A 56,945-nucleotide genomic window follows, 5' to 3' on the forward strand; every position below is an offset into this window, starting at 1 on the left:
AAGCCCCGGCCGACAGATCCAAGCCAAGACACCGGGGTCTGTTCTCGCGCGGGTCAAGCCGAAGCTCGAAGCAGCACGAGACCATCCTCACAGTTCTCGCGAACAAGCCGTGTCGTGACCTTGTGCAGATGGTCCCGGCGGCGGTCGGCGATCCGGGCGTGCACCCGAGCCACCTTCCGGCGGGCCTTCTCCCGGTTCACCGAACCCTTGGCCTTGCGGGCGAGGGAGCGCTGGGCTCTGGCGAGCTTGTGCCGGTCGGCGCGCTCGTGCTTCGGGTTGACGATCTTCTCGCCGGTCGACAGGGCCACCAGGGACGTGATCCCGGCGTCCACGCCCACGCTCTGATCGACCGGAGCCAGCGGGCTGATCCTCTCCTCGACCAGCAGGGAAACGAACCAGCGTCCGGCCGCGTCCTTGGACACGGTGACGGTGGACGGCGTCGCCCCCTCCGGCAGCGGACGCGACCACACGATGGCCAGCGGCGCGTCCATCTTCGCCAAGGTCAGCGCGCCCTCGCGCCAGCGGAACGCCGACCGGGTGTACTCCGCGCTTGCCCGCGATTTCTTGCGCGCCTTGAAGGTGGGGTACCTGGCCCGTTTGGCGAAGAAGTTGGAGAACGCCGCCTGAAGGTGGCGCAACGCCTGCTGGAGCGGAACGGACGACACCTCGTTCAAGAACGCGAGGCCGGTGGTCTTCTTCCATTCGGTCAGCGCCGCCGAGGACTGCACGTAGGAGACCTTGCGGCCTTCCAGCGTGTAGGCGCGGGTGCGCATCTCCAGAGCCTTGTTGTAGACGAGGCGCACGCAGCCGAACGTCCGGGCAAGCTCCTCGGCCTGCTCGGGGGTCGGGTGGAAGCGGTACTTGTAGGCCCGCTTCACGATCTGCGTCACGCCTCACATTCTACCGCACGACCAGTTAAGTATCGTGTGGGTGTTCGATACGGCGGTCCGCCCGGCGGCGAATCACCTATCCCCGCCCTGCTCCACAGGAGTCCAATTCCTCCCCCGCCTAAAGGCGGGGGTTTCTTTGGAGGTATCTGATGAAGCACCCAGACGTCCCCCGGCCGCAGGGCAGGCACGCCGCCGCCGGGCCCGGCCCCGCCGAGGCGGCGAGCCCGGCGGTGCTGGAGCAGGCTTCGCTGGAGCAGGTGATCGGGCGACTCGGGCCGATGGCGCCCCACGAGGTCGCCACCCTCGGGCTGGCCGTGCTGGACCAACTCGTGGCCGTGCACAACCGTGGGATGCTCCACGGCGACGTACGGCCCGGCTCGGTGCTGCTCGGCCCGCACGACCGGATCACCCTCGCCCCGCCGACCCTCCGGTCCCCGGCCTTCACCGCCCCCGAGGGGGTGACGGGCCCGGCGGCCGACCTGTGGTCGCTCGGCGCGACCCTCTACACCGCCGCCGAGGGCCGCCCCCCGTCGCCGGGCGGCTCCCTCGACAGGGCGGGCCCGATCACCCCGGTCCTGCTCGCCCTGCTCTCCGGCGACCCGGGGCAGCGGCCCGAGCCCGGCGCGCTCCGCATGACCCTGCTCGACATCGCGCGACGCCGGGGCGACGTCTACACCCCGCTGCCCCCGGTCCCCGCCGACGCGCTACCTCCGCCGTCCCGCCGGATGCCCTCCACGCCGTTTCCCGCGGGGCCCTTCGTCCCGGGAGCGATCATCCCGGCTCCGGCGCCCTTCCCCGCCGAGACGACCACCCCCTCGCCCTCGCCCCTCCCCGCCGAGACGACCGCTCCCCCGCCCTCACCTCTCCGCCCCGGGGCAGCCACCCCCACACCCTTCCCTTCGGAGGCGACCGGTTCCGCCCCCCTCCCCTCCGGAGCAGCCGATCCCGCTCCCTTCCCTTCGGAGAGGACCGGTCCCGCCTTCCGACCCGCTCCCCCCGGGGCGACCGCACCGGCCCCCTTCGGGACAGCCACACCGGCGCCCTCGCCCTTTCACCCCGGAACCGCCCCCGCGCTCTCCCCCTCGCCTTCTCCCGTGGATCGCCCAGGAGCGCCTCTCCCCGCTCCGCCGTTCCACCCGGAGGCGACCGCCCCGGCGCCGGCCCCCGCGACACCGGCCTATCCCGAATCGACCGCGTCCACGCCGCCGCCGTTTCCTTCCGAGCCGCCCCCTCAGGCCGGGTCCGCCCCCGGGTCGGCCTCGGCCGCCCCCGCCCCGCCGTTCCCTTCGGAGAGGACCGGGCCGGTCCAGCGCCCCCTCCAGCCGGAGGCACCCGTCCAGGGCCCGTGGGACCTCCACGAGCGGGCGTCCACACCGCGGAGCACACCGCGGGCCGCGCCACCGGCCCCCGCCGTCCCCGGCTCGCAGGAGCCCCCGCCGGTCCCGCCGGGAAGCGGCTCCCCCGGTTTTCCCCACTCCTCCGACTCTCCCGACTTCCCCCACTCCTCCGGCTCTTCCGGCTCCCCCGATCTCCCCCACTCCTCCGGCTCTTCCGACTTCCCCGGTTCTCCTGACTTCCCCGGCTCGCCCGGTTTCTCGCCCGACTCCGCGCCGCCCTTCGGCGCACCCATGCCCCCCAGCCCGACCGGCCCCCCCGGACCCGCGCGACGGACCGAGCCGGCCAGGCGCTCCACCGGGGTGCTGGTGCCCCGCTCGATCGTGGGGCTGACCGGTGGCCTGCTCGCCGCCATGGCCGTCACCATCGGCGTACTGCTCGCCCCGATGATCGGCGGCTCCGGCGAGGGCGAGGGCGAGGGCGTTTCCGCCACCGGACCCGCCGGAGCCAAGGGCCGGTTCGCCGCAGCGCCCCGGGCCTGCAGCCTGCTCGACGACCGGCAGGCCGACGAGGTCGTGCCGGGGTTCAAGAGCTCCGAGGTCGAGCCCTCCACGTGCGAGTGGCTCAACCAGCATGACTGGCGGACGCCCAACTCGGAGAAGTTCGACCTCCGGGTCCGGCTGGTCGCCCAGAAGCGGGACGGCTCCGAGATCAAACGGGCCAGGGAGTATCTGTCCGGCAAGAGGAAGGACTTCGTCGACAGCGCGAAGCACGCCACACCCCGGCCCGTGCCCCCTCAGGACCTGAAGGGGGTGGGCGAGGAGGCGTTCACCGCGGGTGTCTACAGCCCGATCAACATCTACGGCGGGTCTTACAAGGTGACCGTGGTCCTCCGGGTCAGCAACCTGATCGCCGAGGTTCAGTACGAGCGGGGCAGCGTCAAGGAGGACTCCGACGGCAGGATCGCGCAGGACGCGCTGAAGGTCGCCCGCTGGATCACCGAGTCCCTGAGGACACGTGGCTGATCCGTCGCCGCCCGTGCTCGCGGGCCGCTACCGCACGCTCGACCGGCTTGGCGAGGGTGGGATGGGCGTGGTCTGGCGCGCCAGGGACGAGCTGCTCAACCGGGATGTGGCGATCAAGGAGGTACGGCTCGGCTGGAACCTGCCCGAGACCGAGCGGGCGGAACGGCGGGAGCGCACCCTCCGCGAGGCACGGGCCGCCGCCCGGCTGAGCCACCCGTCCATCGTGGCCGTGCACGACGTGGTGGCCCAGGACGGCCGCCCCTGGATCGTGATGGACCTCGTCCGGGGGTGCTCCCTGGACCGGCTGATCCGCCGGGACGGGCCGCTCCCGCCGCCCCGGGTGGCCGTGATCGGCCTGGCCGTGCTCGACGCGCTGAGCCTCGCGCACAGCCGGGGCATCATGCACCGTGACGTGAAACCGGCCAACATCATGCTCGCCGAGGACGGCGGGGTGCTGCTGACCGACTTCGGCATCGCCACCCTGGAGGGTGACGCCCCCCTCACCTCTCCGGACGCGCTGGTCGGTTCCCCCGGCTACATCGCCCCGGAGCGGCTGCACGGCACCGATGACGGACCGGCCGCCGACCTGTGGTCCCTGGGCGCGACCCTCTACGCGGCGGTGGAGGGAAAGAACCCGTTCCAGCGCGATGTCCCCATCGCCACCCTGGGCGCGGTGCTCACCCAGCCGGCCCCGTTCCCCTCCCTGGCGGGCGACCTGGCCCCGGTCCTGCTGGCCATGCTGGCCAAGGATCCCCGGCAGCGGCCCGGGGAGGCCGCGCTCCGTACGGCCCTGCACCGGATCGCCCGGGGGGCGCCGCCGGGCCCGCTCTCCCCGCAGGACCCGCCGCGGACTCCGCCGGGAAGCGCACCGCCGGATGCGCCGCGGAACGCACCGCAGGACGGGCCGCGGAACGCACCGCCGTCCGGGCGCGGCCGTACCGGGTGGGTCGTGGGGGCGGGACTGGCCGCGGTGGTGGCCGGGGTGGCGGTGGCGGTGACGGTCCTGCCGACCACGGGCGGCTCCGGGACGCCCCCGGCCTCCCCCTCTCCCGCCGCCTCCACCTCCGCCTCCGCCTCCGGCAGGTTCGCCGACGCACCCGACCCGTGCACCCTGCTCACCAGGGCCCAGGTCCGCGCGGCGGGACCGACCGGCGCTCCGACGGCGGACGTGGCGAGGAAGGACGCGGAGGCGTACTGCGGCTGGAGTGACTCTCCGGGCGGACGCGAGCTCCGCGTGGCGCTCGGCCCGCACGCCCCGACCCCCGGCAGGTCCGGGCCGGACACGGCTCATCGGTTCTTCACCGCCGAGCGCGTCAAGATCAAGGCGGACGCGGGGACGGGCCTCATCGGGACGGTCGGCCCGCTACGGGACGGGGACCGGGTCGGTGCCGAGGCGTTCACCTACGACGTGATCGTGCTCGGCCGGATCCACGTGGTGATCCGGTTCCGGATCAGCAACCTGCTGATCGAGGTCAGTCTGTCGGAGAAGGGCGAACGCGCGACCCCCGATCTGCGCCGACAGGCCCTGCGCGCGGCCCGGCTCATCGTCGAGGAGCTGAACCGCCGTGACTGAACCGCCTCCGGCCGGAGCACCGGCGAGCGGGCCACGCCCCTCGGGGCACCGGCCGGATAATCACGATATATCTCGGATGGAACCCCGCAGGTGAGCCAGACGTTGACCAGGCGACGCAGAATGAACAGCATGCGGGGCGTTCGCTCCGCGTTCGGAGGATGTTGAGGATGTCGCCCATCCAGAAGTACGCGCTCGGCGCGGGGATCGCCGTTTTCCTGTCATGGCTGATCCTGCCCGGCTGGCTGACCCTGCTGATCGTCCTGGGCGTCGTCGCCGCCCCGGCCGTCGGCTACCTGATGCTTGACCCGTCCCAGCGCGAACGGCTCAAGCGCGCCCGCAAGCGCGGCCTCGGCCGCTGAGCCGGCGCCCGCGGTCCCGACCGGTGGGCCCGCACCGCGGAGGGGATTCCGCCTCCCGCCCGGAGGCGGGCTCCCCCCCGATCTGAGAGGACCCTCCTCCCCGGAGGTCTCCCCGGTCGGGGAGCTCTCCGCTTCAAGGAGTTCTCCCGCCGGAGGGGCCCGGCGGGACCCCTCCGGCGCGCGGCGGGTCAGGCGGTCGCGAGCCCGGCCTCCACGCGCCGGGTGACCTTGCGCTCGAACACGAACGACAGCAGCGGCACGGTGCCCGCGAGCATCACGCCCACGGTGTACGGCCAGGCCCAGCGGGCCTTCATGCCCAGGTTCATCGTGGCCACGAGGTACAGCATGTAGAGAAAACCGTGGATCGGGGAGACGACCTTCGACGGGCCCTCGATGTCGAAGCCGTACCTGAGCACGATGCACGTGACCAGGACGAGCAACATCACACCGACGACGTACGCCAGGATACGGAAGGGCTTGAGGGCGGATTCCACGGTCATCTACCTCGGGTCTCAGAGTTCGGACATTGCACCGATATGTCGCGTTCAGGCCGTGGCGGGCTCGGGCTCCGACTCCCGCTCCGCCGTACGGCCGCGCAGTATGTCGCGCACGAAATGCCACCACATGAAGACCGCGAAAAGCCCGAAGATCCACCACTGGGCGGCGTAGGCGAGGTTACGCCAGGTGAGCCCGCCGGGTTCGGTCGGTGGGAGCGCGGTCACCGGCGTGGCCGCGACGGCGGGGGCCGGAGACTGGGCGGTGGCCACCACGAAACCGTCGCGCAGCTTCGCGCCCCGCCACAGGTTGATCAGCTCGGCCGACGAGACGGTCAGCACCTGCCCCCGGGGCAGCTGCGCGGCCCTGCGCGGCACGCTGTCGGTGGGCTCCGACGGCCGTAGCCGCCCGGTCACGGTCACCACGCCCCGCGGTACGGCGACCGCCGGATCGTCGGCCCTGGGCACCCAGCCCCGCACGACGGGGATCATGGTGCCGTCGCCCAGGTCAAGCGGGGTGAGCAGCCACAGACCCCGGTCCCTCTCGGCGACCAGGAGCTGCCTGGACGGGTCGAAGGTTCCCTCGGCGGTCACCCGGCGGCCGACGGCGTCGCCCGTCAGGTGGCTGCCGGGCCGGGTGAGGGTGGTGACCGCCACCGGAGCGGGATCCCGTGTCGTGTGCGGCTTACCGGAGTCCTCGAACACGCCGAGCTGCCAGCGGCCGAGCAGCCCGCACACGACAAGCGCTCCGACCGCGAGCAGGTGGAGCACCAGCACGCGGGGAGAGAACAGGATCCGGAGCATGACACCACGCTATCCGCCTGGTGGCACGGTCCCGTCCTCAGTACCGCACCTGGCCGACTCCCCTTTACCGTATCTCGCCGTCCGCCGCACTCCACTTCCCCGACGTCCCCCCTAGAAAGTGCCACGAATCAGTATCGGTGTGGTGGATCGTGTGGCTAAAGTCGACTCATGTCTGATCCTCAGATTGACCCGGCGGGCAACACCCAGCAGTTCCGCGCGTTCGCCCAGGGGAAAGAGCCGGAGGCCGCACCGCAGAAGCGATCGCTGGTCGTGCCGACCATCGCGCTCGTCGTCGTGGTGGCGGCCGCCGTGGTCGGCTACCTTCTCCTCTAGCGCCGCCCCAGGCGGCGGGCGGCCGACCACGTCGGCGGTGACCGCCCTCGACGTCCTTCTCGTTCCCTGACACCTCTCATACCGACCGGTCGGCTTTCACCTCGGGGAGCCCGGAAGGCACGGAGGCGGGGACGGGGAGGACCTCAGCGGCGCTCGCTCACCACCAGCGCGCTGCCGCCGCCCCTCCTGGTGGGCTCGGCGACGGCCTGGAGCCTTCCCCCGCCGAGGAACTCCACCGCGGTGGCCGCCCCGATCTCGGGATTCGGCGTGAAGCTGTGCCCCCTGAGGGTGAGCTCCGCCCCGTAACGGTCAAGGAACCCCTGCTCGGCCTGGGTCTGGGCGGTGTTGCGCTGGGTGGCCCGCGGGGCCGCCAGCGCCTCGGGCAGCGACATGCCGAGCTCCCAGCGGTTGACCAGAATCTGCAGCACGGTGGTGATGATCGTGGAACCGCCCGGCGACCCCACCGCGAGCAGCGGCCGGCCGCCCGCCAGGACGATCGTCGGGGCCATCGAGGAGCGGGGCCGCTTACCGGGGCCCGGCAGGTTCGGGTCGCCGGGGGCGGGGCCGAAGGTGAAGTCGGTCAGCTCGTTGTTGAGCAGGAAACCCCGGCCCGGGACGACGATGCCGTTACCGCCGGTGGACTCGATGGTGATGTTGTAGGCGGCCACGTTCCCCGACCGGTCCGTCACGACCAGGTGGGTGGTCTCCGGGCCTTCGGCGGGTGTCGGAGTGGCCTGCGACGGGGTCGCGGCCCGGCACGGCCCGTAGGTCCCGTCGGGGTCGCCCGGCGCGGCCGGGTGGGCGATCGCCCGCTCGCCGACCAGGCAGGCGCGCTCCTTGGCGAAGCCGTCGGAGAGCAGCTCCCTCAGCGGCACGCCCGGGATGTCGCCGACATACCTGCCCCGGTCGGCGAAGGCCAGCCGGGACGCCTCCAGATACTCGTGCACGCCCACCTTCGGCAGCGCCTCAAGGATGTTGAGCGCCTCGCCGACCGTGGAGCCGCCCGAGGACGGGGGCGCCATGCCGTACACGTCCATGCCCCGGTAGGTCACCTTCGTCGGCGGCCGCTCGATCGCCCGGTAGGCGGTCAGGTCGGACAGCTCCATCAGGCCGGGCCGTACGGTGCGGGTGGAGCCGGGGACGACCGGCGGATTCTTGACGGTGGCCACGATCTCCGAGCCGAGCCGCCCGCCGTACAGCCAGGAGCCGCCGCGGCTGCCGAGCTGCCGGTAGGTCTCGGCCAGCTCTGGGTTGCGGAAGACGGAGCCGACCGGCGGCGGGGCGCCGCCGGGGAGGTAGAGCCTGGCGGTGGAGGTGAAGTCCTTGAACCTGGCGGCGTTGGCGGCGGTCTGGTCGTGGAAGGTCTGGTCGACCGTGAACCCCCGGGAGGCGACCTCGATCGCGGGCCTGAGCGCCCGCCCGAGCGAGATCGTGCCGAACCGGCGCAGGGCCAGCTCCCACTGCGCCACGCTGCCCGGCACCCCCGCCGACAGCCCGCTGGTGACGGCGTCGTCGAACGGAATGCCCTCCAGGGAGGTCGCGGTCATCGCCCGGGGCGCGGTCTCCCGGCCGTCGACGGTGTGGACCCTCCGATGCCGCGCGTCGTAGTAGACGATGAACCCGCCCCCGGCCAGCCCTGCCGAGTAGGGCTCGGTGACGCCGAGCGTGGCCGCCGCCGCGACCGCGGCGTCCATCGCGTTACCGCCCCGTCGCAGCACGTCCAGCGCGGCGCGGCTGGCGTCCGGGTCGACGGTCGAGACCGCCCCGCCGTACCCCTCGGCGACCGGCTCCCTCCCCACCGTCTGCGGCGGCGACGCCGCGGCGGGCTGCACGAACAGGACCGAGGCGCCGGTCAGAACCCCGGCGACGGACACGACCAAGCGGCGAGTGATCATGATGCCTCCCGCAGACAGCTTGACTCAGCCGACCGGACTTGTCAGCCCCCTTCCCCACCCCGGCCCCCGCCTTACCCCCGGTTCCGTACCCCCGGCGGTGTAGTCCCCGCTGCCGCCTCAGGCGGACGCGCAGGCCCGCGAGGTGGACATAAAGTCTGAAGGTGCGCGCCAAACCCCCATGGATCGTCTCGCTGCTCCCGCTGCTCGTGGCGGTCGCCCAGGTCGTGGGCACCAGGGGCGCGCAGTGGAACCAGGTCCACAGCGCCGAGCTGACCCGCGTCATGCTGGACCCGGCCGGTTACGCGCTGCTTCTCATCGGCCCGCTCGCCCTGATCGTACGGCGCCGCCACCCGGTGCTCACCATGGCCGTGACCATGGTCGTGACCTGTGTCTTCCTTATCCTGGGATATTCCTACGGCCCGGTCTTCATCAGCCCGGTCATCGCGATCCACAGCGCCGTCACCACCGGTCACCGGCGGGCCGCCTGGCTGGCCTCGGGCCTGCTGTACGCGTTCTTCACCGTCTACACGACCTGGTTCACCAGCCTGCCCATCCCCTCCTGGTATCACAACCTCGCCGTGGCGGCGTTCATCGGCGTGGTGCTGGCCGTGGGCGAGTACGTCCGCGCCAGGAGCGAACGGCTGATGGAGCACCGGCGGGTCGCCAGGGAGGAGGCCCGGCGGCAGGCCAGCGAGGAGCGGCTGAGCATGGCCCAGGAGCTGCACGACGTGCTGGCGCACAACATCTCCCTCATCCACGTGCAGGCCTCCACCGCGCTGCACCTGATCGACGACCACCCCGAGCAGGCGCGCACCGCCCTCACCACGATCAAACAGGCCTCCAAGGATGTGCTGACGGAGATGCGCTCGGTGCTCAGCGTGCTCCGCGACGGCGCCCCCCGCTCCCCCGCCGCCGGGCTGGACCGGCTCGACGAACTCATCCGGCGCAGCGGCCTGCCGGTCACCGGGCGGGTATCGGGAGAGGCGAGGACGCTCCCCTCGGGAGTGGAGCTGGCCGGATACCGCATCGTGCAGGAGGCGCTCACCAACGTCACCCGGCACGCGCCGGGCGCCGCGGTCACCGTCCTGCTGGAGTACGGTGCCCGCGAGCTGCTGATCCGGGTCACCGACTCCGGCGGAGCCGCCTCCACCGAGAGCCTGGGCAGCGGAAACGGCATCCCCGGCATGCGGGAGCGCGCCTCGGCCCTCGGGGGCACTCTGACCGCCGGGCCTCGTGAAAGAGGGTTCCGGGTCGAGGCACGGCTGCCGATCCCGGAGGAGCGCGCGTGATCAGGATTGTTCTCGCCGACGACCAGGCCCTGGTCAGGGCCGGGTTCCGTGCCCTGCTCGACGCCCAGCCGGGGATGACCGTGGTGGCCGAGGCCGCGGACGGCGCCCAGGCCCTGCGGCTGGCCGCCGAGTACCGGCCGGACGTGGTGCTGATGGACATCAGAATGCCGGGCATGGACGGCCTGACCGCCACCCGGGAGATGCCCCCGGGGCCGAAGATCATCATCCTGACCACCTTCGAGCTCGACGAGTACGTCTTCGAGGCCCTGCGCAACGGCGCCAGCGGCTTCCTGGTCAAGGACACCGAGCCCGCCGAGCTCATCCAGGCCGTCCGCGTCGTCGCCGACGGCGACGCGCTGCTCTCCCCCGGCGTGACCCGCCGCCTGATCGCCGAGTACGCCAGCCGCGCCAAGGCCCCTCATCCCTCCCGGGACCTCGGCCTGCTCACCGACCGCGAACGCGAGGTGCTGGCCCTGGTCGGCACGGGCATGACCAACGACGAGATCGCCCGGAAGCTCTTCATGAGCCCGGCCACCGCCAAGACCCACGTCAGCCGCGCCATGATGAAGCTGCACGCCCGCGACCGCGCCCAGCTCGTCGTCATCGCCTACGAGTCCGGCCTGGTCCGCCCCGGCTGGCTCTAGCCCCGCTTCCCGGTCCCCGGCCCGGAACCCCCGTCCGCCGCGGTCGCCCAGAGGGATGTCTCCAACCGGAAACCCCACCCCCGGACGACACGTCGACGATACTTAACGTGTTCACAAGGTCACGAAGGGACACACTCATGGTTTTGACTTCCTCCCCACGACTGAAGCCGGGGGATTCCACCCCTCACGGGGTGGGGTTCCTGTTTCACCGGGCCGCGCCCCGCCGCTTTCGCGAGCCGGGTCCTACCAGCCCTCCACAGGCGTTTCACCTCTCCACCGGCCCGGCGGCGAGGATACAACCGGCCACGCATACCGGCGGCTTGGTTATCGCCACCGCCGGACACGCTACCAGCCCGTGCGGCGTCGTACCGGCTTTCCTCCCCAGGGCTAAAACCCGGAGTCTCCAGCCTCAAGGAGTTTCGATGACATCACGACGGCGCCCCGCCAGCCTGAGGCCCTCTCCCGACACCGCGTCCCACCACCTGCCCGGGACGGCACGGGAGCTGTTCGACGCGCTCCCGCGGCTCCCCGGGCTCCGTACCGAGATCATCGACGGGAGACTGATAGTGAGCCCGGTAGGCACCCCCGAGCATGGCTGGACCGCGACACTTCTCTCTTACGAGCTGTACCCGCTGGTCAGGGAGCGTGGCTGGCGCGCCTATGCGGGCAACGTCGACGTCTGCATCGACGGGCCGCGCGACCCCGTCGAGCCGGACTTCGTCCTGGCCCCGGCCGACTGCCCCCGCCGGGAGAGCGCGAGCTGCTCTCCTCCGGCCTGCTGATGGTGGCCGAGATCGTGTCGCCCGGCAGCGTCACCGACGACCGGGACAGGAAGCCGGCCGTCTACGCCCTCGGGGGGATCCCCGTGATGGTCATCATCGATCCGGTGGCCACACCCGCCACCGTGACGGTTCTCAGCGACCCGAAGGACGGGGTCTACCTGACCTCCACCCGCGTCGCGGTCGGCACGCCGGTGCACATCCCCGACCCGATCGGCTTCACCCTGGACACCTCGGTCTTCGCCCGGAGCCTGGGCACCTCCTGACGTCCCGCCGGGGCGACTCCCGACGTCCCGAAGACAGGCGTTCCGTGTGCGCCGCCGTACTTGACGTGTCCGGTAAGAGCATGTTTAGGTGTGCCTTACCTAATTTAGCTTAGGTTTACCTAATTGACATCCTCGGCGGCCCGTCACCCGGCATGCCCGTCCGGCCTCGACCATCGGACGGGCACCACACCGAGACGGCCGGGCTCACGCCTGTGACCAGGGCCGGCGCGGGATCGTCACCCGGGCCCCCGGGCTCGGCGCATGTGGAGAGGCAGAACGATGAAGCACGGTTTGGCCGCCCTGTTGGCTGCGGGAACACTCGTCATGGCGGGCTGTGGGAGTACGGCCGAGCCCCCGGCGAAGGCCCTGGAGGGGACCTCGCCAGCGGTTCAGAGCCCGTCGGGGAGCCCGGGGCTCCCGGTGACCGTTCAGTCGGCGGACGGGACGAGCGTCGAGGTGAAGGACGCCTCGAAGATCGTCCCGCTGACGGGCGACGTGGCCGAGATCGTGTTCGCCCTGGGCCTGGCCGACAGGGTCGTGGGCGTCGACCTGTCCGCGATGGGCCTGCCGGAGGCCCGGCGGAAGCCGCAGATCGGCTACCAGCGGTCGCTGGCCGCCGAGGGCATCCTGTCGCTCAAGCCGACCGTACTCATCGGCACCGAGGAGGCCGGGCCACCCCCGGTGATCGAGCAGCTCAAGGGGGCGGGCATCCCGGTCGTCACGGTGCCCTCCGGGGCCGGAGGGGTCGACGACGTCCCCGGCAAGATCGAACTCGTGGGGAAGGCCCTCGGCGTCGCGGACAAGGGCGCCGAACTGGCGGCCAGGACGAAGGCCGAGATCGACGCGGCACGGGCCAGGGTCACCGGCACGGAGAAGGCCAGGGTCGCCTTTCTCTATCTGCGCGGCCAGTCCAAGACCTACCAGCTCGGCGGCGTCGGCACCCGGGCGGACGCGATGATCGCCGCGGCCGGGGCCGAGGACGCGGGCACCACCGCCGGGGTCCGGGGCTACAAGCCGATCACCGCCGAGGCGATGGTGAAGGCCGCCCCCGACCACATCCTGGTGATGGCCATGGGCCTGGAGTCGGTCGGCGGTGTCGACGGCCTGCTCAAGCTACCCGGCGTCGCCGAGACCCCGGCCGGGAGGAACAGGCGGATCGTCTCACTGGACGACCTGGAACTGCTCGGTATGGGCCCGCGCACCGGCCAGGCCGTCGACAAGCTCGTCACGGCCTTCCAGAGCAGGTGAGAACCCCGAAGACCGCGGCGGAGGCGGCCCGCGACACCCCCGACACCCCTGTCGGCCCCGGTACCCCCGGCAGCCCCGTCGCTCTCGCGGTCCCCGGCCCCGGAGCCCCCGAAGGCCCCGGCGGTTTCGAAGACTCCGGCGGCCGGACCGGGGAGGGGAGGCCGGCGCGGGCTTCCGCGCCTCGGCCCGGCCGCGCGGCGCTCAGGACCGCGCTGATCCCCGTTCTCGCGGTGATGCTCGCCACGCTCTGCACCGTGTCGGCGGGGATCGGCGCGGTTCCGGTGCCGTTCGACGAGGTCGTGGGGGCCGTCTTCGGCGGCACCGGCCCGCACGACGCCGTGCTGTGGCAGATCCGCTTCCCACGCGTGGTGCTCTCGATGCTGATCGGCGCCTCGCTCGGTGTGGCGGGAGCCGCCATGCAGGGCGTCTTCGGCAACCCGCTCGCCGAGCCCGGGGTCATCGGCGTCTCCTCCGGCGCGGCGGTGGGCGCGGTCGGCACGATCGTGCTGGGCGTCAGCGCCTTCGGCGAGTGGTCGGTGACCGTGGCCGCCTTCGCCGGCGGGCTGATCGCCACCTTCGTCGTCTACCTGCTCTCCCGATCCGGCGGCAGGACCGAGGTCGTCACCCTGGTCCTCACCGGCATCGCGATCAACGCCATCGCCGGGGCGCTCGTCGGCCTGCTGACCTTCCTCGCCGACGACGCCCAGCTGCGCTCGATCTCCTTCTGGAGCCTGGGCAGCATCGGCGGCGCGACCTGGCCGGTGGTGGCCGGGGTGCTTCCGTTCACCCTGGCGGGGCTGGCGCTGATCCCCTTCTTCGCGCGGGCTCTGGACGTGCTCGCGCTGGGCGAGCGCGGCGCCCGGCACCTGGGGGTGGACACCGAGCGGGTCCGCCTCGGCGTGATCACGCTGGCCGCGCTGCTGACCGGCGCGGCGGTGGCGGCGGCCGGGGTCATCGGCTTCGTCGGCCTGGTCGTACCGCACCTGATCCGCCTGGTCGCCGGTCCCGGGCACCGGATGCTGCTGCCCGCCTCGGCCCTGACCGGGGCCTTCGTGCTGCTGGCCGCCGACCTGGTCGCCCGGACGGTCGCCATCCCCGCCGAACTGCCGATCGGCGTGCTCACCGCCCTGCTCGGCGGCCCGTTCTTCCTGTGGCTGCTCCGCCGTACCCGATCCCGGCAAGGAGGATGGGCGTGATCGACGTTTCCTCGGTGTCCCTCTCGGCGGGCTCCGTACGGCTACTCGCCGACGTGTCGCTGCGGGTGGCGCCCGGTGAGCTGGTCGCGATCGTCGGGCCGAACGGCGCGGGCAAGTCGTCGCTGCTGTCGGTGCTGGCCGGGGACGCCGCCCCGTCGTCGGGTTCGGTCACCCTGGCCGGGCATCCGCTGGGCTCGCTGCGGCCCACCGGGCTGGCGCGGCTGCGCGCGGTGCTCCCGCAGCGGGTCACCGTGGCCTTCCCGTTCACGGTGGCCGAGGTGGTCGCGATGGGCCTGTACGGCTCCCGCCTCCCCCACCACCGGGAGCGGGAGCTCCTCGACGGGGCCATGGCGGTGACGGACGTCGCGCATCTGGCCGACCGCGCCTACCCGACCCTGTCGGGCGGGGAGCAGGCCCGCGTCTCCCTGGCCCGGGTGCTGGTCCAGCGGGCGCCGGTACTTCTGCTGGACGAGCCGACGGCCGCCCTGGACATCAGGCACCAGGAGCAGGTCATGCGGGTCGCGCGGGACCGCGCCGAGGCCGGGGACGCCGTCGTGGTCGTTTTGCACGACCTCAACCTGGCCGCCGCCTACGCCGGCCGTGTGGTCGTCATGCGCTCCGGCGCCGTCGTCGCCCACGGCTCCCCCGCCGAGGTCTTCACCCCCGGTGTGCTGAGCGAGGTGTACGGCTGCGCCGTCGACGTCCACCGCGACGGTCCCGGCCTGCTGGTCTCCCCCCGCCGCACCCGCTGACCGGCCGTTCCCCGCCCCGGGATCCTCCCCGGAGGACAACTCCACGATTACGCTCCGCCGCTGGACGGTTACATGTCACCCTGTGCATTGGCTGGCGAGGAGGGTGGCATGGGGTGGTGGCGGGGTGAGCGGGAGACGGCCGCGGTCTCGGCGCCGCCACCCCGGAACACCGGGTACGAGCAGGACTCGGACGGCGAGAGCGAGCTGCTGCCGGCCGCCCACGGCGGTGACGTGCGGGCCGCGCACCTGCTCGGCCGTCACTTCGCGCAGCGGGGCGACCGTTCGGCGGCACGGCACTGGTGGGAGCGCGCCGCGGCCAGCGGCAACATGGACAGCGCGTACAACCTCGGGGTCTGGCACGAGAAGCACGGCAGCCTGGCGGAGGCCGTCAGGTGGTACGAGCTGGCCGCTGGTCCGGGCGACGCCGAGGCCGCGGTGAACCTGGCGACGCTCCTGCTGGAACAGTGCGGGGACCTTCCGGCCGCCCGCCGATGGTTCGAGAAGGCGGCCCGCGCCGGTTCCCGGGCCGCCGCCCGCAGGCTCGCGCTGATCTGCGAGGACGCCGACGAGGTGAGGGCCGCCGGGGAGTGGCACCGCGGGGCCGCGCTGGACGGCGATCTGGCCTCGGCCCACGATCTGGGTTTTCTCGCCTACGCCGCCGGTGAGGAGGATGAGGCGCTGCGCTGGTGGGAGACGGCCGCCCGTGGGGGGCACGCACCGGCCGCCTACCATCTGGGCCTGTTCCTCCAGGCCAACCAGGATCCGGAGGGCGCGGCGGCGTTCTACCGGCTGGCCGCCAGGAGCGAGCATCCCGGGGCGGCGTCTCAGCTCGGCGGGATCGCGCTGGCGCGCGGGGATCTGCGCACCGCCCGCGCCTGGTTCGAACGGGCCGCCCACACCGGGCGCGTCTACGACCAGCGGACGGCCGGGTTCGTGTGCGTGGAGATGGGCGATCCCCGGGCGGCCGGCCACTGGTTCGGCCGGGCCGCGGCCGGCGGCGACGCCGACGCGGCCTTCAACCTCGGCCTGCTGCTGATCGCCGAACACGACGACCTGCGGGGTGGGCAGCACTGGTTCCGGCAGGCGGCGCGGGCCGGGCACCGCCGGGCTGCGGCCGAGCTGGCCTCGCTGCTGTCGGCGGCCGGTCTTCCCGACGAGGCGGAGACCTGGCTGCCGGATCCGCCCGGCCCGGTCTGGGATCGGGCCGCCGAGCCCGAGCTGGTCGCCCGGGCCGAGCTGGCCGCCGCCGCCGTGGCCCGGCGGGGCGGCACCCCGCTGCCTGTCGGCGACCTGACCGAGATCCTCGGAACCTGGGACCTGGTCACCCGGCCGCTGCGCGACCGGACCGACGTCACGGCCTGGCTGGCCGGGCAGAGCGGGCTGTCTCCGAACGCGATCGAGCACCTGGGTTCGGTCCGTGCGGCGCTGCTGCGTCCGGGCGGAGCGCCCTGGCCGACCCTCGCCGAGGTCGCGCAGGCCCTGGCCACCGTCCGTGGGTTACGGGGCCGCCTGGGACCGCGCTGAACGCGGCGCGACCACCGTGCGCCCCCAGGCGACCACTCTGCGACCGGCGCGCGCCCCCGGCGTCGGCACGACCGGGCCCCGCCCCCGGGTGAGGGTGCGGGGCCCGGCCGTACGGCTCCGGGGGGCGCGTGCCGTGGCCCGGAACGTTCACCGGGTCGCGCGGCGTTCATCGGCGCCGGACAGGGCCGCGATGCCGCCCGCCGTACCGGCGCCGTGAAGAACGTCGAACCCGGTGAGGACAGACGTCACCGCGTCAGACGGCGATGACCTCGGAGACCGGTACGGAGGGCAGGCCGAGGGCGAGCCCGACCTTGTCGTTGGTGAGACGGCCCTCGTGGGTGTTGAGGCCGAGCGCGAGGGCGGAGTCCTGCTGGAGCGCGGACTTCCAGCCCATTCCGGCCAGTTTGACCGCGTAGGGCAGCGTGGCGTTGGTCAGCGCGTAGGTGGACGTGTTGGCGACGGACCCCGGCATGTTGGCCACGCAGTAGAAGATCGAGTCGTGGACACGGTAGGTCGGGTCCGCGTGTGTGGTCGGGCGGGAGTCCTCAAAACAGCCTCCCTGGTCGATGGCGATGTCGACGAGCACGGAGCCCGGCTTCATGCGGGAGACCAGGTCGTTGGAGACGAGCGTCGGCGCCTTGGCTCCCGGGATCAGCACGGCGCCGATGATCAGGTCGGCCTGGAGCGCCTCCCGCTCGATGGTGTAGGAGTTCGACACGAGGGTCTTCAAGCGGCCCTGGTAGACGGCGTCGATGTACCGGAGGCGATCGGTGTTGAGGTCGAGGACGGTGACGTCCGCGCCCATGCCGACCGCGATCTGCGCCGCGTTGAGTCCGGAGACGCCCGCGCCGATGACGACGATCTTGGCCGGGGCCACACCTGGCACGCCGCCGGGCAGCACGCCACGGCCGCCGTTGAAGCGCATCAGGTTGTAGGCGCCCACCTGCGGGGCCAGACGGCCGGCGACCTCGGACATCGGGGCGAGCAGCGGGAGCGCGCCGCCGACCTGGACGGTCTCGTAGGCGATGCCGGTGACCTGCCGCCTGAGCAGGGCCTCGGCGCACTCGTGCCCGGCCGCGAGGTGCAGGTAGGTGAAGAGCACCTGCCCGGGGCGCATGCGGTCGTACTCCTCGGCGATCGGCTCCTTGACCTTGAGGACCATGTCCGCCTCGCCCCACACCTCGTCCGCGGTGTCAAGGATCTTGGCGCCGGCGGACAGGTACTCCTCGTCGGGAAGGTGCGAGCCGAGACCCGCGTCGCGCTGGACGTAGACGTCGTGGCCGTTGCGGACCAGTTCGTGAACACCTGCCGGGGTCGCGGCGACGCGGTACTCGTGATTTTTGACCTCGGCAGGCACGCCAATCTTCATAAAGGTTCCTTTCGGATGCCAAAGGGTGTCACAGCCCCATCCGCCGAACATGGTGATGATTCACCGGAGGCGGTGACGATTCGGTGGGAACCATTGTGCTGGTGCGGCGGCGGATTCAGAGCCGATTCCCCGCTTCCGTGAGCACCGAACGGAGGATCGACTCGATCTCGTCGAACTCCCCGGGGCCGCAGATGAGCGGCGGGGCGAGCTGGATCACCGGGTCGCCGCGGTCGTCGGCGCGGCAGTACAGACCCGCCTCGTAGAGGGCCGAGGAGAGGAAGCCGCGGATGAGACGCTCGGACTCCTCGGTGTTGAAGGTCTCCTTGGTGGCCTTGTCCTTGACGAGCTCGATGCCCCAGAAGTATCCGGAGCCGCGCACGTCGCCCACGATCGGCAGGTCGAGCAGGCTCTCCAGGGTCTGGCGGAAGACCGGCTCGTTACGGGTCACGTGGCCGAGCAGGTCCTCCCGCTCGAACAGGTCGAGGTTGGCCAGGGCCACGGCCGACGAGACGGGGTGACCGCCGAAGGTGTAGCCGTGGGCGAACATCTCGGTGCCGTTCTTGAACGGCTCGAAGAGGCGCTCAGAGGCGATCATGGCGCCGATCGGCGAGTAACCGCTGGTCATGCCCTTGGCGCAGGTGATGATGTCGGGGACGTAGTCGAACTTCTGCCCGCCGAACATGGTGCCGAGGCGGCCGAAGGCGCAGATGACCTCGTCGGAGACGAGCAGGACGTCGTACTCGTCACAGATCTCGCGCAGGCGCTTGAAGTATCCGGGCGGCGGCGGGAAACAGCCGCCGGCGTTCTGCACCGGCTCGACGAAGACGGCGGCCACGGTGTCCGGGCCCTCCATCTCGATGGCGCGGGCGACGCGCTCGGCGGCCCAGTAGCCGTACTGCTCCGGGGTCATGCCGGGCACACCGGTGATCTCGTCGGCACGGTAGTGGTTGGTGTTCGGCACCCGGACGGAGCCCGGGACCAGCGGCTCGAACATCTGCTTGAAGGCCGGGATGCCGGTGATCGACAGGGCCCCCTGCGGGGTGCCGTGGTAGGCGATCTGGCGGCTGATGACCTTGTGCTTGAGCGGCCTGCCAGTGATCTTGAAGTACTGCTTGGCGAGTTTCCAGGCGGTCTCGACGGCCTCGCCGCCGCCGGTGGTGAAGAAGACCCGGTTGAGGTCACCGGGGGTCTGCTCGGCCAGACGCCGCGCCAGTTCGACGGCCTTGGGGTGCGCGTACGACCAGATCGGGAAGAACGCGAGCTCCTGGGCCTGCTTGGCCGCGGCCTCGGCCAGTTCGCTGCGGCCGTGTCCGGCCTGGACCACGAAGAGCCCGGCCAGGCCGTCGAGGTAACGCTTACCGTGGATGTCGTAGATGTAGGCGCCTTCGCCCCGCACGATCGTGGGCACTTCCGCGCCCTCGTAGGAGCTGTGCCGGGTGAAGTGCATCCACAGGTGATCCTGCGCAGCCTTCATGATCGAGGTCACGTCGGTGTTTTCGGGGTGGGTCATCGCTATCTTCCCTCGGTGAGCTGAGCTCTCTCCAGTCTGCATGTCGGAAGAGCGTCTTGCCAAGCGAAAACGCGGCAAGATGCCATAACAACCCCGAAATCCGCAAAGCATTCGCATAACAGCAACGAAATCCGCGACTAGAATCGGGGCGTGCCCGCCTCCGCCCTCCCGGCTCGGGCCAGGTCGGACCGCCGCCCGTTGGAACGTTGCAATGCCACCAAAGGTTTGCCGATCGCCGTTTGTGATCAAATAGGGGGGAACATACCTAGATGCAAGGGAAAGTCGTGACTCCTGACGAGATCGAGGGCGCTGTCGCCGCGGGTCTACCTCAAGCGGTGGAGGACCTCAAGCGGCTCGTCTCCATCCCTTCGGTGGCCTTCCCGGGCTACCCGGAGGAGCCGGTGCGTGCGGCCGCGGCGGTGACGGAGGGACTGCTGCGCAGCATAGGGCTGCCGCACGTCCAGCAGATTCCGGTGGAGGGGAGTTTTCCCGTCGTCTACGCGGAGGCCCTGGCCCCGCCCGGCGCACCGACCGTTCTGCTCTACGCGCACTACGACGTGCAGCCCGCGGGCGACCCCGCGCTGTGGCGCACCCCCGCCTTCGAACCCACCGAGATCAACGGCTCCATCTACGGCCGGGGCGCCGCCGATGACAAGTCGGGCATCATCTCCCACGTCGCCGCGCTCCGCGCCTTCCAGGGCCGCTTCCCCGTGGGCATCAAGGTGATCATCGAGGGGCAGGAGGAGTACGCGGGAGAGCGCCTGGAGAGCTTCATCGAGCAGAATCCCGAACTGGTCCGCGCCGACGCGATCATCGTCGCCGACACCGGCAACCCGCGCGTGGGCGATCCGTCGGTGACCACCTCGCTGCGCGGCATGGGCGCCTTCACCGTCGAGGTGCGCACGCTGAGGGAGTCGCTGCACAGCGGCTCGTTCGGCGGCGCCGCCCCGGACGCCCTCGCGGCGCTGATCCGGATGCTGACCGCCCTGCACGACGACCACGGGGACATCCGCGTCCCCGGCCTGCCACGCGGCGTCTTCCTCGGCGCCGGCCCCTCGGAGGATGAGTTCCGCGCCACCGCGGGCGTGCTCGACGGCGTCTCGCTGGTCGGCTCCGGCTCGCCGGCCGACCGGCTCTGGGCCTCCTACGCCATCACGGTCACCGGCCTGGACGTGCCGACCGTCTCCGGGGCCATCAACGCTGTCCAGGCGGTCGCACGGGCGCGGGTGACCGTGCGCGTGCCCCCGGCGGGAGACCCGAAGACGACCGTGGACGCCGTGGTCGACTTCCTCAGGCAGGTCGCCCCGTGGGGGGTCCGGGTGAACTTCAGCGACTACGTGCTGGGCGCCGGCTACCTCGCCGACTCCGGCGGCGTGGCCCGCGCCGCGCTGAACCGGGCGATGGAACGTGCCTTTGGCCGGCCGCCGCGCGACGTCGGCTCCGGCGGCTCGATCCCGCTGGTCTCCACGCTGGTCAAGCTGTTCCCCGCCGCGTCGATCCTGATGTTCGGCGCCGAGGACGACGACGCCGCGATCCACGCGCCCAACGAGCGGGTCAACATCGAGGAGCTGCGCCGTACGGCCACCGCGGAGGCGCTCTTCCTCCAGGAGTACGGCTCCGCGACGTTCTAGCCCGGCACGGAGGCCCCACTCGGCAGCGGGTGGGGCTTCTTTGCGTGATACTTTTTGCACTGACCGGTCAGTTTAAAAAGGTGGAGGACGCGGTGTTCCAGGGGGTCGCGGTGCGCGCGAGCGGTCTGTCCCTGCGGGGCGGGCACGGGTGGGTCTACCGCGACGTCGCCGTGGAGGCCGCCCCCGGCAGCCTCACGGCCGTCGCCGGACAGGCGGGCAGCGGACGGACGAGCCTGCTCCTGACCCTGGCGGGACGGATGAAACCCACCGAGGGGAAACTCGTCGTCGGGGGATACGGCAGGCCGAGGACGATCCGGCGGGTCGCCGCCCTCGGCCTGGTCGACGGGGTCAACGACCTGGACGGGGCGCTGTCGATCCGCGAGCACCTGCGCGAAAGGTCCCGGGGGCTGTTCTGGGGGCGGCGGCAGGACAGGCGCGCCGGGACCGCGCTGGCCCTGGCGGGGCTGGAGGTGTCCCCCGGCGACCGGACCCTGATCCGCGGCCTCGACCGGGAGCGGCGGGTCAGACTCGGGATCGCGCTCGCACTGCTCGACGAGCCGGACCTGCTGGTCCTGGACAACGTGGACGCCGGTCTCGTCCGGGAGCGGCGAGACGGCCTCTGGGCGACGCTCGAAGACCTGACCGGCCGAGGGCTGACCGTCATCGCGTCGTGCACCGAGAGCGAGTCGACGACGACCGTGCGCCTGCCCTCAAGGAACGCGGAGAACGCGCAGACCCCGGAAAGCCCCGCGGGGGCCGCACCGGCCGATGAGGAGGGGCGATGAGATCGCTGCACCTGGGAAAGCTGGAGCTGCGGCGCTTCACCCGGTCACGGCTGACCGCGGTGGCGCTCGCCGGAGTGGTGACGCTGCCGCTGCTGTACGCCGGACTGTACCTGTGGTCGTTCTGGGACCCGCAGGGCAACCTCGGGAACATCCCGGTGGCGCTGGTCGTGGAGGACAGGCCGGCGACCGCCGGCGGCAGGACGGTGGACGCGGGCCGGGAGCTGGCCGGGGAACTGCGGGAACGGCGGATCTTCAACTGGCACACGGTCGACGCGCGGCAGGCCGCCGACGGTGTGAACGACGGCGGCTTCTACCTGTCGCTGACCATCCCCGCCGACTTCAGCGCCCGGCTCGCCTCGCCCTCGGGTGACGGCACACCGCTCCCCGCCGAGCTGGGCGTGCGGGTGGACACCGGCCGCAGCTACATCATGCGCGCGATCTCCGACGCGGTGTTCACCGAGGTCAAGAACGCGGCCGGCCGTACCGCGCTGAAGGACTACTGGGACAACGTCTTCGTGTCCTTCGGCGAGTTGCACGACGCCGCCGCCAAGGCCGCAGACGGCGCGGACGAGCTGCACGACGGTACGGCGAAGGCGGGCGAGGGCGCGGCGACCCTGAACACCGGTCTCGGCCGGGCCAAGGACGGCACCCACCGGCTCGCCGTGGGCCTGGGCGGCGCCAACGGTGCCACCGGCAGGCTGGCCGCCGGAGCAGAAGTCCTGGCCGGGGGACTGGACGAGGCGGAGCGCGGCTCACGCGCACTGGGCCGGGGACTGGCCAAGCTGGAGGACGGGGCCGGGCAGGTGGCGGACGGCAGCGCGCGGGCCTACACGCGGGTCCACGCCCAGGTCTCAACGATCAACAAGATGGCCGACCAGGTCGTCCCGCTGCTGGAGGAGAGCGGCCCGCGGCTGCGGTCACTCGCGCAGGCCGTCGAGCGGGGCGCCGACCTGGTCGCCGACGGTGCGGGGACTCCGCCCGGCGGGGTCGGGCAGGAGGCCGACCAGGCTCGGCGGCAGGCCGAGGAGCTGCGGAGCGGGCTGGAGAACGACCCCGGCGCCGATCCACGGCTCCGCGCCCTCGCCGACCGGCTCGTCCAGTCCACCGGGGAGGTGGCCAGGCGACTGGAGAACCCTGGGCCGGCGGACGGCGGCGAGGCCGTGGCCCGGCTGCGGCGGGACGCCCGGAGGCTCTCGGAGATCGCGGGCCGTACCGCCGAGATCGCGCCGTCCGCCGGGCAGCGGCTGGACCGGGCTCGGGACGCGGTCAACGAGCTGGACGCGGGCCTCGGCGACCTGGCCCGAGGTTCGGCCAAGGTCCGCGAAGGGCTTGGCGAGGCGAGCACCGCCAATGACGAAATCGGCTCCGGCCTCTCCCGGCTCGGTGACGGGGCCGCGCGACTCGGCCGGGGACTGACCCGGCTGGGCGGCGGGATCGTCAGACTGAGCGACGGCGCGACGGAGGTGGAGACCGGGGTCGGCCGGCTGCGCGACGGCGCCGGAAGGCTCACCACCGGCATCGGCCGGCTGGCCGACGGGTCCAGGGAGCTCCGCGACAGGCTGGAGGACGGGGCCGGGCAGATCCCCGACTACGGCCCAAGGGAGCGGGCGGAGCGCGGCGACATGATGAGCGAGCCGGTCAGGCTGGCCGGCCAGGTCGTCAACGAGGTGCCCGACTACGGCACCGGGTTCGCGCCGTTCTTCGTCCCGCTGGCGCTCTGGGTCGGCGCGATGGTCGGCTACATGGTGCTGCGCCCGCTCAACCCCCGCCTCCTCGCCGGTACGGCTCCCGCCTGGCGGATCGCGATGGCCGGATGGCTTCCGGGGCTGGCCCTGGGAGCGGCGCAGGTGGGGGTGCTGCTGGCGGTGATCAGGTTCGGGCTCGGCATGGAGGCCGCGCACTGGGCCGGGGTGGCCGGGGTCCTGCTACTCACCACGGCCGCCTTCCTCGCGATCGTGCAGGCGGTGAACGCCCTGCTCGGACCGGCGGGACGGGTCGTGGTGCTGGCGCTGCTGATGCTCCAGCTCACCTCGGCCGCCGGAACCTATCCCATCGAGACCTCACCGGGTCTCTTCCGGGCGATCTCACCGTGGCTCCCGATGAGCTGGGTGGTCGGCGCGCTGCGACGACTGATCAGCGGAGGCGACCTCACCGTGGTCTGGCAGGCGTGCGGGGTGCTGACCGTGTTCACCGCGCTGGGCCTGGCCCTGAGCGTCTACGCGGTGCACCGGGGGCGCACCTGGTCGATACGTCGTCTCCATCCCGAGTTGGCGCTCTGACTACGGTTGTCCCCGTGGCGGAACGGCGGGCCGGGGGCGCGAGCGCGCGTGCGGAGCGAGACCAGGGGGGATCCGGGATGGGCACGACCGCGGACGGGGAGAACCACCGCCGGATCGGGACGGGCGGGGAGGCGCACCGGGCCGAGACGGGCAGAGGTGACGGCCGCCGGGCCGAGACGAGGCTCAGGCTGTTCACGGCGGCGGTGGAGGTGATCGCGGAGCAGGGCTACACCGCGGCCACGGTGGACGCGATCGCCGAGCGCGCCGGGGTGGCCAAGGGCACCGTGTTCTACAACTTCGGCAGCAAGGAGGCGCTCTTCGCGGCCCTGCTCGAACACGGCATCCAGCGACTCGCCGAGGCGCTGAGCAGGGCGGACACCGGCCAGGAGAGCGACGAGCCGGGAGAGACCAAACGGAAAGGGACCGGACGGGAAAAGAGGGGGCGGGAAGCGGACTCCCGGCGGACGGCACTGGACGCGCTCGACGCGGTGGTCATGGCGCAGTTGCGGTTCTTCGATGAGTACGGCGCGTTCGCCCGGGTGCTGCTCGCCGAGATGTGGCGTACGGCCTGGCAGGACGCGGTGGCCAGGCTGAGGGAGCAGGCGCTGGGGGTTTACGCGGGCGTGCTGCGCCGGGCGGCGGCCGAGGGCGCGATCCGCGCGGACCTGGATGTGGAGACCGCGGCGACCGCCGTGTTCGGCATGGTGCTGACAGTCTCGATCGAGCGCCGGGCGCTGCGTCCGGACCGGCCGATCGAGGAACTCCACGCCACCGTGGTCGACCTCATCCACGGACGGGTGTCCGGTCGGCCCTTGTCCTGGTAAATCGGTTCTTCCTACCATCGTGCGGTGGGCCACTCCCCGTACACCCCCCGAAATCCGGCATGGATCGGCACCCCGTCATGCGATAACCGGCTCCCCCACCCGGCCTCGCCGACGACCCCTGCCCTATTCTCCTGGCCGTGGGACCGGCCCGGCCCGGGGTGTGGGCCGGAGGCCCGGCCGGGCGTGACCGGCGACACCGGCGACCGGCCTGAACCGCCGGGCGGGATACGGTCACCCCGAATCGACCGGCTCTCCATCCGGATGGGTTCCGACTTCTGAACAGGCGAACTCTGGCGAGGGCTCATTCGTCGGATAAGTACCGACACCACCGGGAGGCTGGGTTGTACCAGGAGCCGCAGCGACGGCGCAGGAACTTCGCCCCGTTCATCATCGCGATCATTCTCGCCGGAGCCCTGATCGTCGGCCTGCGGCTGTTCGTCGGGAGCGCCTCGGGCAAGGAGCCGGACGGCACGCCGCAGGAGGCCGGACAGGCCAAGGCGTGTGACGCCGGCGGCGTCACACTGACCCTGGCCGCGTCGTCCGAGAAGGCCGAACTGCTGCGGAAGATCGCAGCCGGTTACAGCGGCCGGGAGGTCGGGGGACGCTGCGCGGACGTCGTCGTCCAGACCAAGGCCAGCGGCGGCGCGATGCAGGCGCTGGCCCGGGGCTGGGACGAGCGTCAAGACGGCCCGCGCCCCGACGTCTGGTCCCCGGCGAGCAGCGGCTGGGTCACCCTGCTCCAGCAGCGCACCTCGGCGGCCGACACCGGTTCCCTGGTCGCCGCGGCCAACCCGTCGATCGCCAAGACTCCGCTGGTCATCGCGATGCCCAAGCCGATGGCCGGGGCGCTGGGCTGGCCCGGCAAGAAACTCGGCTGGTCCGACCTGCTCGACCTGTCGTCCGGTTCCTGGGCCAAGTACGGCCACCCCGAGTGGGGCAGGTTCCGCCTGGGGAAGACCAACCCCAACTTCTCCACCAGCGGCCTGAACGCCACCGTCGGCACCTACTTCGCGGCCACCGGCCTGTCGGGGGACCTGTCGGAGCGGAACGTCGCCGACCCCAAGGCCAGGGAGTTCGTGCGGGGCGTGGAACGTTCGATCGTGCACTATGGCGACACGACGCTGACGTTCCTGTCGAACCTGCAACGGGCGGATGACGCGGGGGCGGGCCTCAGCTACATCTCCGCGGTGGCCGTGGAGGAGAAGTCGGTCTGGGACTACAACCAGGGCAATCCGACCGGCGACCCCCGGACTCTGGGCAAGCACGGCAAGCCCAAGGTGCCGCTGGTGGCGATCTATCCGAAGGAGGGCACGCTCTACTCCGACAACCCCTACGCGGTGCTGACCGCGCCGTGGGTGGACGACGCCAAGCGCCGGGTGGCCGCGGACTTCCTGTCCTACCTGCGGGCCGAGAAGCAGCAGCAGCGGTTCACCGAGTTCGCCTTCCGGTCCCACGACGGCAGGCCGGGCAGGCTGATCACCGAGGCGAACGGACTGCTGCCCGCCGAGCCGAAGGCGACGCTCAGCCCGCCCGCCCCGAACGTGCTGGACAAGGTGCTCTCCAGCTGGGCCGAACTGCGCAAGCCCGCGAACGTGCTCATGGTGATGGACGTCTCCGGTTCGATGGGCGCCACCGTTCCCGGCACCGGCAGGAGCAAGCTGGACCTGGCCAAGCAGGCGGCGATCAACGCGCTGCCCCAGTTCGGCCCGCACGACAAGGTCGGGCTCTGGTTGTTCTCCACCAGGCGGGACGGCGACAAGGACTATCTGGAACTGTCGCCGCTGGCCACCGTGGACGGCGCCCAGCGCAAGAACCTGCGGGCCAGGCTCGACGGGCTGACCCCCGACGGCGGAACCGGTCTCTACGACACCGCGCTCGCCGCCTACCGGCACGTGCGCGATCGGCACAGCGGTGACGCGATCAACGCGGTGATCTTCCTGACCGACGGCAGGAACGAGGACAACGACAGCCTCTCGCTGGAGAACCTGCTGCCCGGCCTGCGCGCCGAGTCCGCCGAGGAGTCGGTCCGGATGTTCACGATCGCCTACGGCCAGGACGCCGACCTCGGCGTGCTCAGGAGGATCTCCGAGGCGACCGACGCCGCCGCGTACGACTCCCGCGAGCCGGGCGGCATCGACCAGGTGTTCACCGCGGTGGTATCCAACTTCTGATGTCCCGCTTCGTTGAGGAACTGCGAGATCCGTGGGGTCTGCTGCTCGGCGCGACCGCGGGTGGCGCCGCGTGGGCCGTCGACGTGCACCCGGTCGCCGCCGGGTTCGTCGGGGTCGCCGTCTGGCTGACCAAGGCGGCGGCCGCCGCCGTCCAGAGCCGGGGCACCGGCCGCGGGGGGCCGGCCGTCGTGCCGGGCAGCCCGGAGGACCTCTGGCTGCGGCGGGCCCGCTCGGCGGCGCGGGGCTTCGGCGAGCTGAGCGCCTCGATGGGGTCCGGCCCGCTGGCCGAGCGGGTCGCCCTGATGCGCCCGCAGGTGGACGACGCGATGTCCACCCTGGAGCGGCTGGCCGAGCAGGCGTCGCTGACCGGCACCGCGCTCGCCAGGTTCGATCTCGACCTGCTGGGGCGGGAACGGGCGCGGCTGACCCGCGCCCGGAGCGAGGCCGGGCAGGGGCTGGTCCACGACCTCGATCGCGCGCTCGCCTCGCTGGCCTCCCAACAGGCCGTGGCCGACCGGCTCTCCGGAACCCGGGAGCGGGTGCTCGCCCGGATGGAGTCGAGCACGATCGGCATCGAGGAGCTCCTCGCGCGCGTGGTGGAGCTGTCGGCGATGACGGCGACCGGGGTGCTGGAGTCGCCCCGGGTGCTCGACGAGCTCGCGGACAACCTCGAAGGGGTCCGCCAGGGCCTGCACGAAACCGAACAGATCACGCGCGACGCGCTGGATCGTTAAGGAGCCCCCATGTTCAAGGTCATCCGCCGGGCCTGGCGTTACCTGGTCTTCGCCCTGTCGGGCCGGCTGGACGAGCTGTCCGATCCCCGGATCCAGATCGAGCAGGCCATACAGGAGGCCAAGGAGCAGCACCGGAGGCTGACCCAGCAGGCCGCCTCGGTGATCGGCAACGAACGGGAGCTGGAGATGAGGCTCACCCGCTCGCTGGAGGAGACCGGGAAGCTCCAGGCCAACGCCCGCCAGGCGATCCTGCTGGCCGAGCAGGCGAGGGCCGCGGGCGACGAGCGCAAGGCACTGTCCTACGAGGACTCGGCCCGCGCCTTCGCCTCCCGGCTGGTCGCCGCCGAGACCGCGACACAGGACGCCCAGCTCATGCACGAGCGGGCCGGGCAGTCGTCGGCCCAGGCCCGGGCCGCAGTCGAGAACAACGCGATGGCCCTGCAGAAGAAGATCGCCGAGCGGATGCGGCTGCTCTCCCAGCTCGACCAGGCCACGATGCAGGAGCAGCTGAACAAGGCCATGGGCGACCTGTCCGGCCTCGCTCCCGCCGGGGACACCCCGAGCATGGACGAGGTCCGCGAGAAGATCGAGAAGCGCTACGCCCGCGCCCTCGGTGAGGCCGAGCTGACCTCCAACTCCGTCGAGGCCCGGATGATCGAGGTCGAGCGGGCCGCCATCGACGCCGAGGGCGCCGCCCGCCTGGAGGCCATCAGGGCGAGTCTCGGCCTCGACGGGAAGCCGGAGGTAGAGCGCTGAGCCGCGACGCCGGGCAGCGAGCGGACGCGGGCAGCGGGCAGCGAGCGGATGCGGGACGCGGTCAACGGGCTGAACGCGGACCTCAGCGGACCGGGAGGTCGTAGACGCGGCGGATGCTGCTCGGTGTGACGCCGAGGTCGGCGCCGTAGATGTGCAGGGAGATCGCCGTGCTGTCGCCGGTGTTGTGCACCCGGTGGATGTCTCCCGGCGGGGCGAAGCCGCTGACCTCCCCGACCTGGTTGGCCGTGCGGCCGATCTCGGTCAGGTGGTCGGTGTCGAGACGGTAGAGCGTCTCGTACTCGACGCCCTGCAAAACTCCGAACACGCACCACGCGACGTGGTCGTGGATGACGGTCCGCTGGCCTGGCCGCCAGACCACGGCCACCACCGAGAAGGCGGCCTCGGCGTGGAGGGTGTGGCCGACGTAGTGGCCGGGGTCTCCGAGACGTTCCTCCTCGGTGAGGATCTCCGGGGAGGGCAGCCGCTCACGCAGCATGTCCGCCACGGCGAAGGCGGTCTCACGGGGGCCTGCGGAGCGGTCGGTCAGTGCCCGCACCTTCGTGATCAGCTCCGCCAGTCCGGGGCGGGCAAGCGTCGTGGTTCCCATGGGCCAAGAGTGCTTCACAGCGATACATAACGTCTAATGCCTATCTTCCCAGATATTCATAGATAATATTGATACATGCTTGATGTCGTACGGCTCCGCGTGCTCGCCGCTGTCGCGAGACACGGGTCGGTCACCGCGGCCGCCAGAGAACTGCACTACTCCCAGCCCTCGGTCAGTCACCACCTCGCCAAACTCGAAGCCGAGACCGGCGCCAAGCTGATCCAGCGGGTGGGCCGGGGCATCCGGCTCACCGAGGCCGGGCGTCTGCTCGCGGAGCGGGCCACCGAGATCGTCGGCCGCATCGACTCGGCGGCCGCCGAACTCTCCGCGCACGTGGGCCTGCGCGCGGGCCGGGTCAGGCTGGCCGCCTTCCCCTCGGCGCTGGGCACGTTCGTGCCCGAGGCGGCCGCCCTCCTCGCCAGGGAGCACCCCGGCCTGGAACTGCGCCTGACCGAGACCGAGCCGCCCGAGGCCCTGCGCATGCTCCGGGTGGGCTACGTGGACGTGGCGGTCGTCTTCCGCTACGACGACACGGCCCCGGAGGACGAGGGGATCCGGCTGCTTCACCTGCTGGACGACCCCAGCTACCTGGTCACCGCCGGTCAGACCGGCGAACTGCGCGCGCACCGCGACTCCCGATGGATCGGCGGCTGCGACCGGTGCAGAAGTCACCTGCTGGACCTGTGCGCCGAGGCGGGCTTCGAGCCGGAGGTCGCCTTCACCACCGACGACGTCGTCGCCGTCCAGGCCCTGGTCGCCGCCGGGATCGGGGTGACGGTCCTGCCCGGTCTGGCCATGCAGGCGCACCGCAACCCCAAGGTCAACGTGACCGAACTGCCTGGTTCGGTCCGGCAGGTCTACGCCGCCACCTACGGCGAGCCCCCCGTCCCCCCGGCCACCGCCGCGCTCCTGACCGCCCTGACCTCCGTAATGCGCCCATAACAGCGTCCTCCGACGGCGCCTTCGCCCTGCTCGCCTCGGCCCTGGCGGGCCGTCTGCGCCGCTCGGCCCGCGCCCGCCGCCGCCTGAACGTCACCAGCGGCGTGGTCTACCTGGGGCTGGGCGCCGTGACCGCGTTCACCGGTGAGAACACCGCCGCCCGAGCCTGACGGCGATCCCGCCCACCGGCATCCAATCTTTATCTGACGCTATAAACCATTAAATGGCGGCATTCAATGTCGCCCACCGGGAATACCGCACGTATTCTTCGCCCTACGCTCTGTTCAGGTCGCCGGAGAACGGCGACCATCGAACCGTGCCCGGTCCGAATCCACGGCTGACGGCCGTTCCCGATCTGCAGGCCCTGCTTGTCTGCGGCAGGCTCTGGTCCACGGGAGCCCCGATCGACGAGGAGGCGGTGGCCCGGCTCAGGGCGGCCGTCCTCATCGACAACCATCGTCGCTACGCCGCCACCATCCCCGCCTACGCCGCACTGATCGACGAGCCGTCCCCCACCGCGGCGGTCACCCTGGCCGACGTCCGCCGCCGGTTCCTGGTGACCGACGAACTCTTCAAGAGCTACGACCCGATCTGGTTGCGGGAGGCGCTGCCCGAGCTCTCCCGCTGGCTGGGGTCGATCTTCATCGAACGGCTCACCGACCTGGATCTCACCGCCGACGACGTCAACCAGTGGCGTGCCGCCCTGAAACGGCACGGGGTGTACGTCACGTTCTCCAGCGGCACCGGCGGGCGCCCGTCCCTCGTGCCGAGGGACCGCCTGACCCTCACCGCCCTGCGCGCCTGCTCCGGCGTCCGCCTTCCCTGGGCACTCCCCTCGGGGAGCTACGACTTTCTCCAGATGGTCACCCCCGGGCTGGGTCTCGGCATCCAGTCGGGAGCCACCGGCCTGGCCGCCGGGGCGGTACGCGTCCACCGCCTGCGGGCTACTCCGTTCGACCTCCGCTCCCTCGCGGGCGGAGCGGAACAGCAGGCCGTCCCCGACCACGACGCCGCGATCGACTTCCTGTCGCGGTCCGAGCGGCCGGTGCTGGTGTTCGGGACGCCCACGGAGGTGGCGGCCCTGGTCGGCCACCTCGCGTCCACGGACAGGCGGGTGCGGCTGCTCCCGGGCAGCCAGGTCGTCACCGGCGGCGGTTGGAAGGGCCGCACCGCGATCCGGCGGGAGGACCTGGTCCAGGAGGTGACCGACCGGCTCGGTGTCCCGCCCGGCCGATGCGTCGACACCTACTCCACCTCGGAGCTGAACACGGTCTTTTTGACCTGCGGCAACAATCGCTACCACATCCCCCCGTGCGTCGAGCCGCTCGTCGTGGACGACCTCCTGACCCCGGTCGAGGGCGACGACGTGGAAGGCAGGCTGGCCGTGCTGGATCCGTTCGCGCTCTCCTACCCGGGGTTCGTCGTCACCGGCGACGCCGTACGGCTCCGCCGCGACCCGTGCGGGTGCGGCCTGCCGGGACCGACCCTGGCCGCTCCCATCGTGCGCGCCGCCGGAGCCGGGGAGCGCGGATGCGCCACCGTACAGGAACCGGCGCGGGAGACGACAGGGGAGACGGCCCGGTGATGCTCGACGCCCGTACCGTGGCCGGGACGCAGATCGTCCGGCTCCCCGCCGTGGTGCGCGGGGAGGTGGTGATGCCGCCGTGGCCCAGGGTGGCCGACATCGGCCGGGCCGTCGCGGAGAGGGGGCCGCACCGCGTCCAGGGCCCGGCCGGCGAGGGCTGTCATCTGATCGGGCGGCCGGTGGTGGATCGCGACACCCTCCGGCTCACCGGCGAGACTCAGGTGCTCGTGCTGCCCGCCCCCGAGGCGCGCTCCCTGCTCGAACCCGACCCGGCGGGCGCGCTGCTGGAGCTGGCGCGCACTCCGGTGGCCGAGGTGCTCGCCTTCGTGGACGCGATCGGGGAGGCGCTGCGGTCCGGCTCGCGGGAGGCCCGCGAGGCGGGGGCGCTGCTGGCGGCCACCTCGCTGGTCACCGACCGCGCGCACCACGCCTTCCTCGCCCAGTTGCCGTCGCTCTTCGACGGCGCCGCCGTCGGCCGCATGATCGAGAGTGAGCTCGGGACAGCCTCGCTCGACGCCTGGCGGGAGGCCGGGGAGATGCCCGTTCCGGGAATGACCGCCCGCCTCGCCGGCCTTCACTGCGAGACGCCGCCGGCGCTGCGCGCGCTGCCCACCAGGCAGCTCCATCTGACCTCGGGAAACGCCCCCGTTGTCCCGGTGGTCTCGCTGCTGTGGGCGTGGGCGACGAAGGGGGCCTGCGTCGTCAAACCCGCCGCCGAGGCCGCCGCGCTCGTCGTCGCGCTGGGTACGGCCCTGCGGGACACCGATCCCGCCCACCCGCTGGCCAGGCACACGACGCTCGCCTACTGGCGGGGCGGCGACCGGGAGGTGGAGACGGCGTTGCTGGCCGACGGGGCCTTCGACCGGCGGGTCGTCTGGGGGTCGACCGAGACGATCCGCAGCGTGACGGCCCGCGGCGGAGGCACCGACACCGTGGTCATGGGGCCGCGTTTCTCACTGAGCATGATCGGGTCCGCTCTCATCCGGACGGATCCGGAGGGCGCGGCCCGCCGTGCCGCGGTCGACTCGCTGATCGCCAACCAGGCCGCCTGCACGTCCTCGCTGCTCCACGTCGTGGAGTGCGACGCCGCCACGGCCGACGACTACGCGCGCACCCTCGCCCGGGTGCTGGCCGAGTGGGACGCGGCGCTCCCGCACCGGCCGTCGCGGCAGGTCCAGGGGCACCTGGTCCGGCTGCGCAGAGGCCTGCTCGGCACCGGGCGCTGGCACGTCAACGGCGACTGGCCCGAGGTGTCGTCGGCGGTCGTGCGGGTCGACGGCGCCTTCGACCTCGCACACCACCCCGGCTCCCGGCTCGTCCTGGTCCACGCGGTCGACGACCTGCGGCGGGCGCTCCCCCTGCTGGGGCCGGCCGTCTCGACGGTGGGGGTGGCCCCCGAGGAGACCCGGCTCGCCCTGCGGGACGCCGTCGCCGCGTGCGGGGTGGACAGCGTCGTCCCGCTCGGCGCGGCCGAACAGGGGTACGCCGGGCGCCCGCACGACGGCATGCGGGTGCTCAACCGGCTGGTCCGGTGGGTCAACGGCTGACCCCCGCCAAAGGCGCGCCGGGAGGCTCGCCGGACTCGGCCGCGGCGAGGTGCGCGCCGATGACCTCCAGGGCCGCGCGCGGCTCCTCCAGCAGGACGAGGTGCCCCGTGCCGGGCAGGACGCGCAGGACACCTCGGGGGGCCGAGGCCGAGATCGTCTCGGCGCAGGCGCGGTGCGCCGGAATCTCTCCGTCGCCCACCAGCACGAGGAGGGGTGCCGTCACCGAGGCCAGCCGGGCGACCGGCTGCCGGGGTTCCAGCAGGGGGCGCATGCCGGTGCCGTCGAGCTCGTCCCAGGCGTGCCGTCCGATGACGGCGGCGAGCGCGGCGTGCGCCGCGGGACGCGCCGCGATCCCTCCGAAGATCGGTCGGCACGACATCCACAGCGCGGCCGTACGCGCCCTGGAGCCGGCACGCCGGTGCAGGAGCATCAGATCGAGGTAGTGGCGTTCGATCGCCCGCTCCTGCGGCCCACCCGCGTAGGACGGCGCGGCGAGCGTCCAGGAGGCGAACGCGTGCGGGTGGCGCAGCGCCATCTCCAGGGCGACGACGGTGCCGAAGGACAGGGCGACGACATGCCGGACGCCCGCCTCCAGCGCGCGGCGCACCAGCAGGTCGGCCAGGGCCGCGCGGTCCTCCCCGGCGCGCAGCGACCTCGACCCGCCGTGCCATGGAAGGTCGACCGCCACGTGCCGGTGACCCGGCAGATGCCGCCAGAGCGGCGGCCAGACAGCCGCGCTCATCGTGTAGCCGTGCAGCCAGAGCAGCCCGGTCCCCCGGCCGTGCTCGATGACGGCCAGGCCGTCCCAGTCGTCGCCCCCGGTGCCGGCCGGACCGTCCCCGTCACCGTTCTCGCCGGCCGCGGGGCCCGGCCGGTCGTCGCTCACCCGGCGACCCCGAACCGCCGGCAGTACGCCCGGTAGGTGCGGACGAGATCGTCGCCCTCGGTGTATCGGGGGACGACCGAGGTGTCGAGGTGCTCCCAGATCACCGCGTCCTGCTCGAACGCCGTACGGCTGCCGCTGACGAGTGAGGCCACCTCGCGGACGGTCGCGGGCCCGGCGGCCCGGCGAGTGGGCACGGCGACCGTCACCCTGACCACGGACATGCCGTCACCGGCCGGGGTGGCCGCGGTGATGACCACGTTGGGCTCGCCGGGTGATCCCAGCTCGGTGGCGACCAGGTTCGGGCTGAACACCAGGGCCCGGAAGCGCGCCGTGGCCGGATCACCCTCCGGCTCGCCCGTCTGCCAGCGGTTGGGGCGCGCCATGTCGAGGTCCCCCTCGACGCAGAGCACCCCGTTCCCGGCGGGGCGGACGCTCAGCCTGGGGCGCCGGTCGAGGCCGTGAACCGGGGCGAAATGGTCGGCGTCGAAGACGTTCTCGATGACGTATTCCGCCGGAACCTTCACGCGAAATGAGAACCCTGACACGATTCGGTGGCTTTTCTGAAGGCCGTCGAGGAACGTTTCAAGCCCGGTGTCGCACGACGGGTCGAGCAGCACGAAAAGGCCGCCGGCGCGGACCGTTGAACGGTGACGGCCGACCCGGAAACGCCCCCCTTTCTCCCCCCCAAGATGCACTCGATTTCCATGGAAGGGGCAGATAATTACATTTCCATCGACCTTTCCACCATACCCGAGATGAGCACCTCTATGTGGACATGTCGCATCGTAAACCCCCACGTCATCACCGCTTCTGACCGCGATCAGCGAATGGCCGGCGAGGTCGAGAACGGCGACGTCCTCACCGAGATCGGCGTCGAAGGCCACCTGCGTCCACCCCGAGGAGATCGACAATTCCCACCCCTTTCTATTGATCTTTCCATTGATCGTTTCTCCACTTAAAGATCACACTCGTCCCGCCGCGTAAAACAGTTGCACGAATGATTATTCGCCATTGCTTGTTAAGCTCCAAAAGTTTATGGTACAGGAACAGCCCCCAACCGAAAGAGGCTGATCGATGACCGAGAACAATCCATTCAAAGATCTCTCCGCGGGGCCGGAGGCGGCGGACGGGGACCCCCAGCGCGGAGAGAACCTCCGGCGGAAGCAGGAGCTCCGGACCATCAGCGACCTGGGCCTGGTGTCGCCCGAGGAGCTGGCGCAGCTGCCCAGGATCCGCGACCTCACGGTCCACGACCTTGAGGACCTCGCCTCCGAGTTCACCGGCATCCCCACCGGCAACGAGCGCGTCACCGCGCTGAACCTCAACGACCTGCAGGACCTGGAGGGCGTGTTCTTCGAGTTCAAGCGCTCCGTCGGCAGGGATGTCGCCAGGCACGGAGGCACGGTGAGAAGCGTCGACGTCTCGTGCTGCTGCTGCACCCCCTGCTGCTCCTGCGCGGCCGCCGACATGACCTACGCGGCCTCCTAGCGCCTTGGCGACCCAGGAACCGCTGAGCGCGCGGGAGCTCCAGGTGGCCCACCTGGGCCCGGACGAGGTCGTCGCGAAACGCGGGCTGACGGAGACACGGCTGACGGCCCCGGGGGTCGGCGCCCTGCTCAACCAGGTCGTCGCCCTCGCGGACGGATCGCGTTCGCTGGACGAGCTCGTCGACGCGTTCCCCCCGGAAGAGCGGGAGGACGCCCGCCAGGTGACCACCACCCTTCAGACGCGGGGCCTGCTCCGCGAGGACGTGGGAGACGATCCGGCGGCCCGGTTCTGGGCGAGCATGGCACGGCTGTCCCCGGACGGTCCCGGCGAGATCGCCAAGTCGGCGGTGCTCGTGGCCGGGGCCGGCCGGGTCGCCGACGCCCTCGCCCGGGCGCTGACGGCGTGCGGTGTGGGCCGGGTCTCGATCCGGCCCGCACCGGCGGCCGACGAGGACGGCTGGGATCTCTGGTGCGCCGCGGCCGACGGCCCGGCGGACCCCGCCCTCACCGACGTGGCGCGGCGCGCGCTGGACGCGCGCGCCGTCCTGCTGCCGGTCTGGATCGACGACCTCGTCATCCGGGTCGGCCCGCTCACCCATCCCTTCGACACCGCCTGCCTGCGCTGTCACCTCCTCCGCACCGACGCGAGCGACGTGTGGCGCGAGGCCCACGCGCTGCTGCGCGCCCAGCGGTCACCCGGCGCCGGATTCCTTCCCTCGATCTCCACGGTGGCGGGGGAGATCGCGGCCACCGAGGCCGTCAAGCACCTGACCGGGCTGCCGGTGACCGCGTGCGGTCGTGTCATCGAGGTCAGCCTGGTGCCGTTCCACTCGGCCGTCCGCCGGGTGCTGCGCGTCCCGCGCTGCCCCGACTGCGGCGGGACCGCACGGCAGAGCGCGCCCGTGATCGCTCACGGCTCCCAGCTGACGGAGTGACCCCGCCAGGAGAAGTGCCCCCGCCGGGAGAGGAGAAGATGGACCTGCTCGACCTATGGACGGATCTCGTGGACCCTCGCACGGGCATCGTCCGAGAGATCACCGAACTCCGGATCGACGATGACGAGCCACGCTTCGTCCACTACCTGTCCGAGGCCTGTTCCACCGAGGCCCTGGGCTTTCTGAAGAACTTCGGCAACAACGGCGGCGCCGCGACGGACCGGCGGAGAGCCCTGGCCAAGGCGGTCGGCGAGGCGGTCGAGCGCTACTGCTCGGCCTGCTTCTCCTATGACGACCTGCTGACCGCGGCCTACGACGAGCTCGACGGGCCCGCCACCCCACCGGACTCCTACGCCCTCTACCGCCCAGAGCAGTACGACGCCCCGGGCTTCCCCTGGCGGCCGTTCACCCCGGGGACGCGGGTGACCTGGACGCGCGGGCGCTCCCTGGTCAGCGGGGACGAGATCCTCGTCCCCGCCGCCTTCGTCTACGTCCCCTACCACTACCGGTCCGACACCGCGATCGCCCAGCCCATCTCCACGGGGCTCGCCTGCGGGTCCTCCCCCGAGGAGGCCACCCTGTCGGCCCTGTGCGAGGTCGTCGAGCGCGACGCGTTCACGCTCATGTGGCAGGGACGGCTGAGCCGCCCCCGGATCAGGCTGGACAACCTGCCGGAGTCCCTCGCCGACCTGGTGCGGCGCTTCCACGCCGTCGGGGCGGCGGTGCATCTGGTGGACATCGGCACGGACGTCGGCTGCCCGTCCGTCATGACGATCGCGGAGGGCTTCACCCGGACGTCGCCCGCGCTCGCCTTCGCCGCCGCCTCCCACCCGGACGCCGAGATCGCCTGCCGCAAGAGCCTGGAGGAGCTAGCGCACACCCGGAAGTTCTCCGTCCAGGTGATGGAGTACCTCCCCCCGGTCCCCGTCGAGGTGGAGGCCGGTCACCCCTCGGTCGACGGGCAGCGGGCCCATCTGCGCTACTACTGCCCTCAGGAGTCCAAGGAGTACGCCCGCTTCGCCTGGGACTCCGCCGAGGAGGTCGACCTGGACCTCTCCCCCGGCCGCGACCGCTCCCTCGGCGCGCTCGTCGCGGCGGTGGCGGCGACCGGCGAGGACGTGATCGCCTGCGACCTCACCACGCCGGACATCGCGGATCTCGGGCTGTCGGTGGTCCGCGTGGTCGTGCCCGGCCTGCATCCGCTGCACATGGGCCACTCCAACCGGGCGACCGGAGGGCGGCGCCTGGCCGCGCTGCCCGGCTGGTCCCCCGGCGACGACAACCCCCATCCCCACCCGTTTCCCTAGACGAGTTCCCCGATGTGGGAAATCCCCCGACGAGGAAGGGCCGCCATGCATCCGGTCGACGCGTTCCTGCTGGAGGAGGGCGAGGAGGCCGTCTGGGAGAGCTTCCACGAGAACTCCAAGACGACCAGGGCCACACCGCACCTGTACTTCGACCGGCACCCCTCCGACAGCGCGGTCGTCGCGATGATGAACGGGCTGCGCGAGACGAAGCCGTACCGCGACCGTCCCCGGATCGCCCTGCCGTACGATCTCCCGGCGTCGGAGGTCGGTCTCGACGAGGCGCTGACCGGCCGCGAGTCGGCCCGGGGGTTCGGTCCCGGCCCTGTCGGGCTGCCGGACGTGTCGAAGATCCTGCGCTGCGCGTACGGCGTGACGAGGTCCAACGCGGACGGCCGGTACCCTCGGCCGTTCCGCGCCGCCCCCTCCGGCGGCGCCCTCTACCCCCTGGAGCTGTACCTCTGGGCGCGCGACGTGTCCGGCCTGGTGCGGGGGCTCTACCACTACGACCCCGCGGCGCACGAGCTGCACGAGCTGGGCGCCTTCGAGGCCGGCGGCTGCTTCGTCCAGTCCGAGCTCGTCGCCTCGGCGCCGGCCGTGGTGCTGGTCTCGGCGGTGTTCTACCGCTCCGCCTTCAAGTACGGCGAGCGCGGCTACCGCTTCGTGCTCATCGAGGCCGGGCACGTCGTGCAGAACGCGGTGCTCGCCGCGTCCGGGCGCGGTCTGGCCTCGGTGCCCGTCGGCGGTTACTTCGACCGTGAGCTGGACGACCTGCTCGGCTTCGACGGGCTGCACGAGTCGGTCGTCTACTGTCTTCTCCTCGGTCCCCGGGAGCCGGAGTGACCGGCACGTGGCCGCTGACCGTCGCCGCCCCCGGACCCGCACGGCCGGACGCCTCCGCGCTGGCCTCGCTCGTGCACCCGCTCGACCCCGAGGTGTTCCGCACCGCGTACTGGCAGCGCAGGCCGCTGCACGTCCAGGGGCCGCCCGGCCGGTTCCACGACCTCTTCACCATGGCGGACCTGCGCGAGGCGATGGGCCGCCAGCGGGAGCTGGGGCTGCTCATCCGGGTCAGCGGCGACCGGGAGGGCGACGGGGGCGCCGCCGGGGCGCACGTCTCGGTGGAGGCCGCCGAGGTGGCCGGTCATCTCAGGAGCGGCGCCTCGATCTGTGTGGAACCCGTCGAGCGGGCCGCCCCCCGCGTCGCGGACCTGGCCACCCGGCTGAAAGCCGAGCTCGGCCACCACGGCGACACCGGCGTCAAGTGCTACCTGTCCCCGCACGGCTACGGTTTCAACACCCACTTCGACGCCCATGTCGTGACCACCCTCCAGCTGGACGGGCACAAGCGGTGGCGCCTGTCCCGGACACCGGGCGTCCCGTTCCCCCGGGGCAACGCCTTCGCCGACTCCGGCGGCGCCGTGCGCTACATCGGGCGCGCCCCCAGCTCGGTCCGCGCCTGGGAGCGCCCGGAGATCGCGCCGGAGACGTTCGCCGAGGTCCTGCTCGGCCCGGGGGACGTGCTCTGCCTGCCCGCGGGGACCTGGCACAGCGCGAAGGCGGTGGGGCACTCCCTCGCCGTCAACATCTCGTTCGCGCCGGTGGACGTCCTCGGCCTCCTCACCGGCGCCGTCCGGGCCCGGCTGGAGGAGCGGGAGGCGTGGCGCTCCGGGCTCCCGCTGGACGACGGGACAACCGCCGGGACGCCCCATGGGACGACCCGTGAGACGACCGGCTTCCTGGCGGACCGGCGGGAGGAGCTGATCGACGAGCTCAGGGCGCTCCCGCTGGACGACGGCCTGCTCGCGGCTGCGACCTCGGCCTCCCAGGGCAGCGCCGCCGCCCGGATGGCCGAGCGGACGCAGGGCGCCGACGACGCCTGCGACCGCGGGCTGCAGTGCGTGCTGACCGTGGCGAACGCCGAGGCCGCGGCGGAGTGGTACGGACGGATGCTCGGATGCCGTGTCCTGACCGCGATCCCGGAGTTCGGCTGGATCGAGCTGACGTCCCCGGTGCCGGGGGTGAGCCTCGGCCTGTCGGAGATCCCCACCCCCGGGGTGACCGGCGGAGCGGTGCTGGACTTCCGGGTGAACGACCTGGAGCGCACCCGCGAGCTGCTCGACCGCGACGGAACGACCCCGCCGACGAGGATGCGCGCCGTCGCGGGCGTCGCCCGCTTCCTGGAGGCCCAGGACATCGACGGCAACCGGCTGATGTTCTACCAGCCGGACGACGGTCAGGAGAGGATCTGATGGGCAGGCTGGACGACAGCGTCGTCATCGTCACGGGCGGGGCCAACGGCATCGGGCGGTGGTACTGCACCGCCCTCGTCCAGGAGGGCGCCCGGGTCGTGGTGTGCGACATCGACGGGGAGGGCGCGGCCGGTTTCGCCGGCTGGCTCAACGAGCGGGCGGGGGCGGACCGCGCGCACCCCATCGGGCTCGACGTGACCTCGCCCGAGCAGACCGCCGACCTGGCCGCCGCCGTGCTGTCCCGGTTCGGGGCCGTCGACGTGCTGGTCAACAACGCGGGCAGCTACCCGCACGTGGCCTTCGACGACATCGACCACGACGCCTGGCGGCGGGTGATCGCGCTCAACCTCGACAGCGTCTTCCTCTGCTGCCGGGCGGTGCTGCCGGTGATGAGGAAACAGGGCCACGGCGCGATCGTCAACGTGGCCACGAACCTGGTCTGGTCCGGGCTCGCCAACATGGCCCACTACATCGCGGCCAAGTCGGGGGTGATCGGGCTGACCAAGGCGCTCGCCCGCGAGTACGGCGAGCACGGGGTCCGGGTGAACGCCCTGGCGCCCGGGGCCGTGGTCCCCGACCTTCCCGACCGGCCGCTCACCCCGGCGGGGCAGGAGACCGTGGAGGAGATCCTGCACTACCAGTCGGTGAAACGGCACCAGCACCCGCGCGACCTCGTCGGCGCCATGCTGTTCCTCTGCTCTCCGGACTCGGAGTTCATCAGCGGCCAGGTGCTCACGGTCGACGGCGGCCTGACCATGCACTGACCCGTGGGGAGAGGGCCGCCCCCGACGACCCCGGAGGGCCCGGACGAGCGGACCGGCACGGACGGCCTCTTCCGCCCCCGTAGGCGGGGGCGATCCCCCGGCCGGCCGTACGGGTTCCCGCTCCACCGCCGGTCGCCCGCCAGAGGAGGACTTCTCGTTGACACGGATGACACGGCCCGGGTACGACCCCCGCGCCCCGGAGATCCACGCCGACCCCTACCCCGCCTACCGCGCCCTGCGCGAGCACGACCCGGTTCATCTCGTGCCCGGGGCCCGGCTCTGGTTCCTGACGCGGCACCGGGACTGCCTCGCCGTACTCTGCGATTCCCGTTTCTCCGCTCGGCAGGGGCAGCGGTTGCGGCAGCGCCACACCGCGCTGCCCGTGTCCATGCTGAACACCGACCCGCCCGACCACACGAGGCTCCGGCGGGCCGCCGCCCCGGCGTTCCGGCCACGGGCGCTGCGCGAGCACGAGCGCTGGCTCGCCCCGCTGGTCGGCAGGTGGGCGCTGCGGGTGCGCGAGGCGGCGCGCGCCGGCCGGGAGACGGATCTCGCCACCGAGTTCGCCCGCCCGCTGGCCGTCCGGGTGCTCGCCGGTTTCCTGGGGCTGCCTGACGACGACCTGGCCGACTTCGACGGCTGGGCGGACGCCGTCGCGGGCAACCTCGACCCCTTCGCCGATCCGGCGCATCCCGGGGAGGCCGCTATGTCGGCGATGCACGACCGTTTCGCCGACCACCTGTTCGCCAGGATCGCCGACCCCCGCCCGGACGCGTTCACCGTCCTCGCGCGAGGACACGTCGAGGGGCTGATCGCACCGGCCGAGGCCATGTCCACAGCCGGGCTCCTGGTCGTCGGCGGGGTGGAACCGCTGGGCGACATGATCACCAACGCCGTCGCCGCCCTGCTGGCCGCACCGGGCCGCTGGGGCGACCTGGCGGACGCCGATCGGCCGTCGGCCCGATCGTCGGTCAGAGGCGCGGCCGAGGAGTTGCTGAGGATCGACCCGCCCATCCAGTTCACCGCCCGCACCGCCGGGGAGGACCTCGTCATCGGCGGCCGGTCGATCCGCCGGGGCGACGGCGTCGTGCCGCTGCTCGGGGCGGCCAACCGCGACGGCGCGAGGTTCTCCGACCCCGACCGGCTCGACCTGGGCCGCCGCGTCAACCCGCACCTGTCCTTCGGGGCCGGGCGGCACGCCTGTCTGGGGGCGCCCCTCGTCAGGCTGTTCGCGCGGCTGCTGATCGCGGCCGTCCACGGGTGCCCGGTCGAGCCGGCTCCGGGTGCGGCGGCCGCGGTCCGCCGTCCGGGCACCGTCCCCCGAGGCTACGCGTCCCTGCCGCTGCGCTGGTCATGAGGTCCACCGGACAGGCTGAGCGCCACCTCGGCCGCCGCCCTCCCGCCGCTGGCCAGCGCCCCCTGGACCAGGCCGCGCAGGCCCGCCTCGGCCGACGCCTCCCCGGCGAAGAAGACGGTCCCGCCAAGCCGCGCGGCCCACTCGGCCGAGGCCGCGCCCACGCCGGCCACCGGCACGCTGTAGGCGCCGCGGAACCACCGGTCACGCCCCCAGTCCAGGACGAGCACGTCGTCCAGGTCCCCCAGCCGGGGGCCGAGCGACCTGAGGAGGCCGGACTCCCAGCCCCGCCGCCTGACCAGGCTCGCGGAGGGGCCCTTGACGTGGCCGGTCACGACCCGCGAACCGGCCCGGCCGGTCCAGAGACCGCCGGGCGGGTCGGCCAGCAGGAGCCACTCCGAGCGGGCCACCGGCCGGGCGGTGACCAGGACGACCGCGACGGCGTCGCACGAGGCGAGCACGGCGGCGGCCGCCACCTTGGACGGGGGCAGCGGCGGATCGAGGCCGAGACCTCCGCCGGCGACCACCGGCGGGGGCGGGGTGACCACGGCCGCACGCGCGCGGACCGTCCCGGAGGCGGTCGCGGCCTCCACGCCGTCCCCGCCCCAGCGCAACCGCTCGACCGGGGAGTCCGTACGGATCTCCAGCCCCCCGGCCAGCGCGTGGACCACCCGGTCGAACCCGTCCACGACCACGCGTTCGCCGCCGCGCCCCCCGCCGTGGTAGGTCATGGCCGTCTCCGTCAGGTCGAGCAGCCCCGGGTCCTCCCCCACCACCTGTTCCATCCAGCACCGCGCGAGCGCGCGGGCGGGCGGGGCGAGGCCGGAGAGCGCCCGATCCACCGTGCCGGAGCGGGGCGGCGAGGCGTAGAGGCCGTCCTCCGCCGTCCACGGCAGCGGCCGGACCCGGGCGGCGAGAGCGGCGGCGTCGTAGTGCGCGCCGCCGGAGACGACCACGAACTCGGCGCCCGTCCCCATGGGGGCGGTGCCGATCCGCGCCTCGCGGAGCAGGTCGTCGAAGGCGTCGCAGCCGACCGGGTGCACCACCTGGGCGCCCAGCTCGACCGGGCCCGCCGCCCCCATCCGGAGGGTGCGGACCCTGCCGCCGATCGCGCTCCGGGCCTCAAGCACCACGACGTCGAACCCGCCCGCGGAGAGCTCACGGGCACAGGCCAGTCCGGCGACACCGGCCCCGATGACCACGACGTCGGCTGTTTCGGCCATCAGCGCGCTCCCCACCTGCCCCCGAGGAGACACCCATGGCCTCCATGGACCCCACCGCGACAACGCGGCTGGCCGCCGCGTTCGGCGACCTCGCCGTACGGCTCGGCGTCCGCGACGACGCCGGCGCCACGGCGGCCGAGCTGCTCCGGATCACCGGGGAGCCGCGCCGGCACTCCATTCTCACCGACTCCGCCGTGCCGGTTGAGGTTTCCCTGAAACTCGACGAGCGGGGCGTCCCCACCCTGCGCTGCGTCATCGACATGGTGGAGCATCGCGCCGGAGACTGGGAGCACTCCCTGACGCACGCCCGTTCCGTCACCGGATGCTCCACCGCCGAACAGGCCGCCCGGCTGCTGGAGCTGTTCCGGACGCACCTGGCCGGCGCCCCCGCCGACCTTCCGGCTCCGCTGATGCTCGGTCTGGGCTACGGGGCGGAGGGCCGCAGGCGCGGAACGGTCTACTTCAGGACCGGCTGGCTCGGCCCGGACGAACTCGCCGCCAGGTTCCCGCTGCGGACGGAGTCCCTCGGGGAGGCCGAGCGCCTGCACGGCTGCCGGCTTCCCGGGGCCGTCGAGGTGATGGGATACGACCTGGTGGGCGGCGAGCTCACGGCCTGGAAGACCTACAAGTGGCTCCCGGTGGATCCCGGACGCGCCTTCGGCGACCGTGCCGGGACGCACCCGGATCTGCTCCCCGCCAGGCGGTTGCACGACCGCTTCGTCGGCGTGTCGAGGCCCAGACCCGCCGACCGGTCGCTCTTCCTGCAGTTCTCGCACGACGGGGCCGTGACCCGGCAGAAGGTCTTCTTCTTCTGCGCGGCGTGGGGCTGGGACCGGCCCGAGGGGCTCGCCGAGCTTCTCGGCTTCCTGCAGCGGACGTCCGGCCACGACCTCGGCCCGCTCCTGCGGCTGCGCGCGGCGATGGCGGCCCACGGGGCCGGGGTCAGGCTGGGCCTGATCGCGGTGGGCGGCGCCCGCCGGCGCCCCTCCCTCACGTTCTACTTCTGGCCCGTCGGGGATCCGTCACGCTCCGCCTCCGGCCGGCCGGGAGACTCCGCCGGGAGGAGCGCCCCTCCCGGCTTCTGACCGGCCGCCGACCCCGCGGAGGCAGGCGGTCGGCGGTCAACGCGGCCGGAGGAGGAATCCCGCGGCGACGACCTTGCGGATCACCATCGTGACCGCCGCCACCAGAATCGCCGCCCAGGTCTGCGCCTGGGAGAGGCGGAGCAGGCCCGCCGCGAGGAGAAAGTCCAGCAGCACGCCCATCGCGGCCTTCGGGCCGCCGCCGAGCAGCAGGAACGCCAGCGCGGCGGCCAGTCCCATGACGCCGACCAGGGGGACGGCCGTCCGGATGAGTTCAGCCATCCCCGGCACCGGCCGTGGACGGCGGCCGGGAGTCGCCCACCGTGCGCCTCTCCCGCTCGATCTCCCTGCTCAGGAAGTAGTTCAGCGCGGTGCGGATGGCCGCGATCGCCGCCAGCTGCCCGATCTGTGTGAAGCTCGGGGCGATGGCCGTACGCAGCACGTCGCCGGCCAGCTGGAACTCCAGGCCCAGTGCGAGGAACCGTCCCAGGAACAGGCGCACCGCGATGAACCCGGTGTCGCCCTGCCGCCGTACCGCGACCGTGAGGAAGCGCGCGAAGGCCGCCGCCGCCCCGACGAAGATGACGATCGCCCCAGCTGCCTCGACCAGGCGGACGAACAGGTCGACGACCTCCCGGAGAGCCTCCTGGGACAGGAGATCCACCATGTGCTGCTGTTACCCGGTGACTCATCGGCCTAAGCGGTGCGGACGGTGCGGCCCCGGTCAGATCACCCGGTCCCGCCCCTCCCAGTACGGGTCGCGCAGCCGGCGCTTGAGGAGTTTGCCGTTGGGCTCGCGCGGCATCTCCTCGACGAAGTCGATGGACCTGGGCCACTTCGTCTTCGACAGGCGGCCCCTGAGCGAGTCGAGGAGCTCGGCGGCGAGCTCGGGCGAGGCCGCGACGCCGGGCGCGGGCTCGACCACGGCCTTGACCTGCTCGCCCCACTCCTCGTCGGGGACGCCGAACACCGCCACGTCGGCGACCTTGGGGTGGACCGTCAGCTCGTTCTCGATCTCGGCCGGGTAGATGTTGACCCCGCCCGAGATGATCAGGTCGGCCTTGCGGTCGCAGAGGAACAGGAAGCCCTCGTCGTCGAGGTAGCCGATGTCGCCGACGGTGAAGTGGTCCTTGAGGCGGCCGGCCTCGGTCTTGGCCCGGTCGCCCTTGTACTCGAAACCGGCGCCCGTCATCCTCATGTAGATCGTGCCGTGGGTGCCGGCCGGGACCGGTTTCAGGTTCTCGTCCACGACGAGCAGCTCACTGACCGGCCAGGCCGTGCCGACCGTGCCGGGATGCCTCTTCCAGTCCTCCGGGGTCGCGATGGTGCCGCCCCCCTCGGTCGCGGCGTAGTACTCGTAGACGCAGTCTCCCCACCACTCCAGCATCGCCCGCTTGACCGGCACCGGGCAGGGCGCGGCCGCGTGGATCATCCATCTGAGCGAGGAGAGGTCGTAGCGGGCCCTCACCTCGCCGGGCAGGGCGAGCAGCCGCTTGAAGTGGGTGGGGACCAGGTGCGAGCTGGTGACGCGGTATCTCTCGCAGAGCCTGAGCGTCTCCTCGGGGTCCCATCTGTCCATGTAGACGAGCCGGTGGCCCATGTGCAGGGCCGTACCGCCGAACTGGCTGACGGCGGTGTGGTAGTTCGGCGAGGTGACCAGATGGGTGTTCTCCCCGCCCGGAGTGACGCCGAACATGCCGAGCAGGAAGGTCGCCCGCTCGGCCGCGTCGTCCGGGTCCAGGCCGGTGAGCGCCCGGCGCACGCCCTTGGGCTTGCCGGTGGTGCCGGAGGTGTAGTGCATGGCGGCGCCCGCCGTACGGCCGGCGGGGGTGGTGGCGGGCTGCTCCCGGGTCAGCTCCACCTCGGCGCGCACCCCCTCGACCCGCCCGAAGGCGAAGACGCGGCCACGGTCGAAACCCGTCTGGGTGACGGCGCGCAGACCTTCCCGCGCGTGGCGCTCGTCGACGAAGAAGGCCCGTGCCTCGCTGTCGGCCAGGATGTAGCCGATCTCGGAGCCTGTCAGATGCCAGTTGACCGGGGTGTGGTACCACCCGGCCTGGAGTGCGGCCAGATGGAGCACCAGCCCGTCCGAGCCGTTGGGGACCAGCCCGCAGACGCCGTCTCCCGGCCTGAGTCCCAGCTCTCGCAGGCCGTGCACGAGGCGGTTGGCACGGGCCAGGAGGTCGCCGGCGCGGTGTTCCGTGCCGTCGGGGTCCACGGCGGCGATCCAGTCGGGGTCCGCCTGCGCAAGCCTCCAGAAGCCGAGCGTGCCCATCGGAAATCCTCTCTGCCGGAAAGGCTCCCGAACCGCCGAAGTGAATCACGTTACTGGTATCACAGCGGACTCCGACGGCGCAGGAAGGTCAGAACAAGAACTTGTTCTCCCCCGCAAGGGCAGAGTAACTCTCCCGAGACATGCCAAGCAATCGCTTGATTACGGTCATGGAGAGGGCGTGGTTCCGGCTGCCCCCCTGCCTCATGTGCGGGTTTCGCGGGGCTACCGGAGGGCGCCGGCGGGGCGCCGCGACCGTCCGGGCCGGACGCCGCGGCACCGCCGGGCACGACCGTCCGGGTCAGGCGAGCTTCCACTGCTGGTCGTACTGGGAACCGCACTCCCACTGGATGACGGAGGCGCCGTTGTGGGAGCTTCCGCCGTACACCGACAGGCACTTGACGCTGTGCCGGGCGACGAGGGCGAAGAAGCCGTCGTTCTTCTGCACGAGCTTCCACTGCTGGTCGGGCTGGGAACCGCAGTCCCACTGGACGGCGAAGGCGCCGTTTCTGACGCCGCCGTCGGCGACCGACAGGCACTTGCCGCTGTGGGTCGCCCGGACGTGGTAGTAACCGCCGCCGATCGAGATCAGCCGCCACAGCTGGTCGGGCTGCGGACCGCAGTCCCACTGGATCACCGAGGCGCCGTTCCTGGTGCTTCCGGCGGAGATCGCCAGGCACCTGTCGCTCTGGCGGGCGATGAGGTTGGCGGTGAACGCCGTCGCGGCGCGCGGCACAGGACCGTCAGCCCCCTCGGCGGGCACGACGGTGAGCGGGCAGGCGAGCAGAACGGCGGCGAGGGCTACGCTGCGACCAGCGCGAATGGGTGTCATCGGGCCTCCTGAGACGCTCCTGAAAGATCAACATCCCTTTCGTAGCACGGAGGACGGAACGCGCCGGGAAGTAACACCGCGTAGTTGAAGGTGTGAAGACCGTTCTTGGAGGTCCGGCGGTAATCGCCGTGAAATCAACGGATAACGCTGACCCGCGGCGACACGGAACCCACCGTAGGACCGAGATTTTCGCGGAACCCGGAATCCGGTGGACTCACCTGCCCGGTTCGGGGTCGCGGGGCAGGCCGAGCATCCGCTCACCGATGATGTTGAGCTGCACCTCGGTGGTGCCGCCGTAGATCGTCATGGCGCGGGTGGCGAGCACGGCGCGGTTCCAGTAACCCGCGTCGCCGAGCCCCGCGTCGGCGGCGACCACGGCGGAGGCGCCCAGCAGCCCGACCGCGCACTCCGCGACATGCTGAGCGTGCGAGGTGGACAGCAGCTTGCGGACCGAGGCGTCGGCGCCCGGCTCGGCGCCGGTCAGCTGCTTCAACGTCACCCGCAGGCCGAGGGTGTCGATCGAGTGCCCCTCGCAGACCACGCCGGCCAGTTCCCGGCGCTCGGCCCCGGTCAGCTCGCGGCCGAGCCGACCGACCAGCCCGAGCAGGTCGGGGACCGACGAACCGGTGCCGCCGGAGCCCGAGGAGAGCGAGACCCGCTCATTGGACAGGGTGTTGCGGGCCACCTTCCAGCCCTGCCCGACCTCGCCGACGACCAGTCCGTCCGGGACGAACACGTCGTCGAGGAAGACCTGGTTGAAGATGCTCTCCCCGGTCATCTCGGTCAGCGGCCGGACCGTGAGGCCCTCGCTCCTCATGTCGATCAGGAAGTAGGTGATGCCGTCGTGCTTGGAGCCCGCCGAGGAGTTGCGGGCGACACAGATCGCCCACTCGGCGACCTGGGCCATGGAGGTCCAGACCTTCTGGCCGTTGAGCCGCCAGCCCCCCTCGACCTTCTCGGCCCTCATCTGGAGCGAGGCGAGGTCGGAGCCGGCGCCCGGCTCGGAGAAGAGCTGGCACCACATCAGCTCACCGCTCAGGGTGGCGGGCAGGAAGCGCTCCTGCTGCTCGGGCGTGCCGTAGGCGACGATGGACGGCACCACCCAGGCACCGATGATCATCTGGGGCGGCCTGATCCGGGCGGCCCTGAGCTCCTGGAGGATGAGCACCTGCTCCAGCGGCGTGGCGTCGCGCCCCCACGGCCTGGGCAGGTGTGGCATGACGTAACCGGCTCCGGCCAGCGCCCGCCGCTGCTCCACGCCCTCCAGGGCGGCGATCTCGTCGATCTCGGCCCGGATCCGCTCACGGAGCGCGGCGGCGTCCTCCGGCAGCTCGATCTCCATCACCCGGCTCACCCCGCTCAGCGCCAGCGAGGCGACCGAGTCGGCCCACTCGGCGGAGGAGCCGAGCAGCGCGCGCAGGGTCAGCGCGCGGCGGTAGTAGAGGTGGGCGTCGTGCTCATAGGTGTAGCCGATGCCGCCGAAGATCTGAATGGCGTCCTTCGCGCACCGCACCCCGGCGTCGGGGGCGACCACGCCCGCGATCGCGGCGGCGTAGGCCGTCTCGTCCCCGGAGGCGCGGGTGGCGTCCCACACGGTGGCGCGGGCCTGCTCCAGCGCGACGAGCATCCGGGCCGCCTTGTGCTTGACGCCCTGGAACTGCCCGATCGGGCGGCCGAACTGCACGCGCACCTTGGCGTACTCCGCCGCGGCGGTCACGCACCACGACGCGACGCCCACGGCCTCGGCCCCGAGCAGGGTCGCGGCCAGGTCGCGCACCCCGGACCGCTCAAGGCCGTCCAGGATCCGGGTCGCGGGTACGGCCACCGCCTCCACCTCGATCCTGGCCACGCCACGGGTGACGTCCAGCGACCTGACAGGGATGACCGTCGCCGCGGAGGAGTCCACGGCGACCCACTCCTCCCCCGCCTCGGTGCTCACCGGGAGCACCAGGATGTCGGCGAGCGCACCGCCCAGGACCGGCTCGGCGACGCCGCCGATCGTGAGCGTCCCGTCCTCGCCCCGGGTGCCGGTGATCGAACCGGACAGCGCGACCGCGCCGGTCAGCGTGCCGTCGGCGAGACCGGGCAGGAGTTCGGCGCGGGCCTTGCCGTCACAGGCCAGAATCACCGCACCGGCGAGGACCGTCGGCAGGTAGGGGCCGGGGGCGACCCGCTCGCCGAGCGCCTCGACGACCACGGCGACCTCCAGCAGGCCGTATCCGCTGCCGCCGTACTCCTCCGGAAGGTGGAGTCCGAGAAGTCCCTGGTCCGCGAGGCCGGACCAGAAGCCGGGGCGCCGCTCGTCCTCGGCCGCGACCGCGGCCCGCACGACCTCGGACGGGATGTTCCGCTCCGCCCAGCCGGCCACCGACTCACGGAGCGCCTCGTGCTCCTCGCTTAACCCGATCGCCATGACAGCCTCCAGCCAGGGTCCAGTAGTAGAACCATATTCTGGAACCCGCCGCCATCACAACGGGCGGGCACTGGCCACCAGAGGGGCGATGTCCGCCCAGAGCTGCTTACGCGTGTCCGGTACGGTCACCAGGAGCATCGCGGGCCTGCGGCGGCCGATGTCCAGCAGGGTGAGCGCCGCCTGGGAGGTGCGCTTCCTCCCCTTCAGCACGTAGGTCACCCGGTAGCCGAGCGTCCACCCCTTGCCGATGACCGGCTTCTGCGAGGCGGTCCACTCGACCTTGCCGCCCGCCGGATAGTGGTTGCGGATCGCCCATTTCACCGCGCCCGTCGCCGCGGCGCGGAACTGGGCGTCGGTCTTCAGATCGGCCCGCGGGGTGTCTCCGGGGAGCAGGCCGGAGACGATCATCGTGCTCGGCAGCCGTTCCGTGCCGACCCGCTGACCGACGGAGAACGATGGGATCTCCGAGACCGCCCAGGGCCGCCCCAGCTTGGCATAGGTGATCGCGGCCCTGCTGTCGGTCACCGCGCCCAGCACCGGACTCCGCGTGCCGGGCAGCACCCGCAGCGCCGTCGGCGCGGGCAGACTCGGCAGCGTGATCGGGGACGCGGACGGCGAGGGCCGCACCGTGGCGCCGGTGCCCGCCTGACCGGTCCCGGCCGGGGCGGCGGGCTGGTCGCCGGAGAACAGAACGAAGATGAGGAAGACCGCGAGAGCCGTGACGAGGGCGGCCCCGAAGCTGTAGACGACCCGGATCGGGATGTCCCCGATCCGCATCAGCAGGCTGTCCTTTCTCGGCGCGCTCACCCTGACGGCCCGGGGGGCCGCCCGCGACGCGAAGGGCGGCGGCGGCGAGCCCGGCGTGAGGGACGAGGTGGCGGGACGGGACCGGGGGAGCGGTCCGGCCGGCCCGGCGCCGGGAGGAGTCCTGACGGGCCCCGGTCCGGGGGGCCGGGGCGGGGCGTACGGCCGGGCGGACTCCGGCCCGGAGGTCCTGGGCGGGAAGAACGACCGGACGGGAGCCGGCCCGGCGGGCTCGGGATCCGCGGCCTCCGGCTCGGCGGGCTCCGTCACCACCGACGCGGGCTCGACGGACATCCCCTCCGGAAACCCGAGGGCGGGGAAGAACCAGGCGGACTCCAACTCCCCCTCCCCGGACTCCCCCTCGCCGGACCTGCGCCGGACGGGTCTTTCCCCCACCGGCTCAGAGCTCGCGGGCTCCGGTCCGGCGGACTCCGGTTCAGCGGACTCCGACCCGGCGGGCTCCGGTTGGACGGGGTTCGGGTCGACGGGGTTCGCCGTGGCGGGGGCCGGCCGGGGAACGAGCACGGTCTCCTCGCCGTCACCGATGGGGAACCGGCGGGGCACCCGAGGATTGATCAGCGTGCCGTCCTCGGCACGGATAGCGGGTATGGGCGCCGTAGGCGCGTCGTACGACGGGATGTACCTGTCCTGAGAGCGCCCGGAGGAGTCGCCGCCAACGTCCGCCATGAGCGCCAGGCTATGTCACCTCGCCGGATAGATGGAGCGCATACCATCACACTTCGGCCACGAGGGGCCCGCCGGTCCGGCCGGATCAGCCCTTTCCCCAGGTACGGAACGTCATTCGGCACGGCCCGAGCCGCGAGGCCCCCTCCGCGGGACCCGCCGCCCCCACCCGCTGGACAAGCTTGGCCCCAGCACCCCTCGCGAGACGTATCTTCCACTCTGAGCTGGGAAGATACTCCCGCATGCAGGGATCGAGCGCACGCGTCGCACTGTTCGCCACCATCGTCATGATGCTCACCGGATGCGGTCAGAGCGCGAGATCGCAGCCACTGGGCGCGGATCCGTCGAGCACGGGTACGGCGGCCACGGCACCACCCACCACACCGCCCGGCGCCTCCACCGGCCCCGAGGCCCTGGAGTCCAGATACGAGCAGGTCATCGCCACGGTGCTGCCGTCCATCGTGCAGATCACCACCAAGAACGGCCTGGGCTCAGGCATCGTCTACGACCGCTCGGGGCACATCATCACCAACGCCCACGTGGTCAACCGGGCCAAGGACTTCGAGGTGACGCTCGCCACCGGCGGTGCGCCCCGGAAGGCCAGACTCGTGCAGAGTTTCCGGCTCGGAGACCTGGCAGTGATCAAGGTGGACGACCCCTCGGGGCTCAGGCCCGCCACATTCGGCGACTCCGGAAAGCTGCGGGTCGGGCAGTTCGTGCTCGCCATGGGCAACCCCCTGGGCCTGTCCGGCAGCGTCACCGACGGCATCGTCTCGGCGCTGGGCCGTACGGTCAGCGAGCCGCAGGAGCCCGGAGCACCCGGTGCGACGATCACCGGCGCCATCCAGACCTCGGCCGCGATCAATCCCGGCAACAGCGGCGGCGCCCTGGTCAACCTCTCGAACGAGGTCATCGGCATCCCCACCCTGACCGCCGTCGACCCCGAACTCGGCGGGGGCAGCGCCCCGGGCATCGGCTTCGCCATCCCGTCCAACACCGCCACCGACATCGCCAACCAGATCATCAAGAACGGCAAGGTCACCAACACCCACCGGGCCGCCCTCGGGATCACCGTACAGACCGTGATCGACTCCGAGGACCGGCCCACGGGGGTCGGCGTGGTGCGGGTGTCCCCCGGCGGGGCCGCCGGCAAGGCCGGCATCAGGCGTGGCGATGTGATCGTCTCGATCAACGGCACCGCCACGCGGGACACGCAGGCCCTGGCGGAGATCCTCAGCACCCTCAACCCCGGTGACCGGGCCAAGGTCGAGATCACCCATCTCGACGGCTCCACCGCGACGGTCACCGTGACCCTGGGCGAACTCCCCGGCGACTGAGCACGGGACCCCGCGCTCAGGGCCTGGGCTCGGGGCCTGAGCGCGGGGTCCCGCCCCGGCGGTGTGTCAGCCGCGCAGCAGGGCGTTGAGCTCGTCGTAGTCGAGGGCTCCGGCCAGGCCGGTGTAGGTGCCCTCGGTGAGCAGTTCCCTGGTGGCCTGCCGGGCGGCGGCGTAGGCGGCCGCGACGACCTTGGAGCCCACGCTGACCCGGGCGACGCCGAGCCCGGCCAGTTCGGCGACGGCGGGGGCACCGGGCCCGGCCAGGATGTTCAGCGGTGCCGCGATGGCGCCGGTGAGGGCCGACACGGTCGCCGGGTCGACGACCCCCGGGACGAAGACGCCGCTGGCTCCGGCGGCGAGATAGGCGGTGGCGCGCTCCAGGGTCGCGTCCAGCCGCCCGGCCGGGTCGCCCACGGCGCACAGGTAGACGTCGGCACGCGCGTTGATGTAGAGCGGGATCCCCGCGGCGTCGGCCGCCTGCCGGGCCGCGGCGATCCGGTCGCACTGCTCCTGGACCGGGCGCAACGGCGAGGACCCGTCGTAGCGGGCGTCCTCGATGTTGACGCCCACGGCGCCCGCGTCGAGCACGCCCCGGACGGTCTCGGCGACCCCCTCGGGAGTGTCGGCGAAACCGCTCTCGATGTCGGCGGTGACCGGAACGCCCACGGCGGCGGCGACCCGGGCGACAAGATCGAGGGCACGGTCCCGGTCGAGCCGGTCGCCGTCGGGGGCCCCGAGGCTCCACGCCACACCGGCACTGGTGGTGGCCACCGCCCTGGCCCCCGCCTCCTCGACCAGACACGCGCTGGCCACATCCCAGGCATTGGCCAGGACCAGCACCTCGCCACCCGTGTGCAGCGAGTGAAACAGTTCCGCCTTGTCGCGAAGGGTCGTCATGGGAAGAGTCATCATGAAAGGAGTAAACCAGTTTTGATCAACATCGCCGCCCCGTTTCCAGACCCGCCTTCGCCCGGGGAGAGGCCGGGAAAAGACGGAGGGCGGCCGGCAGGCGACATATCGCCTGCCGGCCGCCCTCCGGCGGTCTGCTCCGTGCGTTCGAACACGGAACGGGGGTGGAGGTGGCGGGAATCGAACCCGCGTCCTTCGACTCCAAGAGAGGGCTTCTCCGGGTGCAGCCTGTTCTGCTTTTCTCAGCCCCGGCGATCACACAGGCAAGACGCCGACGGGCTCAGCCACTGTTTGTTTTCCCGATCTTCCCCGTGGCCGGGTCGATCGGTTGAGCCTCCTAGCGATGCCGGATCCGGGCCGGAGGCGCTCCCGGGCCGGCAGAAGTCACTCGCTGCTTAGGCGGCGAGTGCCAGGTTGCCCTGGCTGACTTCGGAGTGCGTCTTATTGGCACTTATTGGTCGCGGTCACAGTGTTAACGAGGTTATGTCCGCAGTCCTCGACCCGCTTCTCCCCACTTGCAAAGCCAAAGTCGAAACCAGTCACCCCCCTGTTGAGTTGTCAACCCGGCCCCGAGAGGCCGAGCTATCCGAAGATACCGGTTACAACACCGGTAACGCCAACTTGATTCCCATACGGCGGGCGGCGGAGGCCGCCAGCCCGCAACCCCAACCGGTGCCCGGCCACTTGGAAGGACGCCACCGGGACACCGGACGGTTGCTCAGTGTGACGAGAATGTTTCCGGACGTCATATCCCGGCGTGCAGGGCCTGGAAGAACCTGCCGGCGATGGCCGCCCCCGCGGTGGGGTCGCCGCTCTCCGCCAGCACCGCCACCGCCACGTTCCCCTGCCAGCCGACGAACCAGGCCAGCGGCTTGCGCCCCTGTGACGCGGCGGCGGTGACGCCGTGGACCGGGTCTCCCTGGGCCGATGCCGACCGGGCCGAGCCGCTGGTCACCCCGGCGCGCATGAGGGTGCGGAGCGCACTGATCGTCTTTTCGTCGATCTTGACCGGGTCGGGTGACTTCGGCGGCTCGGCCTCGGCCGACGGGTCCGGGCTCTTGGGGTCGGTGACGAGGACCGGCGGGCGCCAGGTGCCCGAGGCGATCGCCCCGGCGACCAGGGCCATGGACAGCGGGCTGACCGAGACGTTCTGGCCGGCGATGGCCCTGGCCGTGGCCGCGTCCGTGGCCGGCGACCTCATCGCGCCGCTGAAGGACTTCAGCGGCAGGGTCCACCGCGCGTCGATGCCGAACTTGGCGGCGCTGGCCGCCAGCTCGGCGCCGTCGATCCTGCGGGCCAGCGCGGCCAGGGCGGTCACGCAGCCGTTGGCGAAGTTGGCCTGGAAGGTCTGCGTGCTCCCGGCGGGCGGACCGGCCTGGTGGAACTGGGCGCCGCCGACGCTGCGGTCGACGGGGCAGGCCAGTTTCTGCTTGGTGCTGAACCGAGCCTTCAGCAGCGCCTCGACAGACATGATCGAGAAGGTGGTGCCCGCGGGGAACCTCCCGGCCAGGGCGTCCTTCTCCTGGTGATACTCCTTGGTGCTGCCGACGGCCCACACGTTGCCGGTCGAGGCCTGGACCGCGACCAGCATGGCGGGCGTGCTGCCGAGCAGCGCGGCGTCGGCGGCCTTCTGGGTGGAACTGTCGAGGGTGGTGCGGACCGGCGAGGTGGACCGGCTGGGCCGCCACTTGCGCAGCTCGGCCACCTGCTCGTTGGTCTTGAGATCCACCGTGATCACCCGGGTCTCGGTCGATCCGGTCAGGTGCTCCTGGTAGGCCTTCTGCAGCCCGGTCCTGCCGACCGTGTCGCCGGCCCGCTGCGGCCCGCCGAGCTGCTGCTCGGTCTCGGGGGTGACGGCGGTGACCATGCCGACGATCTGGGCGGGGGAGTCGGGCGCGACCGGCTGCTTCGGCGTGGAGACGCTGACGCCCTGGATGGCCACCAGCTTGTCGCGGAGCTGGGCGAACTTGGCGCGGCCGAAGGTGACCAGGGGGACCTGCACGTTGGGACGGGCGGACCGGATCCGGCTCAGCAGGCGGTCCTGCGGGAAACCAGTGATCTTGGAGAGCTGCCTGCAGACCGCGACGTCGTCCTTCAGCGTGGCCGGGACGACGTTCGCCACGTACAGTGTCGCCTCCTGCTGGAGCGGGTCGTTCTTGCGGTCGAGGATCGGCTTGCGCCCCTCGGGGATGACGTCCACCGCGAAGCGCTGGCCCTCGTGCAGCTGGGGGTGGAGCACGCTGGGCGACCAGTGCACCTTCCAGTGGCCGTTCACCAGGTGGAGCGGGAGCTTGCCGGTGTACTCCCACAGGGGGTTGTTCTCCCCCAGGTCGACCTCGGCCTCGAAGTCCGCCTCGGACTCGTCGCCCGCGCGCCTGAGCCCCTTGACCGTGAAACGGAACGAGGCCGCGTCAAGCTGAACCTTGGCGTCCTCCAGGGCCCTGCGGACCACTTTCTCGTCCCCGTCGGTGCGCCGGGCGGCCGCGGTGTAGTTGCCCGTCTGCCAGCCGACCAGAAAGTCACGCACCGCCTCGTGGGCCGAGGGCTCCTCGAAACACGCGGACAGCATGGGGACCGTCGTCACCAGCGCGAGCGCCGCGGCGACGGTCCGCCGAGCCTTCCCCGTCACAATTACCTGTTCCTGTGCCTGAGCGCGCGAGCCATCTCGCGCTTGGCCTGATTCTCGGCCAGAGTCTGCCGCTTGTCCCAGTCCTTCTTACCCTTGGCGAGACCGATCTCGATCTTGGCCTTGCCGTCCTTGAAGTAGATCGCAAGCGGCACCAGGGTAAGACCGCCGTCCTTGGTCTTGGAGACCAGCTTTTCGATCTCCTTACGGTGGAGCAGGAGTTTCCGGGTGCGACGCGCCGCGTGGTTGGTCCACGTCCCCATCGTGTACTCGGGGATGTGGACGTTGATCAACCAGGCTTCGCCGTCCTTGATGACGGCGTATCCGTCAACGAGGGAGGCCCGGCCGAGGCGGAGCGACTTGACCTCGGTGCCCTGTAGCACGAGACCAGCCTCGTAGGTGTCCTCGATGTGGTAGTCGTGCCAGGCACGCTTGTTCTGGGCGATGACCTTCCGCCCGGTCTCACGTGGCATGCCCCGAGCCTACCGGCGCCACACGGGACATTCTCCTGCGCGGTGGGCATCCGCGCCTCACCGGGAACGCCGTGGCGCGGGGAATTCCAAACCCTCCGACGCCTTACCGGGGAAAAGGGCGCAAGGCGTCGGCCGACCGGCTCCGCGGCGGTTCGGATTCCGCTG

The 56,945-nt window shown here is 72.2% G+C and carries 49 protein-coding genes, 1 other RNA gene and 2 pseudogenes; 31 read left to right on the top strand and 21 right to left on the bottom strand.

Going from position 1 to position 56,945, the window contains the following annotated elements; translation table 11 throughout:
• Positions 1-92 precede the first annotated feature (92 nt).
• A pseudogene (locus tag ACWEF2_RS15385) lies at positions 93-890 on the bottom strand (RNA-guided endonuclease InsQ/TnpB family protein); the annotation flags it as partial.
• Between the two features lie 149 nt (positions 891-1,039).
• On the opposite strand from ACWEF2_RS15385, the gene ACWEF2_RS15390 reads away from it, so the two are divergent.
• The 3 genes from ACWEF2_RS15390 to ACWEF2_RS15400 all read left to right on the top strand — a co-directional run bounded on the left by ACWEF2_RS15390 (position 1,040) and on the right by ACWEF2_RS15400 (position 5,182).
• A complete protein-coding gene (locus ACWEF2_RS15390; RefSeq protein WP_453815615.1) occupies positions 1,040-3,250 on the top strand; it encodes a hypothetical protein in 2,211 nt (736 codons plus the stop codon).
• The gene (locus ACWEF2_RS15395) at positions 3,243-4,823 is read left to right on the top strand and encodes a protein kinase domain-containing protein (RefSeq protein ID WP_453815617.1); all 1,581 of its coding nucleotides are present in this window, start codon (positions 3,243-3,245) and stop codon (positions 4,821-4,823) included. The genes ACWEF2_RS15390 and ACWEF2_RS15395 overlap by 8 nt, the downstream gene beginning before the upstream one ends.
• A 167-nt stretch (positions 4,824-4,990) precedes the next feature.
• Positions 4,991-5,182, top strand: a complete 192-nt coding sequence (locus ACWEF2_RS15400; protein WP_453815619.1) for a hypothetical protein — start codon at positions 4,991-4,993, stop codon at positions 5,180-5,182.
• 188 nt (positions 5,183-5,370) lie between these two features.
• Here the strand turns inward: ACWEF2_RS15400 and ACWEF2_RS15405 are convergent, their stop codons facing one another.
• Together ACWEF2_RS15405 and ACWEF2_RS15410 are read right to left on the bottom strand one after the other, a co-directional pair.
• A complete protein-coding gene (locus ACWEF2_RS15405) occupies positions 5,371-5,682 on the bottom strand; it encodes a DUF3817 domain-containing protein (protein ID WP_355592148.1) in 312 nt (103 codons plus the stop codon).
• A 45-nt stretch (positions 5,683-5,727) separates the two neighbouring features.
• A complete protein-coding gene (locus ACWEF2_RS15410) occupies positions 5,728-6,480 on the bottom strand; it encodes an SURF1 family protein (RefSeq protein ID WP_453815621.1) in 753 nt (250 codons plus the stop codon).
• Between the two features lie 168 nt (positions 6,481-6,648).
• On the opposite strand from ACWEF2_RS15410, the gene ACWEF2_RS15415 reads away from it, so the two are divergent.
• Complete coding sequence (locus tag ACWEF2_RS15415) at positions 6,649-6,813, top strand: hypothetical protein (RefSeq protein ID WP_355592144.1); 165 nt, start codon at positions 6,649-6,651, stop codon at positions 6,811-6,813.
• Positions 6,814-6,956: 143 nt separating this feature from the next.
• Here ACWEF2_RS15415 and ACWEF2_RS15420 read toward each other — a convergent pair whose 3' ends face one another.
• Complete coding sequence (locus ACWEF2_RS15420) at positions 6,957-8,708, bottom strand: gamma-glutamyltransferase family protein (RefSeq protein ID WP_453815623.1); 1,752 nt, start codon at positions 8,706-8,708, stop codon at positions 6,957-6,959.
• 161 nt (positions 8,709-8,869) lie between these two features.
• On the opposite strand from ACWEF2_RS15420, the gene ACWEF2_RS15425 reads away from it, so the two are divergent.
• The 8 genes from ACWEF2_RS15425 to ACWEF2_RS15460 all read left to right on the top strand — a co-directional run bounded on the left by ACWEF2_RS15425 (position 8,870) and on the right by ACWEF2_RS15460 (position 16,406).
• A complete protein-coding gene (locus ACWEF2_RS15425) occupies positions 8,870-9,997 on the top strand; it encodes a sensor histidine kinase (RefSeq protein WP_453815625.1) in 1,128 nt (375 codons plus the stop codon).
• Positions 9,994-10,641: a response regulator gene (locus tag ACWEF2_RS15430; protein WP_453815627.1), complete on the top strand. Its 648-nt coding sequence runs from the start codon at positions 9,994-9,996 to the stop codon at positions 10,639-10,641. The genes ACWEF2_RS15425 and ACWEF2_RS15430 overlap by 4 nt, the downstream gene beginning before the upstream one ends.
• 422 nt (positions 10,642-11,063) lie before the next feature.
• Entirely contained in the window at positions 11,064-11,423 is a 360-nt protein-coding gene (locus tag ACWEF2_RS15435) for a Uma2 family endonuclease (RefSeq protein ID WP_453815629.1), read from the top strand.
• A gap of 14 nt (positions 11,424-11,437) precedes the next feature.
• The gene (locus ACWEF2_RS15440; protein WP_453815631.1) at positions 11,438-11,686 is read left to right on the top strand and encodes a hypothetical protein; all 249 of its coding nucleotides are present in this window, start codon (positions 11,438-11,440) and stop codon (positions 11,684-11,686) included.
• A gap of 420 nt (positions 11,687-12,106) precedes the next feature.
• Entirely contained in the window at positions 12,107-12,934 is an 828-nt protein-coding gene (locus ACWEF2_RS15445) for a heme/hemin ABC transporter substrate-binding protein (RefSeq protein WP_453815632.1), read from the top strand.
• Positions 12,931-14,130 (top strand): FecCD family ABC transporter permease, encoded by a 1,200-nt coding sequence (locus tag ACWEF2_RS15450; RefSeq protein WP_453815634.1) that lies wholly within the window; start codon positions 12,931-12,933, stop codon positions 14,128-14,130. The genes ACWEF2_RS15445 and ACWEF2_RS15450 overlap by 4 nt, the downstream gene beginning before the upstream one ends.
• The gene (locus ACWEF2_RS15455; protein ID WP_453815636.1) at positions 14,121-14,882 is read left to right on the top strand and encodes a heme ABC transporter ATP-binding protein; all 762 of its coding nucleotides are present in this window, start codon (positions 14,121-14,123) and stop codon (positions 14,880-14,882) included. Before ACWEF2_RS15450 ends, ACWEF2_RS15455 begins: the two co-directional genes overlap by 10 nt.
• Before the next feature lie 108 nt (positions 14,883-14,990).
• Positions 14,991-16,406 (top strand): tetratricopeptide repeat protein, encoded by a 1,416-nt coding sequence (locus tag ACWEF2_RS15460; RefSeq protein ID WP_453815638.1) that lies wholly within the window; start codon positions 14,991-14,993, stop codon positions 16,404-16,406.
• Positions 16,407-16,659: 253 nt separating this feature from the next.
• Here ACWEF2_RS15460 and ald read toward each other — a convergent pair whose 3' ends face one another.
• Both ald and ACWEF2_RS15470 read right to left on the bottom strand, forming a co-directional pair.
• On the bottom strand, positions 16,660-17,775 hold the full coding sequence (ald, locus tag ACWEF2_RS15465) for an alanine dehydrogenase (RefSeq protein ID WP_453815640.1): 1,116 nt from the start codon (positions 17,773-17,775) through the stop codon (positions 16,660-16,662).
• 115 nt (positions 17,776-17,890) lie between these two features.
• Positions 17,891-19,285, bottom strand: coding sequence for an aspartate aminotransferase family protein (locus ACWEF2_RS15470; RefSeq protein WP_453815642.1), 1,395 nt, complete (start codon positions 19,283-19,285; stop codon positions 17,891-17,893).
• Positions 19,286-19,569: 284 nt separating this feature from the next.
• On the opposite strand from ACWEF2_RS15470, the gene ACWEF2_RS15475 reads away from it, so the two are divergent.
• The 7 genes from ACWEF2_RS15475 (at position 19,570) to ACWEF2_RS15505 (ending at position 28,465) form a co-directional block, all read left to right on the top strand.
• The gene (locus tag ACWEF2_RS15475) at positions 19,570-20,916 is read left to right on the top strand and encodes a M20/M25/M40 family metallo-hydrolase (RefSeq protein WP_453815644.1); all 1,347 of its coding nucleotides are present in this window, start codon (positions 19,570-19,572) and stop codon (positions 20,914-20,916) included.
• Between the two features lie 92 nt (positions 20,917-21,008).
• Positions 21,009-21,701 carry an ABC transporter ATP-binding protein gene (locus ACWEF2_RS15480; protein ID WP_453815646.1) on the top strand — a complete coding sequence of 231 codons (693 nt, stop codon included), beginning with the start codon at positions 21,009-21,011 and terminating at the stop codon, positions 21,699-21,701.
• Positions 21,698-23,980 carry a YhgE/Pip domain-containing protein gene (locus ACWEF2_RS15485; RefSeq protein WP_453815647.1) on the top strand — a complete coding sequence of 761 codons (2,283 nt, stop codon included), beginning with the start codon at positions 21,698-21,700 and terminating at the stop codon, positions 23,978-23,980. Before ACWEF2_RS15480 ends, ACWEF2_RS15485 begins: the two co-directional genes overlap by 4 nt.
• Before the next feature lie 77 nt (positions 23,981-24,057).
• On the top strand, positions 24,058-24,804 hold the full coding sequence (locus ACWEF2_RS15490) for a TetR/AcrR family transcriptional regulator (protein ID WP_453815649.1): 747 nt from the start codon (positions 24,058-24,060) through the stop codon (positions 24,802-24,804).
• Between the two features lie 341 nt (positions 24,805-25,145).
• The gene (locus tag ACWEF2_RS15495; protein ID WP_453815651.1) at positions 25,146-26,975 is read left to right on the top strand and encodes an extracellular solute-binding protein; all 1,830 of its coding nucleotides are present in this window, start codon (positions 25,146-25,148) and stop codon (positions 26,973-26,975) included.
• A complete protein-coding gene (locus ACWEF2_RS15500; protein ID WP_453815653.1) occupies positions 26,975-27,709 on the top strand; it encodes a hypothetical protein in 735 nt (244 codons plus the stop codon). The genes ACWEF2_RS15495 and ACWEF2_RS15500 overlap by 1 nt, the downstream gene beginning before the upstream one ends.
• A gap of 9 nt (positions 27,710-27,718) precedes the next feature.
• Positions 27,719-28,465 carry a PspA/IM30 family protein gene (locus ACWEF2_RS15505; RefSeq protein WP_453815655.1) on the top strand — a complete coding sequence of 249 codons (747 nt, stop codon included), beginning with the start codon at positions 27,719-27,721 and terminating at the stop codon, positions 28,463-28,465.
• Positions 28,466-28,547: 82 nt separating this feature from the next.
• Here the strand turns inward: ACWEF2_RS15505 and ACWEF2_RS15510 are convergent, their stop codons facing one another.
• Positions 28,548-29,072 carry a cysteine dioxygenase gene (locus ACWEF2_RS15510; protein ID WP_453815657.1) on the bottom strand — a complete coding sequence of 175 codons (525 nt, stop codon included), beginning with the start codon at positions 29,070-29,072 and terminating at the stop codon, positions 28,548-28,550.
• Between the two features lie 75 nt (positions 29,073-29,147).
• Here ACWEF2_RS15510 and ACWEF2_RS15515 point away from each other — a divergent pair, with 75 nt between their 5' ends.
• From ACWEF2_RS15515 to ACWEF2_RS15525, 3 genes are all read left to right on the top strand, one after another.
• The gene (locus ACWEF2_RS15515; RefSeq protein WP_355592112.1) at positions 29,148-30,014 is read left to right on the top strand and encodes a LysR family transcriptional regulator; all 867 of its coding nucleotides are present in this window, start codon (positions 29,148-29,150) and stop codon (positions 30,012-30,014) included.
• A gap of 313 nt (positions 30,015-30,327) precedes the next feature.
• Positions 30,328-31,596: a LuxE/PaaK family acyltransferase gene (locus ACWEF2_RS15520; RefSeq protein WP_453815660.1), complete on the top strand. Its 1,269-nt coding sequence runs from the start codon at positions 30,328-30,330 to the stop codon at positions 31,594-31,596.
• On the top strand, positions 31,542-33,143 hold the full coding sequence (locus ACWEF2_RS15525; RefSeq protein ID WP_453815662.1) for an acyl-CoA reductase: 1,602 nt from the start codon (positions 31,542-31,544) through the stop codon (positions 33,141-33,143). Before ACWEF2_RS15520 ends, ACWEF2_RS15525 begins: the two co-directional genes overlap by 55 nt.
• Here the strand turns inward: ACWEF2_RS15525 and ACWEF2_RS15530 are convergent.
• From ACWEF2_RS15530 to ACWEF2_RS15540, 3 genes and pseudogenes are all read right to left on the bottom strand, one after another.
• Positions 33,133-34,029: an alpha/beta fold hydrolase gene (locus ACWEF2_RS15530; RefSeq protein ID WP_453815664.1), complete on the bottom strand. Its 897-nt coding sequence runs from the start codon at positions 34,027-34,029 to the stop codon at positions 33,133-33,135. The two genes, ACWEF2_RS15525 and ACWEF2_RS15530, sit on opposite strands and share 11 nt — an antisense overlap.
• Positions 34,026-34,553, bottom strand: coding sequence for a hypothetical protein (locus ACWEF2_RS15535; RefSeq protein ID WP_453815883.1), 528 nt, complete (start codon positions 34,551-34,553; stop codon positions 34,026-34,028). The genes ACWEF2_RS15530 and ACWEF2_RS15535 overlap by 4 nt, the downstream gene beginning before the upstream one ends.
• Before the next feature lie 216 nt (positions 34,554-34,769).
• Positions 34,770-34,913 (bottom strand): annotated as a pseudogene (locus ACWEF2_RS15540) (Rieske 2Fe-2S domain-containing protein); the annotation flags it as partial.
• Between the two features lie 190 nt (positions 34,914-35,103).
• Here ACWEF2_RS15540 and ACWEF2_RS15545 point away from each other — a divergent pair.
• From ACWEF2_RS15545 to ACWEF2_RS15575, 7 genes are all read left to right on the top strand, one after another.
• Positions 35,104-35,517: a hypothetical protein gene (locus tag ACWEF2_RS15545; RefSeq protein ID WP_453815666.1), complete on the top strand. Its 414-nt coding sequence runs from the start codon at positions 35,104-35,106 to the stop codon at positions 35,515-35,517.
• A gap of 43 nt (positions 35,518-35,560) precedes the next feature.
• Complete coding sequence (locus ACWEF2_RS15550) at positions 35,561-36,451, top strand: TOMM precursor leader peptide-binding protein (RefSeq protein WP_453815668.1); 891 nt, start codon at positions 35,561-35,563, stop codon at positions 36,449-36,451.
• Positions 36,452-36,489: 38 nt separating this feature from the next.
• Positions 36,490-37,758 carry a YcaO-like family protein gene (locus ACWEF2_RS15555; RefSeq protein ID WP_453815670.1) on the top strand — a complete coding sequence of 423 codons (1,269 nt, stop codon included), beginning with the start codon at positions 36,490-36,492 and terminating at the stop codon, positions 37,756-37,758.
• A 45-nt stretch (positions 37,759-37,803) separates the two neighbouring features.
• Positions 37,804-38,598 (top strand): SagB family peptide dehydrogenase, encoded by a 795-nt coding sequence (locus tag ACWEF2_RS15560; protein ID WP_453815672.1) that lies wholly within the window; start codon positions 37,804-37,806, stop codon positions 38,596-38,598.
• Entirely contained in the window at positions 38,595-40,007 is a 1,413-nt protein-coding gene (locus tag ACWEF2_RS15565; protein ID WP_453815674.1) for a JmjC domain-containing protein, read from the top strand. Before ACWEF2_RS15560 ends, ACWEF2_RS15565 begins: the two co-directional genes overlap by 4 nt.
• Complete coding sequence (locus ACWEF2_RS15570; RefSeq protein WP_453815675.1) at positions 40,007-40,771, top strand: SDR family NAD(P)-dependent oxidoreductase; 765 nt, start codon at positions 40,007-40,009, stop codon at positions 40,769-40,771. The genes ACWEF2_RS15565 and ACWEF2_RS15570 overlap by 1 nt, the downstream gene beginning before the upstream one ends.
• A 166-nt stretch (positions 40,772-40,937) precedes the next feature.
• Positions 40,938-42,128, top strand: a complete 1,191-nt coding sequence (locus tag ACWEF2_RS15575) for a cytochrome P450 (protein WP_453815885.1) — start codon at positions 40,938-40,940, stop codon at positions 42,126-42,128.
• Here ACWEF2_RS15575 and ACWEF2_RS15580 read toward each other — a convergent pair.
• Positions 42,098-43,348, bottom strand: coding sequence for a flavin monoamine oxidase family protein (locus ACWEF2_RS15580; protein WP_453815677.1), 1,251 nt, complete (start codon positions 43,346-43,348; stop codon positions 42,098-42,100). The genes ACWEF2_RS15575 and ACWEF2_RS15580 overlap by 31 nt on opposite strands.
• Positions 43,349-43,383: 35 nt before the next feature.
• Between ACWEF2_RS15580 and ACWEF2_RS15585 the strand changes: the two genes are divergently transcribed.
• Positions 43,384-44,433 (top strand): hypothetical protein, encoded by a 1,050-nt coding sequence (locus ACWEF2_RS15585; RefSeq protein ID WP_453815679.1) that lies wholly within the window; start codon positions 43,384-43,386, stop codon positions 44,431-44,433.
• Positions 44,434-44,469: 36 nt separating this feature from the next.
• Here ACWEF2_RS15585 and ACWEF2_RS15590 read toward each other — a convergent pair whose 3' ends face one another.
• The 6 genes from ACWEF2_RS15590 to ACWEF2_RS15615 form a co-directional block, all read right to left on the bottom strand.
• A complete protein-coding gene (locus ACWEF2_RS15590) occupies positions 44,470-44,712 on the bottom strand; it encodes a hypothetical protein (RefSeq protein ID WP_453815681.1) in 243 nt (80 codons plus the stop codon).
• Complete coding sequence (locus tag ACWEF2_RS15595; protein ID WP_453815683.1) at positions 44,705-45,097, bottom strand: DUF1622 domain-containing protein; 393 nt, start codon at positions 45,095-45,097, stop codon at positions 44,705-44,707. The genes ACWEF2_RS15590 and ACWEF2_RS15595 overlap by 8 nt, the downstream gene beginning before the upstream one ends.
• Positions 45,098-45,154: 57 nt before the next feature.
• A complete protein-coding gene (locus ACWEF2_RS15600) occupies positions 45,155-46,705 on the bottom strand; it encodes an acyl-CoA synthetase (protein ID WP_453815685.1) in 1,551 nt (516 codons plus the stop codon).
• A 298-nt stretch (positions 46,706-47,003) separates the two neighbouring features.
• Positions 47,004-47,534: an RICIN domain-containing protein gene (locus ACWEF2_RS15605; protein ID WP_453815687.1), complete on the bottom strand. Its 531-nt coding sequence runs from the start codon at positions 47,532-47,534 to the stop codon at positions 47,004-47,006.
• A gap of 214 nt (positions 47,535-47,748) precedes the next feature.
• Positions 47,749-49,947, bottom strand: coding sequence for an acyl-CoA dehydrogenase (locus ACWEF2_RS15610; RefSeq protein WP_453815689.1), 2,199 nt, complete (start codon positions 49,945-49,947; stop codon positions 47,749-47,751).
• Between the two features lie 54 nt (positions 49,948-50,001).
• Positions 50,002-51,438, bottom strand: a complete 1,437-nt coding sequence (locus ACWEF2_RS15615) for a hypothetical protein (protein ID WP_453815691.1) — start codon at positions 51,436-51,438, stop codon at positions 50,002-50,004.
• Between the two features lie 239 nt (positions 51,439-51,677).
• Here ACWEF2_RS15615 and ACWEF2_RS15620 point away from each other — a divergent pair, with 239 nt between their 5' ends.
• Complete coding sequence (locus ACWEF2_RS15620) at positions 51,678-52,772, top strand: S1C family serine protease (RefSeq protein ID WP_453815693.1); 1,095 nt, start codon at positions 51,678-51,680, stop codon at positions 52,770-52,772.
• 66 nt (positions 52,773-52,838) lie between these two features.
• Here the strand turns inward: ACWEF2_RS15620 and ACWEF2_RS15625 are convergent, their stop codons facing one another.
• The 4 genes from ACWEF2_RS15625 to smpB form a co-directional block, all read right to left on the bottom strand.
• On the bottom strand, positions 52,839-53,669 hold the full coding sequence (locus ACWEF2_RS15625) for an isocitrate lyase/PEP mutase family protein (RefSeq protein WP_453815695.1): 831 nt from the start codon (positions 53,667-53,669) through the stop codon (positions 52,839-52,841).
• A gap of 174 nt (positions 53,670-53,843) precedes the next feature.
• Positions 53,844-54,228: a transfer-messenger RNA gene (ssrA, locus tag ACWEF2_RS15630) on the bottom strand.
• 198 nt (positions 54,229-54,426) lie between these two features.
• The gene (locus ACWEF2_RS15635; RefSeq protein WP_453815696.1) at positions 54,427-56,310 is read right to left on the bottom strand and encodes a penicillin-binding transpeptidase domain-containing protein; all 1,884 of its coding nucleotides are present in this window, start codon (positions 56,308-56,310) and stop codon (positions 54,427-54,429) included.
• 2 nt (positions 56,311-56,312) lie between these two features.
• Positions 56,313-56,780, bottom strand: coding sequence for an SsrA-binding protein SmpB (smpB, locus tag ACWEF2_RS15640; RefSeq protein WP_355592066.1), 468 nt, complete (start codon positions 56,778-56,780; stop codon positions 56,313-56,315).
• Positions 56,781-56,945: the final 165 nt, after the last annotated feature.

It is taken from the genome of Streptosporangium sp. NPDC004631 (assembly GCF_053601935.1).

Coding starts and splice junctions, on each gene's coding strand:
- ald (WP_453815640.1), bottom strand. CDS start 17,775: ATGAAGATTGGCGTGCCTGCCGAGGTCAAAAATCACGAGTACCGCGTC.
- ACWEF2_RS15625 (WP_453815695.1), bottom strand. CDS start 53,669: ATGACGACCCTTCGCGACAAGGCGGAACTGTTTCACTCGCTGCACACG.
- ACWEF2_RS15420 (WP_453815623.1), bottom strand. CDS start 8,708: ATGATCACTCGCCGCTTGGTCGTGTCCGTCGCCGGGGTTCTGACCGGC.
- ACWEF2_RS15555 (WP_453815670.1), top strand. CDS start 36,490: ATGGACCTGCTCGACCTATGGACGGATCTCGTGGACCCTCGCACGGGC.
- ACWEF2_RS15595 (WP_453815683.1), bottom strand. CDS start 45,097: ATGGTGGATCTCCTGTCCCAGGAGGCTCTCCGGGAGGTCGTCGACCTG.
- ACWEF2_RS15485 (WP_453815647.1), top strand. CDS start 21,698: ATGAGATCGCTGCACCTGGGAAAGCTGGAGCTGCGGCGCTTCACCCGG.
- ACWEF2_RS15400 (WP_453815619.1), top strand. CDS start 4,991: ATGTCGCCCATCCAGAAGTACGCGCTCGGCGCGGGGATCGCCGTTTTC.
- ACWEF2_RS15525 (WP_453815662.1), top strand. CDS start 31,542: ATGCGCCACCGTACAGGAACCGGCGCGGGAGACGACAGGGGAGACGGC.
- ACWEF2_RS15615 (WP_453815691.1), bottom strand. CDS start 51,438: ATGGCGGACGTTGGCGGCGACTCCTCCGGGCGCTCTCAGGACAGGTAC.
- ACWEF2_RS15455 (WP_453815636.1), top strand. CDS start 14,121: ATGGGCGTGATCGACGTTTCCTCGGTGTCCCTCTCGGCGGGCTCCGTA.
- ACWEF2_RS15620 (WP_453815693.1), top strand. CDS start 51,678: ATGCAGGGATCGAGCGCACGCGTCGCACTGTTCGCCACCATCGTCATG.
- ACWEF2_RS15505 (WP_453815655.1), top strand. CDS start 27,719: ATGTTCAAGGTCATCCGCCGGGCCTGGCGTTACCTGGTCTTCGCCCTG.
- ACWEF2_RS15405 (WP_355592148.1), bottom strand. CDS start 5,682: ATGACCGTGGAATCCGCCCTCAAGCCCTTCCGTATCCTGGCGTACGTC.
- ACWEF2_RS15515 (WP_355592112.1), top strand. CDS start 29,148: ATGCTTGATGTCGTACGGCTCCGCGTGCTCGCCGCTGTCGCGAGACAC.
- ACWEF2_RS15415 (WP_355592144.1), top strand. CDS start 6,649: ATGTCTGATCCTCAGATTGACCCGGCGGGCAACACCCAGCAGTTCCGC.
- ACWEF2_RS15580 (WP_453815677.1), bottom strand. CDS start 43,348: ATGGCCGAAACAGCCGACGTCGTGGTCATCGGGGCCGGTGTCGCCGGA.
- ACWEF2_RS15560 (WP_453815672.1), top strand. CDS start 37,804: ATGCATCCGGTCGACGCGTTCCTGCTGGAGGAGGGCGAGGAGGCCGTC.
- ACWEF2_RS15610 (WP_453815689.1), bottom strand. CDS start 49,947: ATGGCGATCGGGTTAAGCGAGGAGCACGAGGCGCTCCGTGAGTCGGTG.
- ACWEF2_RS15460 (WP_453815638.1), top strand. CDS start 14,991: ATGGGGTGGTGGCGGGGTGAGCGGGAGACGGCCGCGGTCTCGGCGCCG.
- ACWEF2_RS15410 (WP_453815621.1), bottom strand. CDS start 6,480: ATGCTCCGGATCCTGTTCTCTCCCCGCGTGCTGGTGCTCCACCTGCTC.
- ACWEF2_RS15490 (WP_453815649.1), top strand. CDS start 24,058: ATGGGCACGACCGCGGACGGGGAGAACCACCGCCGGATCGGGACGGGC.
- ACWEF2_RS15575 (WP_453815885.1), top strand. CDS start 40,938: ATGACACGGCCCGGGTACGACCCCCGCGCCCCGGAGATCCACGCCGAC.
- ACWEF2_RS15545 (WP_453815666.1), top strand. CDS start 35,104: ATGACCGAGAACAATCCATTCAAAGATCTCTCCGCGGGGCCGGAGGCG.
- ACWEF2_RS15605 (WP_453815687.1), bottom strand. CDS start 47,534: ATGACACCCATTCGCGCTGGTCGCAGCGTAGCCCTCGCCGCCGTTCTG.
- ACWEF2_RS15390 (WP_453815615.1), top strand. CDS start 1,040: ATGAAGCACCCAGACGTCCCCCGGCCGCAGGGCAGGCACGCCGCCGCC.
- ACWEF2_RS15570 (WP_453815675.1), top strand. CDS start 40,007: ATGGGCAGGCTGGACGACAGCGTCGTCATCGTCACGGGCGGGGCCAAC.
- ACWEF2_RS15500 (WP_453815653.1), top strand. CDS start 26,975: ATGTCCCGCTTCGTTGAGGAACTGCGAGATCCGTGGGGTCTGCTGCTC.
- ACWEF2_RS15600 (WP_453815685.1), bottom strand. CDS start 46,705: ATGGGCACGCTCGGCTTCTGGAGGCTTGCGCAGGCGGACCCCGACTGG.
- ACWEF2_RS15585 (WP_453815679.1), top strand. CDS start 43,384: ATGGCCTCCATGGACCCCACCGCGACAACGCGGCTGGCCGCCGCGTTC.
- smpB (WP_355592066.1), bottom strand. CDS start 56,780: ATGCCACGTGAGACCGGGCGGAAGGTCATCGCCCAGAACAAGCGTGCC.
- ACWEF2_RS15510 (WP_453815657.1), bottom strand. CDS start 29,072: ATGGGAACCACGACGCTTGCCCGCCCCGGACTGGCGGAGCTGATCACG.
- ACWEF2_RS15470 (WP_453815642.1), bottom strand. CDS start 19,285: ATGACCCACCCCGAAAACACCGACGTGACCTCGATCATGAAGGCTGCG.
- ACWEF2_RS15435 (WP_453815629.1), top strand. CDS start 11,064: ATGACATCACGACGGCGCCCCGCCAGCCTGAGGCCCTCTCCCGACACC.
- ACWEF2_RS15590 (WP_453815681.1), bottom strand. CDS start 44,712: ATGGCTGAACTCATCCGGACGGCCGTCCCCCTGGTCGGCGTCATGGGA.